At 61.3% G+C, this 57006-nt stretch carries 54 protein-coding genes (2 of these 54 cut by a window edge); 33 read left to right on the top strand and 21 right to left on the bottom strand.

Going from position 1 to position 57006, the window contains the following annotated elements; translation table 11 throughout:
• The 6 genes in view from SB753_RS16610 to SB753_RS16585 are tightly spaced (at most 57 nt apart) and all read left to right on the top strand, a layout consistent with a single transcriptional unit that may run on beyond the window.
• Positions 1–545: the end of a glycosyltransferase family 9 protein gene (locus SB753_RS16610; protein ID WP_410800801.1), read on the top strand. It extends 730 nt beyond the left edge of the window; the window shows 545 of its 1275 coding nt (coding positions 731–1275); the start codon falls outside the window, past its left edge; it ends in the stop codon at positions 543–545.
• Positions 546–569: 24 nt separating this feature from the next.
• Complete coding sequence (locus tag SB753_RS16605) at positions 570–2315, top strand: carbamoyltransferase (RefSeq protein ID WP_408129875.1); 1746 nt, start codon at positions 570–572, stop codon at positions 2313–2315.
• Positions 2312–3391 (top strand): glycosyltransferase, encoded by a 1080-nt coding sequence (locus tag SB753_RS16600; RefSeq protein ID WP_410800799.1) that lies wholly within the window; start codon positions 2312–2314, stop codon positions 3389–3391. The genes SB753_RS16605 and SB753_RS16600 overlap by 4 nt, the downstream gene beginning before the upstream one ends.
• A complete protein-coding gene (locus SB753_RS16595) occupies positions 3388–4527 on the top strand; it encodes a glycosyltransferase family 9 protein (RefSeq protein ID WP_410800798.1) in 1140 nt (379 codons plus the stop codon). Before SB753_RS16600 ends, SB753_RS16595 begins: the two co-directional genes overlap by 4 nt.
• The gene (locus SB753_RS16590; RefSeq protein WP_020068323.1) at positions 4517–5473 is read left to right on the top strand and encodes a glycosyltransferase family 4 protein; all 957 of its coding nucleotides are present in this window, start codon (positions 4517–4519) and stop codon (positions 5471–5473) included. The genes SB753_RS16595 and SB753_RS16590 overlap by 11 nt, the downstream gene beginning before the upstream one ends.
• Before the next feature lie 57 nt (positions 5474–5530).
• On the top strand, positions 5531–6550 hold the full coding sequence (locus SB753_RS16585; protein ID WP_410800796.1) for a UDP-glucuronic acid decarboxylase family protein: 1020 nt from the start codon (positions 5531–5533) through the stop codon (positions 6548–6550).
• On the opposite strand, the gene SB753_RS16580 is transcribed toward SB753_RS16585, so the two are convergent.
• Together SB753_RS16580 and SB753_RS16575 are read right to left on the bottom strand one after the other, a co-directional pair.
• Positions 6529–8277 carry a RecQ family ATP-dependent DNA helicase gene (locus tag SB753_RS16580; RefSeq protein WP_410800794.1) on the bottom strand — a complete coding sequence of 583 codons (1749 nt, stop codon included), beginning with the start codon at positions 8275–8277 and terminating at the stop codon, positions 6529–6531. The two genes, SB753_RS16585 and SB753_RS16580, sit on opposite strands and share 22 nt — an antisense overlap.
• 109 nt (positions 8278–8386) lie before the next feature.
• The gene (locus tag SB753_RS16575; RefSeq protein ID WP_027777669.1) at positions 8387–9595 is read right to left on the bottom strand and encodes a zinc-dependent alcohol dehydrogenase; all 1209 of its coding nucleotides are present in this window, start codon (positions 9593–9595) and stop codon (positions 8387–8389) included.
• Between the two features lie 205 nt (positions 9596–9800).
• Here SB753_RS16575 and SB753_RS16570 point away from each other — a divergent pair, with 205 nt between their 5' ends.
• The gene (locus SB753_RS16570; RefSeq protein WP_020068319.1) at positions 9801–10058 is read left to right on the top strand and encodes a hypothetical protein; all 258 of its coding nucleotides are present in this window, start codon (positions 9801–9803) and stop codon (positions 10056–10058) included.
• A gap of 140 nt (positions 10059–10198) precedes the next feature.
• Here the strand turns inward: SB753_RS16570 and SB753_RS16565 are convergent, their stop codons facing one another.
• From SB753_RS16565 to SB753_RS16540, 6 genes are all read right to left on the bottom strand, one after another.
• A complete protein-coding gene (locus SB753_RS16565) occupies positions 10199–10810 on the bottom strand; it encodes a hypothetical protein (protein ID WP_410800792.1) in 612 nt (203 codons plus the stop codon).
• Positions 10811–10901: 91 nt separating this feature from the next.
• Positions 10902–12071 (bottom strand): zinc-dependent alcohol dehydrogenase, encoded by a 1170-nt coding sequence (locus SB753_RS16560; RefSeq protein ID WP_410800790.1) that lies wholly within the window; start codon positions 12069–12071, stop codon positions 10902–10904.
• Between the two features lie 145 nt (positions 12072–12216).
• Positions 12217–12519, bottom strand: coding sequence for a hypothetical protein (locus SB753_RS16555; protein ID WP_020068316.1), 303 nt, complete (start codon positions 12517–12519; stop codon positions 12217–12219).
• Complete coding sequence (locus SB753_RS16550; protein ID WP_020068315.1) at positions 12516–12890, bottom strand: phage holin family protein; 375 nt, start codon at positions 12888–12890, stop codon at positions 12516–12518. The genes SB753_RS16555 and SB753_RS16550 overlap by 4 nt, the downstream gene beginning before the upstream one ends.
• 108 nt (positions 12891–12998) lie before the next feature.
• Complete coding sequence (locus tag SB753_RS16545; RefSeq protein WP_020068314.1) at positions 12999–13283, bottom strand: CsbD family protein; 285 nt, start codon at positions 13281–13283, stop codon at positions 12999–13001.
• A 377-nt stretch (positions 13284–13660) separates the two neighbouring features.
• The gene (locus tag SB753_RS16540) at positions 13661–13861 is read right to left on the bottom strand and encodes a hypothetical protein (RefSeq protein WP_020068313.1); all 201 of its coding nucleotides are present in this window, start codon (positions 13859–13861) and stop codon (positions 13661–13663) included.
• On the opposite strand from SB753_RS16540, the gene SB753_RS16535 reads away from it, so the two are divergent.
• The 7 genes from SB753_RS16535 to SB753_RS16505 all read left to right on the top strand — a co-directional run bounded on the left by SB753_RS16535 (position 13838) and on the right by SB753_RS16505 (position 21275).
• Positions 13838–14203 (top strand): hypothetical protein, encoded by a 366-nt coding sequence (locus tag SB753_RS16535; protein ID WP_410800788.1) that lies wholly within the window; start codon positions 13838–13840, stop codon positions 14201–14203. The genes SB753_RS16540 and SB753_RS16535 overlap by 24 nt on opposite strands.
• Positions 14204–14243: 40 nt before the next feature.
• Positions 14244–16283, top strand: coding sequence for a TonB-dependent receptor plug domain-containing protein (locus SB753_RS16530; protein ID WP_410800786.1), 2040 nt, complete (start codon positions 14244–14246; stop codon positions 16281–16283).
• Position 16284: 1 nt separating this feature from the next.
• On the top strand, positions 16285–16815 hold the full coding sequence (locus tag SB753_RS16525; RefSeq protein ID WP_410800784.1) for a YfiR family protein: 531 nt from the start codon (positions 16285–16287) through the stop codon (positions 16813–16815).
• Complete coding sequence (locus SB753_RS16520; protein ID WP_410800782.1) at positions 16812–18746, top strand: putative bifunctional diguanylate cyclase/phosphodiesterase; 1935 nt, start codon at positions 16812–16814, stop codon at positions 18744–18746. The genes SB753_RS16525 and SB753_RS16520 overlap by 4 nt, the downstream gene beginning before the upstream one ends.
• A 90-nt stretch (positions 18747–18836) precedes the next feature.
• The gene (locus SB753_RS16515; protein WP_087753818.1) at positions 18837–19289 is read left to right on the top strand and encodes a MarR family winged helix-turn-helix transcriptional regulator; all 453 of its coding nucleotides are present in this window, start codon (positions 18837–18839) and stop codon (positions 19287–19289) included.
• A 29-nt stretch (positions 19290–19318) separates the two neighbouring features.
• Positions 19319–19882 (top strand): isochorismatase family protein, encoded by a 564-nt coding sequence (locus tag SB753_RS16510; RefSeq protein ID WP_020068307.1) that lies wholly within the window; start codon positions 19319–19321, stop codon positions 19880–19882.
• Positions 19883–19934: 52 nt separating this feature from the next.
• Positions 19935–21275 carry an MFS transporter gene (locus tag SB753_RS16505; protein WP_408172215.1) on the top strand — a complete coding sequence of 447 codons (1341 nt, stop codon included), beginning with the start codon at positions 19935–19937 and terminating at the stop codon, positions 21273–21275.
• Between the two features lie 6 nt (positions 21276–21281).
• Here SB753_RS16505 and SB753_RS16500 read toward each other — a convergent pair whose 3' ends face one another.
• Positions 21282–22805 (bottom strand): CoA-acylating methylmalonate-semialdehyde dehydrogenase, encoded by a 1524-nt coding sequence (locus SB753_RS16500; protein ID WP_020068305.1) that lies wholly within the window; start codon positions 22803–22805, stop codon positions 21282–21284.
• A 324-nt stretch (positions 22806–23129) separates the two neighbouring features.
• On the opposite strand from SB753_RS16500, the gene SB753_RS16495 reads away from it, so the two are divergent.
• Positions 23130–24539: an MFS transporter gene (locus SB753_RS16495; RefSeq protein ID WP_020068304.1), complete on the top strand. Its 1410-nt coding sequence runs from the start codon at positions 23130–23132 to the stop codon at positions 24537–24539.
• A gap of 19 nt (positions 24540–24558) precedes the next feature.
• Here SB753_RS16495 and SB753_RS16490 read toward each other — a convergent pair whose 3' ends face one another.
• Complete coding sequence (locus SB753_RS16490; RefSeq protein WP_410800780.1) at positions 24559–25629, bottom strand: hypothetical protein; 1071 nt, start codon at positions 25627–25629, stop codon at positions 24559–24561.
• A gap of 170 nt (positions 25630–25799) precedes the next feature.
• On the opposite strand from SB753_RS16490, the gene SB753_RS16485 reads away from it, so the two are divergent.
• Positions 25800–26711, top strand: a complete 912-nt coding sequence (locus tag SB753_RS16485) for a LysR family transcriptional regulator (protein WP_410800778.1) — start codon at positions 25800–25802, stop codon at positions 26709–26711.
• Between the two features lie 132 nt (positions 26712–26843).
• On the top strand, positions 26844–27986 hold the full coding sequence (locus tag SB753_RS16480) for a DSD1 family PLP-dependent enzyme (RefSeq protein ID WP_410800776.1): 1143 nt from the start codon (positions 26844–26846) through the stop codon (positions 27984–27986).
• Between the two features lie 18 nt (positions 27987–28004).
• On the opposite strand, the gene hpaR is transcribed toward SB753_RS16480, so the two are convergent.
• On the bottom strand, positions 28005–28412 hold the full coding sequence (gene hpaR / locus SB753_RS16475) for a homoprotocatechuate degradation operon regulator HpaR (RefSeq protein ID WP_020068300.1): 408 nt from the start codon (positions 28410–28412) through the stop codon (positions 28005–28007).
• Between the two features lie 192 nt (positions 28413–28604).
• On the opposite strand from hpaR, the gene SB753_RS16470 reads away from it, so the two are divergent.
• The 10 genes from SB753_RS16470 (at position 28605) to SB753_RS16425 (ending at position 36024) form a co-directional block, all read left to right on the top strand.
• Positions 28605–29378 carry a fumarylacetoacetate hydrolase family protein gene (locus tag SB753_RS16470; RefSeq protein ID WP_410800774.1) on the top strand — a complete coding sequence of 258 codons (774 nt, stop codon included), beginning with the start codon at positions 28605–28607 and terminating at the stop codon, positions 29376–29378.
• Positions 29375–30133, top strand: coding sequence for a fumarylacetoacetate hydrolase family protein (locus SB753_RS16465; RefSeq protein WP_288828132.1), 759 nt, complete (start codon positions 29375–29377; stop codon positions 30131–30133). The genes SB753_RS16470 and SB753_RS16465 overlap by 4 nt, the downstream gene beginning before the upstream one ends.
• Before the next feature lie 28 nt (positions 30134–30161).
• Positions 30162–31619 (top strand): 5-carboxymethyl-2-hydroxymuconate semialdehyde dehydrogenase, encoded by a 1458-nt coding sequence (gene hpaE, locus SB753_RS16460; RefSeq protein ID WP_410800772.1) that lies wholly within the window; start codon positions 30162–30164, stop codon positions 31617–31619.
• A gap of 62 nt (positions 31620–31681) precedes the next feature.
• The gene (gene hpaD / locus SB753_RS16455; protein WP_410800770.1) at positions 31682–32545 is read left to right on the top strand and encodes a 3,4-dihydroxyphenylacetate 2,3-dioxygenase; all 864 of its coding nucleotides are present in this window, start codon (positions 31682–31684) and stop codon (positions 32543–32545) included.
• 20 nt (positions 32546–32565) lie between these two features.
• Positions 32566–32967, top strand: a complete 402-nt coding sequence (locus SB753_RS16450) for a 5-carboxymethyl-2-hydroxymuconate Delta-isomerase (RefSeq protein WP_088173386.1) — start codon at positions 32566–32568, stop codon at positions 32965–32967.
• 42 nt (positions 32968–33009) lie between these two features.
• A complete protein-coding gene (hpaH, locus tag SB753_RS16445; protein ID WP_027777645.1) occupies positions 33010–33813 on the top strand; it encodes a 2-oxo-hept-4-ene-1,7-dioate hydratase in 804 nt (267 codons plus the stop codon).
• Between the two features lie 8 nt (positions 33814–33821).
• Positions 33822–34625: a 4-hydroxy-2-oxoheptanedioate aldolase gene (hpaI, locus tag SB753_RS16440; protein ID WP_410800767.1), complete on the top strand. Its 804-nt coding sequence runs from the start codon at positions 33822–33824 to the stop codon at positions 34623–34625.
• A gap of 51 nt (positions 34626–34676) precedes the next feature.
• A complete protein-coding gene (locus tag SB753_RS16435) occupies positions 34677–35060 on the top strand; it encodes an ArsR/SmtB family transcription factor (protein ID WP_410800765.1) in 384 nt (127 codons plus the stop codon).
• The gene (locus tag SB753_RS16430; protein ID WP_410800763.1) at positions 35057–35584 is read left to right on the top strand and encodes an SRPBCC family protein; all 528 of its coding nucleotides are present in this window, start codon (positions 35057–35059) and stop codon (positions 35582–35584) included. The genes SB753_RS16435 and SB753_RS16430 overlap by 4 nt, the downstream gene beginning before the upstream one ends.
• 23 nt (positions 35585–35607) lie before the next feature.
• Positions 35608–36024, top strand: a complete 417-nt coding sequence (locus tag SB753_RS16425) for a DUF1801 domain-containing protein (RefSeq protein WP_020068290.1) — start codon at positions 35608–35610, stop codon at positions 36022–36024.
• A 55-nt stretch (positions 36025–36079) separates the two neighbouring features.
• Here SB753_RS16425 and SB753_RS16420 read toward each other — a convergent pair whose 3' ends face one another.
• The gene (locus tag SB753_RS16420; protein ID WP_410800761.1) at positions 36080–38230 is read right to left on the bottom strand and encodes a tetratricopeptide repeat protein; all 2151 of its coding nucleotides are present in this window, start codon (positions 38228–38230) and stop codon (positions 36080–36082) included.
• A gap of 211 nt (positions 38231–38441) precedes the next feature.
• On the opposite strand from SB753_RS16420, the gene SB753_RS16415 reads away from it, so the two are divergent.
• From SB753_RS16415 to SB753_RS16405, 3 genes are all read left to right on the top strand, one after another.
• Positions 38442–38843, top strand: a complete 402-nt coding sequence (locus SB753_RS16415; protein WP_410800759.1) for a DUF2946 domain-containing protein — start codon at positions 38442–38444, stop codon at positions 38841–38843.
• Between the two features lie 91 nt (positions 38844–38934).
• Positions 38935–41379, top strand: coding sequence for a TonB-dependent receptor (locus tag SB753_RS16410; RefSeq protein ID WP_410800757.1), 2445 nt, complete (start codon positions 38935–38937; stop codon positions 41377–41379).
• Between the two features lie 54 nt (positions 41380–41433).
• A complete protein-coding gene (locus SB753_RS16405) occupies positions 41434–42960 on the top strand; it encodes a PepSY-associated TM helix domain-containing protein (protein WP_410800755.1) in 1527 nt (508 codons plus the stop codon).
• 41 nt (positions 42961–43001) lie between these two features.
• On the opposite strand, the gene SB753_RS16400 is transcribed toward SB753_RS16405, so the two are convergent.
• The 4 genes from SB753_RS16400 to SB753_RS16385 form a co-directional block, all read right to left on the bottom strand.
• The gene (locus SB753_RS16400; RefSeq protein WP_408199070.1) at positions 43002–43334 is read right to left on the bottom strand and encodes a DUF2322 family protein; all 333 of its coding nucleotides are present in this window, start codon (positions 43332–43334) and stop codon (positions 43002–43004) included.
• 77 nt (positions 43335–43411) lie between these two features.
• On the bottom strand, positions 43412–45328 hold the full coding sequence (locus SB753_RS16395; RefSeq protein ID WP_410800753.1) for an SMP-30/gluconolaconase/LRE-like region family protein: 1917 nt from the start codon (positions 45326–45328) through the stop codon (positions 43412–43414).
• A gap of 81 nt (positions 45329–45409) precedes the next feature.
• Positions 45410–46051, bottom strand: a complete 642-nt coding sequence (locus SB753_RS16390) for a DsbA family oxidoreductase (protein ID WP_088173382.1) — start codon at positions 46049–46051, stop codon at positions 45410–45412.
• A 118-nt stretch (positions 46052–46169) separates the two neighbouring features.
• Complete coding sequence (locus SB753_RS16385) at positions 46170–47168, bottom strand: SDR family oxidoreductase (protein ID WP_410800751.1); 999 nt, start codon at positions 47166–47168, stop codon at positions 46170–46172.
• Between the two features lie 169 nt (positions 47169–47337).
• On the opposite strand from SB753_RS16385, the gene SB753_RS16380 reads away from it, so the two are divergent.
• Together SB753_RS16380 and SB753_RS16375 are read left to right on the top strand one after the other, a co-directional pair.
• The gene (locus SB753_RS16380; RefSeq protein ID WP_410800750.1) at positions 47338–49173 is read left to right on the top strand and encodes a thiamine pyrophosphate-requiring protein; all 1836 of its coding nucleotides are present in this window, start codon (positions 47338–47340) and stop codon (positions 49171–49173) included.
• A gap of 126 nt (positions 49174–49299) precedes the next feature.
• On the top strand, positions 49300–49884 hold the full coding sequence (locus tag SB753_RS16375) for a glutathione binding-like protein (protein WP_410800748.1): 585 nt from the start codon (positions 49300–49302) through the stop codon (positions 49882–49884).
• A gap of 80 nt (positions 49885–49964) precedes the next feature.
• Here the strand turns inward: SB753_RS16375 and SB753_RS16370 are convergent, their stop codons facing one another.
• Together SB753_RS16370 and SB753_RS16365 are read right to left on the bottom strand one after the other, a co-directional pair.
• A complete protein-coding gene (locus SB753_RS16370) occupies positions 49965–51065 on the bottom strand; it encodes a lactonase family protein (protein WP_410800746.1) in 1101 nt (366 codons plus the stop codon).
• 43 nt (positions 51066–51108) lie between these two features.
• On the bottom strand, positions 51109–52659 hold the full coding sequence (locus SB753_RS16365; RefSeq protein ID WP_020068278.1) for a methyl-accepting chemotaxis protein: 1551 nt from the start codon (positions 52657–52659) through the stop codon (positions 51109–51111).
• A gap of 287 nt (positions 52660–52946) precedes the next feature.
• Between SB753_RS16365 and SB753_RS16360 the strand changes: the two genes are divergently transcribed.
• Complete coding sequence (locus tag SB753_RS16360) at positions 52947–54620, top strand: FAD-dependent oxidoreductase (protein WP_410800744.1); 1674 nt, start codon at positions 52947–52949, stop codon at positions 54618–54620.
• A 3-nt stretch (positions 54621–54623) separates the two neighbouring features.
• On the opposite strand, the gene SB753_RS16355 is transcribed toward SB753_RS16360, so the two are convergent.
• From SB753_RS16355 to SB753_RS16345, 3 genes are all read right to left on the bottom strand, one after another.
• Complete coding sequence (locus SB753_RS16355) at positions 54624–55316, bottom strand: OmpA family protein (RefSeq protein ID WP_087753842.1); 693 nt, start codon at positions 55314–55316, stop codon at positions 54624–54626.
• A 45-nt stretch (positions 55317–55361) separates the two neighbouring features.
• Positions 55362–56126 (bottom strand): flagellar motor protein, encoded by a 765-nt coding sequence (locus SB753_RS16350; protein ID WP_410800742.1) that lies wholly within the window; start codon positions 56124–56126, stop codon positions 55362–55364.
• Between the two features lie 89 nt (positions 56127–56215).
• A protein-coding gene (locus SB753_RS16345; RefSeq protein WP_410800740.1) for a Crp/Fnr family transcriptional regulator crosses the window boundary here: on the bottom strand, positions 56216–57006 show its 3' portion. 445 nt of this gene lie beyond the right edge of the window; 791 of the gene's 1236 nt are visible here — the last part of the coding sequence; its start codon lies beyond the right edge, outside the window — the gene reads right to left on this strand; the stop codon is at positions 56216–56218.

Here is a 57006-nt window from a genome sequence, read left to right as displayed (position 1 = left end):
GTCAGATCGCGACGCGCCTTGCCACCGAAACCGGAGCCCCGCTTCTGATCACCGGCAGTGCGAGCGAGCGTCCTCTCGTCGACGCGGTGATCGCCGCCGCTGCGCCGCGAGTTCGCTCACAACTGCACGATATGAGCGGCGCGCTCACGCTCGGCGAACTGGCAGCGCTGATCGAACAAGCGAGCGTGCTGGTGTCGAACAACAGCGGGCCCGTGCATCTCGCGTCCGCGCTCGGCACGCCGGTCGTCGATCTGTATGCGTTGACCAATCCGCAGCACACGCCGTGGCAGACGCCGAATCGCGTGCTGTTTCGCGATGTCGAATGCCGCTGGTGCTACCGCAGCGTGTGTCCTCAACATCATCACGCGTGCCTGCTGGGCGTCACGCCCGGCGAGGTCGTGAAAGCGGCGCTCGAGTTGCGCGCCGAAGCACGAACTCGCGCAGCCTCCGTCGACTCCGACGCTCACCGCTCGGACGCTATCGAATTCAACGCCCACCACAGCGACGCGGCGCCGCCGCTCGCCGATGAACCCGTGGCTCCCTGAAACCCACTCCTACTGCGAACGCCCATGTACACACTCGGAATCAATGCCGTCTATCACGACAGCGCCGCAGCCCTGCTGCGCGACGGTGTGGTGCTCGCCGCCGCCGAAGACGAACGCTTCACGCACGTCAAGCATGCGAAGCGCCCCGTGCCCTTCTCGACCTGGCAACTGCCGTTCGACGCGATCGACTACTGCCTGAAAGCCGCCGGCATCACGCTCGCCGACGTCGATCATGTGGCCTACTCATACGATCCGAGCCTCTTTAGCGGCATGCCGAAGCGGCCCGGCGCGACTATCGAGTTGCCCTTCGATCCCGCGAACACGCGTCTGTCCGACCCGTCCGCATCGCCGTGGGACCCGCTCTTTCTCAGCTATATCGCGAACGCCAAGGGTCAATTGCTCGACGGCGCGCCGCATCATTTGCGCAAGCGCTTTCAGGGTGTGGACCGCGACAACGGCTTCAAGTGGCATTTCGTCGACCATCACCTCGCGCACGAGGCCAGCGCGTTTCTCGCCGCTCCTTTCGAGAATACGGCGGTGCTCACCATGGACGGCCGCGGCGAAGGCGTGACGACCAGCATGGGCCAGTTCGTCGACGGGAAATACACGCGGCTCAAGCAGGTCGAACTGCCGCACTCGCTCGGACTGCTTTATGAAGCGGTAACGGACTGGCTCGGCTTCCTGCATTCGTCCGACGAGTACAAGGTGATGGCGCTGGCGTCGTACGGCAAGCCGGAATACCTCGACGTGTTCCGCGATATCGTGCGTTATCGCGGCGACGGCAGCTATACGGTCGACGCCCCGCGCCTCGTCCAACGCTTCGGTCCGGCACGCGAACGCGGCGGCCCGCTCGAACAGCGCCACTTCGATATCGCTCATTCGTTGCAGCGCGTGCTCGAAGAAACGGTACTGCAACTCGCGGGCTGGCTGCATGAGAAAACCCGCTTGAGCAAACTCAGCATGGCAGGCGGCGTCGCATTGAACTGCGTGATGAATTCGAAGCTGCGCGACGCAGGTCCATTCGACGATGTGTGGGTCCAGCCCGCAGCGGGCGACGCGGGCACCGCGCTTGGCGCAGCGTTGTGGATCGATTCGCGCGAACGCAGCGAGCGCGGCGATCGCAAGCGTCATTGGGTAATGGACCACGCGTACCTCGGTCCCGAATATCCGGAACAGGAGATTGAACAGTTCCTGCAATGGTCGAAGGTTCCGTACCGGCGGCTCAACGACATTGCCGGCGAGACCGCCGACCTGCTCGCGAGCGGCAAGGTGATCGGCTGGTATCAGGGCCGCACCGAGTTCGGTCCGCGGGCACTCGGGGCGCGTTCGATCCTCGCTTCGCCGGTCGATCCGCACATGCAGGCAAAGCTCAACGAGATCAAGGATCGCGAGGACTTCCGCCCAGTCGCGCCGGTCGTCATGGAAGAACATGCGAGCGAATGGTTCGTGAATGGCCAGGTCGCGCCGTTCATGCTGTTCGTGTTCGACGTGCGCGCCGACAAGGCCGAGCGCATTCCGGCAGTGCGTCACGTGGACGGCACCGCGCGCGTGCAGACTGTGAACCGTTCGCAGCATCCGCTCTACTACGATCTCCTGTCCGCGTTCAACGAGCGCACCGGGGTGCCGATTCTCGTCAACACGTCGTTTAACACGCGCGGCGAACCGATGGTGAATTCGCCGCGCGATGCGGTGGAGTCGTTCTGGACTTCGCCGCTCGATGCGCTCGTGATCGGCCCCTTCGTCGTCGAGAAAGCGCGGGGCGGCGCATGAGTCCATCCGCTACGCGACCGATCGACGTAGGAGGCAGCTTCGGCAATCCGCATAGCGAAGCCGAGCCGATTGCAGCCGGATATCCGGGCGTGCTGCTGGCGCACCTCGACGTGTCGGTGGTCGTGCCGACTTACCGGCGGCCCGACATGCTCGCGTCGTGTCTTCGCGCATTGACGGAACAGGACTTTCCCGCAGATCGCTACGAGATCGTGGTCTGTGACGACGGTCCCGACGAAGCGACTCGCGCATGCGTCGCGCGCATTGCCGGCGAGCAGGCAGAGCGCGGCCTCGCCGTGCGCTACGTGCCGGTGACTCGCACGCAGGGCCCCGCGGGCGCGCGCAATGCCGGTTGGCAACACGCGCGCTCGCCGGTGATCGCTTTTACGGACGACGACACGCTGCCCGATCCGCAATGGCTGCAAGAAGGGCTTGCGGCGATTCGCCAGGGGGCGGCCGCCGCCGCGGGCCGGATCGTCGTGCCGCTGCCCTCGTCGCCGACCGACTACGAGGCGGATGCGAGCGGCCTCGAGCGTGCGGAATTCGCGACCGCAAACGTATTCGTAGCGCGCAGCTTTCTGACGATGACAGGGGGCTTCGACGAGCGTTTCACCTCGGCGTGGCGCGAAGACTCCGATTTGCAGTTCACGCTTCTGCAAGCGGGCGGCAAGATCGTGCGCGCAAGCGATGCGGTGGTCGTGCACCCGGTGCGCCCCGCGCGCTGGGGCGTCAGCATCTCGCAACAGAAAAAGAGTCAGTTCGACGCGTTGCTCTACAAGAAGCACCCCGAACTGTTCAAAACGCGGATTCGCTCGTCGCCTCCGTTGCTGTACTACCTCATTCTCTGCGCCGCATTGGCCGCGCTGATCGGCGTTTTCGTGGGCGATGGCAATACCGTGACGCTAGCGGTGCTGGCGTGGTTCGCACTGACGGCGTATTTCTGCGCAATGCGTTTGCGCGGGAAAGACCGCAGCTTGCGCCACGTTGCCGAAATGGCGTGGACGTCCATCCCGATTCCATTCCTGTCGATCTTCTGGCGGCTCTACGGCGCTGTACGTTACAAGGTGTTCTTCTTATGAATGCAGACTCGTTCATCGCCTCTGCCGCGCCGCGCCGCATAGCGATCTTCCGCGCGTTGCAACTGGGCGACATGCTCTGCTCGGTGCCCGCGCTGCGAGCGCTGCGCGCGGCCGCGCCGCAAGCGCATATCGCGCTGATCGGCTTGCGGTGGGCGCAGTCGTTTGTCGAGCGCTACGCCGATCTCGTCGACGAACTGATCGTCTTTCCTGGAGCCGCAGGCTTTCCCGAGCAACCCGAGACGGACGAAGGGCTGCCCGCATTCCGTGAGTGGATGCGCGCCCAACGCTTCGATCTCGCAATCCAGCTGCATGGCAGCGGCGGCATTGCGAACGATCTGCTGCTTGAGTTCGGTGCCAACGCTTACGCGGGCTTCGTACAACCTGACGAGCGGCCGCGTGAAGGCGTGTTTATCGACTGGCCAGACGACCTGCCCGAACCCGAGCGCTACCTTGCATTGATGAGCGCGCTCGGCGCCGAAACCACCGAGCGGCAATTGTCGTTCCCTCTTTGCGAGCGGGATGGCGACGAATACGCGTCGTTAGTGGCCGCGCACGGCATCGAAGCGGAGCGCCTCGTGCTGGTTCATCCAGGTGCGCAATTGCCCTCGCGCCGCTGGCCGGTCGAGCGTTTCGCGGAAGTCGCCGACCGACTCGCCGCCGACGGCTGGCAGATCGCCATCACCGGCACGGCGGCGGAAGCGTCGCTGACCGGCGCGGTGCTCGGCGCGATGACCGCGCCCGCGTTGCACCTCGCCGGTTCGACATCGCTTGGCGGACTGGCTGCGCTCGTCGCGCACGCGCGACTCGTCGTCTGCAACGACACGGGCATTTCGCATATCGCCGCGGCCGTGGCGACCGCGTCCGTTGTCGTCGCGTCGGGCAGCGACACGCGCCGATGGGCGCCGCTCGATCACGAGCGGCACCGCGTGCTTGCCGACTATCCGCCGTGCCGCCCGTGCATGTTCCGCGAGTGTCCTTACGGCCACCCTTGTGCCCTGAACATCGGCGTGGACCGCGTCGTCGAGACGGCGCGCGCGCAACTGGCCGAAGTTCGCGGCGCGCATCCGGCCAGTGCCTGCGCATTGCATACGCACGCCGAAACCGGATCCTTCGAGGAGTTGCACCATGCTGCGTAACTGCCGCCGTCTCCGTGTGCTGACATGGCACGTGCACGGCAACTACCTGTACTACCTGACACAGGCGCCGCACGATTTTTATCTGGTGACGAAGCCGGGTCATCCGCCTGGCTATGCAGGCAAAGTGGGCGTGTTGCCGTGGGGCGACAACGTCCACGAAATCAATGCGGACGACGTGCCGGATCAGGAGTTCGACGTGATCCTGTATCAGCACAAGACGCATTGGGAATACGACCGCGAGCATGTGTTGAGCGACGCGCAGCGCCGCTTGCCGCGCGTGTATATCGAACACGATCCGCCGCAGGAAAACCCGTTCCAGCAATGGCATTGGGTCGACGACCCGGACACGCTGCTGGTTCACGTCACGCACTTCAATCAGCTGATGTGGGATTGCGGCGTGACGCCCACGCGCGTAATCGAACATGGCGTGGTGGTGCCGGAAGGCGTGCGCTATACCGGCGAACTGGAGCGCGGCATTGTCGTCGTGAATCATCTCGCTCAGCGCGGCCGGCGCCTCGGCGCCGACGTATTCGCCGACGTGCGCACGCGCGTGCCGCTCGACCTGGTCGGCATGGACGCCGAGCGGCTCGACGGCATTGGTGAAGTCGGCAATCTGGATCTCGCCGCGTTCACCGCGCGCTATCGCTTCTTCTTCAATCCGATTCGCTGGACCAGTCTCGGCCTCGCCATCGTAGAGGCGATGACGATCGGCATGCCGATCGTGGGCCTCGCGACTACCGAACTGGCGACGGTGATCCGCAATGGCGAAAACGGCTTCGTGCATACAGACGTGAATGCGCTTGTCGACGCAATGCACGAACTGCTGCGCGATCCTGCGGAAGCCAGGCGCCTCGGCGAGGGCGCGCGACGCACGGCGCAGGAACGGTTCCACATCGACCGTTTCGCGCAGGACTGGCACGACGCGCTGCTGCAAGTGACCGCGTAGGCCACAGATCGGCGCGGCTTGCGCCGAACAAACGTAAGACGACTAGGACCACGCAACATGAAAGAACTTACCCGCAAGCGGATTCTGGTCACAGGCGGCGCCGGCTTTCTCGGCTCACACCTGTGCGAGCGGCTCGTGACGCAAGGCCACGACGTGCTGTGCGTCGACAACTTCTATACGGGCACGAAGGACAACATCGCGCATCTTCTCGATTGCCCGAACTTCGAGCTGATGCGTCACGACGTGACATTTCCGCTCTATGTGGAAGTCGACGAGATTTACAACCTCGCCTGCCCTGCGTCGCCGATTCACTATCAGCATGATCCGGTACAAACCACCAAGACGAGCGTGCACGGTGCGATCAACATGCTCGGACTCGCCAAGCGCGTGAAAGCAAGAATCTTCCAGGCATCGACGAGCGAAGTGTATGGCGATGCGCTCGTGCATCCGCAGAAAGAAGACTACTGGGGCCACGTGAATCCGATCGGACCGCGCTCCTGCTACGACGAAGGCAAGCGCTGCGCTGAAACGCTCTTCATGGACTACCGCCGTCAACATGGCCTTTCCATTCGCATTGCGCGAATCTTCAACACGTATGGACCGCGCATGCATCCCGCCGATGGCCGCGTCGTGTCGAACTTCATGATGCAGGCACTGCGCGGCGAGCCGATCACGCTGTATGGCGACGGCTCCCAGACGCGTTCGTTCTGCTACGTGGACGACATGATCGACGCGTTCATCCGTTTGATGAACACCGCCGAAGACCCCGGCGGCCCGGTCAATCTCGGCAATCCGCACGAAGTGAGCATGCGCGAAATCGCGCAACGGATTGTGGCGATTACGGGCTCCAGTTCGCCGCTTGAATTGCATCCGCTGCCGACCGACGATCCGTGGCATCGTCAGCCGGACATTTCACGCGCGCGCGAATTGCTCGGCTGGCAGCCAAAAACCTCGCTCGACGACGGACTTAAAGAGACCGCGCGCTACTTCCGTGCGCGGATCGAGGCATCGTCGGAAGCGACTGCCGACGTTGCCTCGATTAGAGCGCATGCGGATCAGCGCCCCGCCCTCACGTAACTCGCCAGAAACGTGCGGGTGCTGCCGTCGGGGAACTGCACGGCCACCTGCTCGCCGCTCGCCAGCGCGACCTCACCGGCGCCATAGCGCGGCACGCGCACGGCATCGCCCGGAGTCCAGACGCGTGGTTTGCGCGACTCCTCACGCTTGCGTTGTGCAACTTCATTCGCGCGCGTCTCCGGTGCAACGATAGCGTCGGACGCCATGTCGATCTGCGGCGGATTTACGCAGTTATCGCAGACGCCGCAGCGCTCGGCGGCAGGCGAGTCGCCGTAATAGTCGAGAATCGCGCGCCACCGGCATTGACCCGTTTGCGCGTAGTCGATCATCTGCTGCAGCGTTTCCCTGTCGTGCGCGCTCATCTGCTCGAATTGCGCCGCGGCATTGGCAACCGCGTCGCGCGCGGATTCCTTCGCGCCCTCGCGGCTTCGCAGACGATAGCGACGCTGCCGGTCGCGGCCGGCCACGCGGGCGTCGACCAGCATGTTCAACGCGGTTTCCAGCTTGCCCGCACCGACATCCGGCAATGCCTGCTTGAGCGCGGCCAGCGTGACGCCCTTCGGCTCATCGGCAATATGCGCGACAAGCGTGTCATAGACACGTTGCGCGAGTTCGACACTCGGATAGCGTCCCGCAAGGAAGAATTGCTGGATGCGCCGGTCGTTCAGATCGAACAGCAGCACGCAATCGGCGGGCTCACCGTCGCGGCCCGCGCGTCCCGTTTCCTGGTAGTAAGCGTCGAGGCTGCCGGGAATCTGGTAATGGATCACGAAGCGTATGTCCGCCTTGTCGATGCCCATGCCGAACGCGTTGGTTGCGATCATCAAACGGGTGGCGCCCGACATGAACTGCTCCTGCGCCTCTTCACGAGCGTCAGCCGCCATTCGACCGTGATAGCGCGAGACCGACTCGCCTGCCTCCGTGAGCCAGCCGTAAATGCGATCGACGTCGCGCACGGTCGCCGCGTAGACGATGCCGGTCCCGCTGAGCGATGCAATCAGCTTCGACAATTGCTCGCGCTTGGCGGTCACGGCGCGCGCTGCGCCGTCCTTGCCTCCCGCCGTGCTGACCTGCACGACGCGATAGCGCAGATTCTCGCGATACGTGCCCGTGCGAACCACACGCGGCTCGCGCAATGCAAGCGAGTGCACGATGTCGTCGAGCACGCGCGGCGTGGCCGTAGCAGTCAACGCAAGCACCGGCGGCTGCCCGAGCGACTTCACCGCAGCCGCGATCTGCAGGAACGCGGGGCGAAAGTCGTGTCCCCATTGCGATACGCAGTGCGCCTCGTCGACCACCACTAGTCCAATGCGGTTTTCGGGGCGCGCGCGCAACGTTTCGATGAAGGCCGGTTGCGCCAGGCGCTCCGGCGTCACGAACACAATGCCGCTCTCGCCTGCCGCAATCCGCTCCAGCGCTTCGCGCTCGGCGCGACTACGCAGCGTGCTGTTCACGAGCGTGCAGTCGATTCCAGCGGCCAGCAGTTTGTCGGCCTGGTCTTTCATGAGCGCGATCAGCGGCGACACGACGAGCGTGGTGCCCTCGAGATGCAGCGCCGGCAACTGATAGCAAAGCGACTTGCCCGCGCCCGTCGGCATCGTGGCAAGCGTGTCCTTGTGTTGCAATACGCTGCGGATAATGTCCTCCTGACCGGCGCGCAAGCGCACGATACCGAACATGTCACGCATGGTCTTGCGCATGCTGCGAAGCCGTTGGTCGACTGTCATAGTTGGAAACAAGCGTCCTTGCGGGCGTTTTCGCCCGCGGTTGTAGTGAGATGAGTGTGAAAGACGATGTGAAAGACGAATTCCCGCGCGTAGCGGCGTGACCCGCCGCTCACGGCTGCAGCTTGACCTTGATCCAGCCCGGCTCGCGATTGTCGAACGCGCGATAGGCCTCGATCGCGTCGGTAATCGGCTCGCGCTGCGTCAGCACGGCAAGCGGATCGAACGAGCCGTTACGCACGATCTCAACGAGATGCGGCGTAATCGCGCGGTGATTGCAGTTGCCCATGCGCACGACGAGATTGCGATTCATTGCTTCGCCGATCGGGAAAACGCGGTCGTTCGGCGGATACACGCCGATGATCGACACGGTGCCCGCTTTCGCCACCGCTCTGACCGACCACGTCAATACTTGCGACGGTCCGCTGCCCGGACGCCAGTTATCGCCATCGGGGTTCGTATCGGGCGCAATCTCCTTCACTTCCTTGTCGAAGGCCTGTTGCTGGTCGCGCTCTTTCTGCGCGGCCGGGCCGTGCTCGGCACGCACCGCGTCCACGCCTACTGCATCGATCACGCGATCCACGCCGATGCCGCCGGTCAGTTGCAAAATCATGTCGACCGGATCTTCCTCGTCGAAATTAATCACTTCTGCGCCTTGCGTGCGAGCCATGTCCAGCCGCGACGCTATGCGATCCACCGCAATCACGCGGCCGGCGCCCATCAGCTTCGCGCTCGCAATGGCAAATTGGCCCACTGGACCCGCTCCGAACACCGCGACCGTATCGCCGGTGCGAACGCCCGCCAGCTGGGCGCCAAAATAGCCGGTGGGAAAGATATCGGAGAGCAGGATCGCGCGATCGTCGTCGATTTCGTCGGGCAAGCGGATCAGGCTCGCGTGCGCCAGCGGCGTGCGCGCGTATTGCGCCTGCAGACCCTGGAACGGGCCGGTCGTTTTCGGGCCGCCAAAGAATGCAGTGCCGGCGCTTGCGCCATTCGGATTTGCGTTGTCGCATTGGGCCGTGTAGCCCGAGCGGCAATACGAGCAATATCCGCACGAGATAGTCGACGGAATCAGCACGCGATCGCCTTGGCGCAGATTGCGCACACTGCGGCCCACTTCCTCGACGATGCCGATTCCCTCATGACCGAGAATCGTGCCCGGCACCATGCCGCCCAACGTGCCACGCACCATATGCAGATCGGTGCCGCAAATCGCGCTGGACGTGAGACGTACGAGCGCGTCGGTAGGCTGCTCGAGTTTGGGATCGGGAACATTGTCGAGACGGATGTCCCCTATGCCGTGAAATACCACTGCTTTCATCTGCACTCTCCTTCTCTCAGGTCTGGCAGCGTCGCGGCTTATGGCTGCCTGCATCGACAGCCCGCGTCGATTCCGCGGGCCTTGTTACGGCACAGCAATCCGCGTGCAACGCTTCGTGTGAAGCGTCGGCAGCGAAGCGGGTATCGCTTTTGCTCGATTTCGATGTGCGTGAACGAAGCGTCAATCAACCAGAGAGGAGAAAAGCATGAACCAGGAACCGTCCGATCCCGTGGAACGCGCGGACCAGCGGCGCGAGAAGCTGGGTGATGGAGACGTCAAGATCAAATCCGACGGCACAGTGGAAGAGCGGGAGCATGGAAGCATCGACCCGACTCTCGTTCCGAAAGGAAAAGATCACCCCTCTGAAGGGCCGTACACCCCTGAGCACGATCACGTGGACCCCGATCTCGAACCGGGTGGCGCCGAAGGCCATCCAACCAGCAAGGGCGATTTGTCGGCGTGACGCTGTTCGCGTGTTGCTCGCATTACCCGATGGTCTGCAAATACACCGTGCAAGACAAGCCGATATAGCGCGCAAACTCAACGCGGAATCAAGCGTGCCCTCCGTCGCGGAGGGCACGCTTTCCACGCCGATGCGAAGGCTTATGCGGCGCTAGTCGCGCTTCCCGCACGCAGGCGCTGACCCGTCGTCGACGACTGATCGCCGCGCGTATAGGGCGCAAGCGCGTCCGGCGTGCGCATGTCGCGTGGCGTTTCAAAGTCCGCGAGCGCGGCACCGCGCATCTGCTCGGGCGAGCTGGAAAAACCGGTGCGGTCGCTATAGTCCGCCGACGGCAAACGCGGCGCACTCTCCGCACAACTGGCGGCATACACGTCGAGCGCCGTGACGCAGACCACGTTCATGGCCGCGGCTGCCGCCCGTTGCCGGTCGCGTGCGCTCCACTTGTTCGACGACAGCGCGAGCGTGCCAAGGTCGAGTGCATCGCCGCCCACGCGCGCCCACAAGAACGGCCGCGGATCGCGCGACGCCAGTATGCCGACGCCGCACGCAAGCTCGCGCAAACCATAGAAGCGCATGGTGCCGGGTCCTGTCTCGACACCTGCCACGCGAGCCATCATGCGCGGCGCGACCAGTTCTGCGAGGCCGAGCGCAATGCTGTACCACCCGAGGCCGCGCGCGATCGAATCCGGTTGCGGCAGTCGTTCCTTCAGAGCGCGAGAGCTCTCCTGCTTCGGTTCAGTACGGGAATCCATTTACATCACCTTCCTTCTGGGGAGCCACGTCAGCGCAGCTCACGTGAAATAACAGACAGCGCCTGTGCCGCGACGATTACTGCCCGACGCGTCAAGGTTTGAGCACGACCTTGATGCAGCCGTCTTCCTTGTCGCGGAACGTCTTGTACATGCGCGGGCCTTCATCGAGCGAAACCGTGTGCGTGATAACGAACGACGGGTCGATCTGCCCTTCCTGGATTCGCCGCAACAGATCGTCGGTCCAGCGGTTGACGTGCGTCTGTCCCATGCGCCATGTCAGGCCCTTGTTCATCGACGCACCGAACGGAATCTTGTCCACCAGACCGCCGTAGACGCCCGGCACCGACAACGTTCCCGCAGGACGGCAAACGTAGATCATCTCGCGCAGCACGTGCGGCCGGTCGGTTTCGAGCATTACGGCCTGCTTTGCGCGGTCGTACATGGAGTCGACCGAACGCGTTGCGTGCGATTCCATGCCGACAGCGTCGATACATTTTTCCGGCCCCTTGCCGCCCGACAGTTCCTTCAACCGTTCGAGGACGCTCTCTTCCTTGAAGTCGATCGTGACGGCGCCGCCCGCGCGCGCCATCGAAAGGCGCTCGGGTACGCAGTCGATCGCAATGACCTGCTTTGCGCCGAGCAGTACGGCGCTGCGAATCGCCATTTGCCCGACCGGACCGGCGCCCCAGATCGCGACGGTATCGGTGGGCTCGATATCGCATTGCACCGCAGCCTGCCAGCCGGTCGGGAAAATGTCGCCGAGGAAAAGCACCTGCTCGTCGCTCAGACCGTCCGGAATCTTCACATGCGTTTTGTCCGCAAACGGCACGCGTACGAATTCGGCCTGCCCGCCAGGATAACCGCCCGTCAGATGCGTGTAGCCGAACAGGCCCGCCGTGGTATGGCCGAACATCTTGTCGGCAATGTCCTTGTTGCGATTACTCCGTTCGCACACGGAAAAGTTGCCGCGTTTGCATTGATCGCATTCGCCGCAGATGATGGTGAACGGCACGACCACGCGGTCACCCACCTTCAGCGCGCTGTTCTCCTTGCCGACTTCCATCACCTCGCCCATAAATTCGTGGCCCATGATGTCGCCGGACTCCATGCCGGGCATGAAGCCGTCGTAAAGATGCAGGTCGGAGCCGCATATCGCGCAACTCGACACCTTGATGATCGCGTCGCGCGGATGTTCGATCTTCGGATCGGGCACAGTGTCGCAGCGGATGTCTTTCTTGCCATGCCATCTAAGCGCCTTCATATAGCCTCCACACTGAACGGTTAAACTACTCGCGGGTGAAACGCGAACACATGCGCATCCCGCGTGCCGCGCGGTCTCGTACCGCGCAATAGTCGCCGCATCGCACGTGGAGTCGATGGCGCCGGCATGAAAGCGTCACATCGCGCTAGCGCTGAAACACACTGCGCGCGGTCCTCGTGAGCCACGCCATCACGCTTGTGCGTGCGAGCGTTCCAATCGCTTTGCGCGGCCCGAGAAGCACGGCCGCAAGACCGGCCGCGAGCACCAGTGCCAGGTAAGGCGTGTCGGCAAGAGAACTCATTGCGTTGACGGCCGGCACACCCGCTATCGTGGTTCGCCGAGGTGTGTGCAACGCCAGATTTGCAGACAGCAGGCGCGCGCGAGAGGCGGCCATGCGCTGAAGGATCGCCGCGCGGCGTTCCTGATGCCAGGCTGGATCGTGTTTCATTTCAGGGCGTCCTTCAGGGCTTCCAGGTCATGGGACACTTCGTCGCGCAGCACATGCAACGGCTCGACGGGCTTCTGGGCCTTCATCATCGCGAAGGTGGCGATCGATATGACGAGCCATGCGGCCGCAACACCCCACGCAACAGAAATGACGTAAGGCGTGTTCCACGCCGTCACGATGATGGCCACGCACAGAAAAGAGAGGGTGAACATGGCAGCGACCGCCAGCACGACCATCGCGATGACTTCGCGCACCAACCGCCCTTTCGCCTCCTCCAGTTCGAGTGCCAGAAGTTCGGCGTAGTCCACCGCCCGACTGGAACAGAAACGCGCCACGTTGCGCCACTGGCTCACTTTGGTATGTATTGACATCCTGTATCTCCCGCCAGCAATTGCCGTCACGGGCGCTCGCCACCGGTTGCGTGAACCGGCGACGAGCGCTTGATCCGAACGATGCAATCGACTCTGTGTCAACCGTATCTAACGGTAATCCCTGTCGCCGCGAACGTCGCGGGCGGTTGCCGAGCGCAGCGCGCCGAGAATGAAACCCGCGGCCGCCGCAATCGCGAGCGCAGTGAACGGCCGCTCCGTGGTCGTCTCGCGCACGACGTCCGTGAGATCCGCCCACACCTGTTGAGCCTTGCCGCTTAGTTCGCGGGCGGTGCCGGCCATCTGGGTTCCGGTGTCGCCGAGCATCTCGCCCGCCGCCTCCTGCACCTTGCCGCCTATTTCCTTCACTGCCCCTTCCACTTTTCCTGTTTCCATGTTTGCTCTCCGTGGTTTGCGCGCACTAGGGTGCACAACACTGGCCGCGCAGCCGGAGCCCCGGCATGCGTTGTCGTCACGCCGCAAGAAGCGCGCCGCGTGAAAGCCCGAGGAGAACTCATCGGTAGTAGACGGGAGTGAGCCGATGGAAGCCGGCGCGCAAGAGAGAGGAACAGGGACGAGAACGGCGGATGCGGAGAGAGAAACGGCGGATACAAGCGAAGTACGAATAGCGCATCGCGCGTATCGAGAGCATCGAGGCTGTGCCCGACGTCAAAAACGCGCCGTTACATGGACGTGCGCGTTGGCGCAACCAGGGTAAGTCATGACGCGCGCCTATGCGTTGGAGGCGCGCGTTTCAGTGTCGGACGAGTGGTTTAACTTTGCGGCAATGCGCCGTTGAGCAGACGCTGCAGGGTGTCGATCTTGCGAAGATGTACGCCCCACAGCTGGCCGCCGTCTTTGATGCGACTCAGACGCTCGTGCCAGTAGCTGAGCGGAAAAGCTGAATTGTCGCGGGCACTTGCATGCGAGCGCACGAGAACCTGTTCGATATGGGCGAGATCACGTTCGATCATCGCCTGTCGCATGGAGCCGAGAGTTCTGGAATTGAAAGTTTGTTGCATGACAGTGAGGGCGGCGGTAAAAACGGCTACTACAGCAAGCCGCGTGCCGCGACTTCACACGGCCTCCGTTCGATACCGCCGAAATCCATGCGCCACGCGCTATTCGACGATTTGGAAAAGCTCATGCACGCGGCATGGGCTCCCGGTTTTTCGCGCCATGCATGGCCCAAAACGGTGGATATCCCTATTCCCTTTTACAAGCCTGTCCCTGCCGCTGTGAAGCCAGCCAGCGCACAACGCGAAGACTCACGGCGATTCAAGCTTCCCTTACTCGCGCCGATAACAAACAGGTGACGATCCACTTTGAAGGAGCGTTCCCGATTTACCGGCTGTCATGGTTTCAACTACGCGCGCTTCTTTTTTCCTTTCTCAACGCCTGGTCGCTTGCTCTGTCGCGGGATTGGCAACGCTCTGTTCGCCGGCAGCTGTCGCCGGTAACGAGCCTCGCGCGAGCGCAGCTTCGACCCCGGACACAGAGGAGTTGGCGGCGATGCCATTGGAGGCGCTGATGCAGGTCACTGTCAGCACGGCGTCACGTTTCGATCAGTCGGTTACCGACGCACCGGCCGCCGTGGTCGTTCTTACCGCCGAAGACATCAGTCAGTTCGGCTGGCGCACGCTTGCCGATGCACTCGCGTCGTTGCCGGGCCTGTATGTGACAAACGACCGCTCATATGAATACCTCGGCTCTCGCGGCTTTCAGCGACCTGGCGATTACAACAGCCGGTTTCTGCTGCTGATCGACGGCATGCGTACGAACGACGGCGTATACGGTCAGGCGCCCATCGGCACGGACTTCCCGCTCGACATGGATCTTGTGAAGCGCATCGAGTATGTGCCGGGCCCGGGTTCGGCTATGTACGGCGCGAACGCGCTTTTCGGCGTGATCAACGTGATCACCAAAACCGGCAGCGATCTGGCGGGCGCGGAAGCCGCCGTCGCGGTGGGGAGCTTCGGCGAGAAAAAGGCGCGTGCGTCATACGGCTGGCATGGTGCGCACGGTGCCGACATTCTTGTTTCCGCGACGTCGTATGGACGCAGCGGTCAGGATCTGTACTACCCGGCATTCGACACGCCCGAGCAGAACAACGGCGTCGCCAACCGGCTCGACTACGACCGCGCGCAGAACTTCCTCGGCAAGGCCGCGTATGGCGATTTCCGCCTCACGTTCATTTACGGAAACCGCACGAAGGGCGTGCCCGATGCGCCGTACGGCGCGGTGTTCAATGCGCCTTTCAGCGTGACGGACACACGAAGCTATCTGGATCTCTCGTACCAGCATTTGCTTGCCGACGGCGTGACGCTGGCATCGCAAGTGTACTGGGGCCGCTACGACTACCGGATGCCGTCGGTCTACGGTCCGCAACCGTATGTGGCCAATGTCGACGGCAGCCACGCGCTCTGGTACGGCGCCGACGTGCACGCGACCGTGTCGTCGATCGACAAACATCGGATTGTGATCGGTACGGACTTCACCCGAGACGCGCGCCTGAACCAGTACAACTACAACGTCGACCCGTATGCGCAATTGCTCGACGACCATCACAGCGGCAACCGCGCCGGTGTCTATATCGAAGACGAAATCACGTTGCCCGCGAATTTCACGCTGAATGCTGGCTTGCGTTACGACCAGCAGACGGCCTCGGGCGGCAACCTGAGTCCGCGCATCGGACTCATCTACAAGCTGACTCCGCGCGATACGTTCAAGCTGCTGTACGGCGAGGCCTATCGCGCGCCGAACGCATACGAGATGTACTACGCGGTAGGCGGCGCCGACGGCCAGTTGGGTAATTCATCGCTGAAGGCAGAGCATATCGCGACGACCGAACTCGTATATGAAAGAGCCGTGTCCGCGATGGCCCGCGCGACACTCTCGCTGTTCCAGTACAACGCGCGCGAGCTGATCTCGACGACACAGCAGAGCTCCGGTCTTTATATCTTCCGCAACGTCGATCGCGCCACCGCGCGAGGCGCGGAACTCGCCTATGAGCAACAAATGGCAGGCACGCGGGTGCGCGCCAGCTATTCGTACCAGATAGCTCATGACTCCAACACGGGGGCCGCACTCCAGAATTCGCCGAAGCATCTCGCGAAGGCCAATGTGGCGGTGCCCTTCTTCGCGAATGCGCTGGTATCGGGACTCGAAGTGCAGTGCACGTCCACGCGACTGGCCGCGGTCGGCGAAACCGGCGGTTTCTGCCTCGCGAACGTGACGCTAAGTTCGCGCCGGCTGATTCGCGGTGCGGACCTGTCGTTTTCCATTTATAACCTGACCGATAAACGGTACGCCGACCCAGTGGGTCCGGGCTTCACCCAGGAGACAGTTGCGCAGCAAAGCCGGACCTTCGTGTTCAAGGCCGTCTACGGGTTCTGACATGAATCGCGTTCACATCAGGACCATAGCGGCGTGTTTCGTGTTCGCGTCGCCTCTGATCGTGCAGACATCAGTCGATGCGCAGGTGGACCTGTCCGCGCTCGAGGCGGCCTACATCTTCAACTTCGCGCAGTTCACCGACTGGCCAGCGGGACGTTCGGCGGACAATCTGCTCTCGGTATGCGTGGATCAGGAGAGCCCGCTCGGTCAGGCACTCACCAAACTCGACGGCAAGCGTGCGGGCAAACAGGGATGGCGCGTTCGGCCGCTGCCTCGCACGGAAAAAGCCGCCGACTGCCACCTCGTCGTGTTAACTGCGAACACTCCATTGAGCGCGGCAGTCAAGGCGCTGCTGACATCTGACGCGCCCGTCGTGATCGTGAGCGAGGTCGACACCACCGAGCAGGGCTGGGTGATTCGCCTCGTGCGCGACGGCGATCATCTGAAGTTCGATATCAACGTTAGCGAGGCTTCACGCCGGCGCATCACGCTCAGTTCGAAACTCATGCGCCTCGCGAGGACGGTTCTATGAAAAGTTTCTCCGCATGGTCACGGCTTGCATGGCCACGCGAACATGTGAACCTGGTCGGCGTGGCGATCGCGCTGCTTATTTCGAGTGTCGTGCTGCTGATCTATCAGGCGCTTTCGTTGCGCGCGTCGCTGACCGACGACGTCAGCATGCAGGCATCGGTGCTCGCGGAGAATCTGACCGCCTCTGCCATGTTCGGCGACCGCGAGGCGACGGCTGAAATACTCGGCTCGCTTCGCAAGGTTCCGCATGTCGAGAGCGCAACCGTCTATACGCCAGATGGAGAACTGTTCGTGCGCTATGCGCGCCCCGGGCTCCGCCGCGCTGACTACGAAGAAGGCACGCTCGAGAACGTGGGCAACTCGCGCCGTCTTTCACTCGAAGACATCTTCGTCGCGGCGCCCATCATTCATAACGACCGGTTGCTCGGCAGCATCGTCGTCGTAGCAGCAACTGACGCGATAAAAATGCAGCTTGCCCAGTACGGCTGCTTTCTCATTGGCGCGTCGCTGTGTTCGGTATGGATCGCATCGCTCGTCATGAAGCGCATGCGCGAGCGTGTGTCGCGCGCGGAGAAAGACCTCGAATATCTCGCCTCGACCGATCCGCTGACGGACCTGCCTAACCGCCGTGCGTTCTACGATGAACTGAAGATGCGCCTGCACAAGGCAAGCGCCGCCAACAAGCGCGTCGCGCTGATGATGGTGGACCTCGACAACTTCAAGACCGTCAACGATACGCTGGGCCATGGCGCCGGCGATGAACTGCTCAAACAGGTCGCCGAGGCGTTGCGCAACGTCGTCCGGCCTCACGACCTGGTGAGCCGAATCGGCGGCGACGAATTCGCTATCGTGCTCGGGCCCGATGCAAGCCGGGTTCGCGCACGCGCGACTGCGGGCCGCGTCGCACGCAACCTGTCACGCCCATTTGTTCTGCACGGTATTGAGTCGGCCGTATCGGCAAGCGTAGGCTTCAGCGTTTATCCCGAGGACACCGCCGAAATCGCGGAGCTGGTGAGCAATGCGGATATTGCGCTGTATTCGGCTAAAAGCAGGGGCAAGAGCATTGCCGTCGAGTTTCAGAGCGAGATGACGGCCGAGGCGCAACGGCGCGCGCGCATCGAAGCCGAACTGCGCAAGGCGCTCGAACAGGACGGGCTCGACATTGTCTATCAGCCGCAATTCGATTGCCTTTCCGGCCGCCTGCTCGGCGCGGAGGCGCTGGTCCGCTGGACGCATCCGACGGAAGGCCCCATTTTGCCGGCCGAATTCGTTCCGATTGCGGAAAACAGCGATCTGATCGTCGCGCTTGGCCGCTGGGTCTTGTGGCGCGCTTGCCGCGACGCCGCGAACTGGAATGCCGGCACGAACGCAGGCGTGCATGTGGCCGTGAACATCTCCGCACGCCAACTGCGAACCGAGGGCTTCACAGACGAAGTCTGCACCGCGCTGAAAAAAAGCGGCCTGCCCGCTTCGCTGCTCGAACTCGAACTGACCGAGAGCCAATTGATGTCCAATATGTCGGTGGGCATTCAGGCAATGCAGGAATTGCGCGCCGCCGGCGTGCGCCTCTCGCTCGACGACTTCGGCACAGGCTACTCGTCGCTGTCATACCTGCAGTCTTTTCCCGTGCACAGCATCAAGATCGACCGCAGTTTCATCTGTCCATTGCCCAATGGCGGTCAGCCCATCGTCACCGCGATCATTTCGATGGCGCATAGCTTCGGCCTGCTGGTCGTCGCGGAAGGCGTCGAGTATCAGGCGCAACTCGAATGGCTGTGCGACGCGCGTTGCGATGTGGTTCAAGGCTTCCTGACCGGCCGTCCGATGCGGCTCGAACAATTGCTCGCGATCATTCGCGCGGAAGAAGAACAGAAAGACACGCGTAGCAGAACGCCGGTCGCGCCGCGGCCGCACCGTGTGCCAACCGCCTGAGAGACTGACGGTCCACTTGACCCGTGCCATATATGAAGGTAGCCTACACAGGTTACCTTCATATATTCGTCTGGCTTTCTGCTGGCACACATGGGCAAGAACGATCCGCCGCTCGACTCCGATTCGCTTCACACACTCGCCGAAGACCTGCGGGTGCTGACCGGCAAGCTGCGTCGCCGTCTGCGCGAAGAGGCGCATCTGGGCGATTTCACGCCTTCGCAGATACAGGTTCTCGGCCTGCTTGAGCGCGACGGCCCCGCAACGGTCACCGAACTCGCGCGCACCCAGGGCATGCGTCCGCAATCCATGGGCGAGACGCTTTCTGTTTTGAAAGCCGCAGGGCTAGTGAGCGGCGCGCCCGATCCGAACGACGGCCGGCAAACCGTTCTTTCGCTCACGCCCGCCTTCCGCAAGAAGATCAAGGCAAGTCGCGCCGCACGCGAAGACTGGCTGTTTCGCACTATCCAGACGCGCTTTTCGGCAGCCGAGCAGCAGCAACTTGCCGCTGGCGTCGAATTGCTCAAACGCCTGACTGAATCGTAATTCTCACGCAAACCAGAACTGGAGCTCACATGGCACTGACCACGCTCGACGCAAAGACCGCACTGGTGGTGATCGACTTACAGCAAGGCATCGTCGCAATGCCCACCGCTCATCCCACGGCTGAAGTGGTCGCGCGCGCAGCCCAATTAGCCCACGCGTTTCGCCGCCACGGTCTGCCCGTCGTACTCGTGAACGTGGCGGGCGGCGCGCCGGGGCGCGCGGAGCAGGCGCGTCCTACCGGCAATTTCCCCGCGGGTTTTGCCGATCTCGTGCCCGAACTGAACCGGCAGGAGTCAGATCATCTGGTGACGAAACGCACGTGGGGCGCGTTCACGAATACTGATCTCGAAGCGTATCTGCGCGAGCAAGGCGTGACGCAAATCGTGCTGGCGGGTGTGGCGACCAGCGTCGGCGTTGAATCAACCGCGCGTTTCGCCCACGAGCTAGGTCTGAACATCGCGTTTGCTGTCGACGCGATGACCGACCTGCACCTGGACGCTCACACGAACAGCCTCACGCGAATCTTCCCGCGGCTCGGCGAAACGGGCACCACGCAGGAAGTGCTCGACATGCTCGAACAAACGCGCGCATGAGCATGCGCTGCAGGCCAGACACCATCCAGACATTCGTAGGAGATAAATTCCGGTGAGCAGTACGTTCCGTTCGCTGCGCAACTTCAATTACCGTGTGTGGGCGAGTGGTGCGATCGTTTCCAACGTCGGTACATGGATGCAGCGCACCGCGCAGGACTGGCTCGTCCTCACGGAACTCACGCAACACAACGCGACTTCCGTGGGTATCGTGATGTCGCTGCAGTTCGGGCCGCAAATGCTTTTGCTGCCGCTCACCGGCTATGCGGCCGATCATTTCGACCGTCGCAAGCTCCTGTTCGTCACGCAGGCGGCCATGGGCAGTCTCGCGCTCGGCCTTGGGCTGCTTACGATTACCGGCCTCGTGCAACTCTGGCAGGTCTACGTTTTCGCAGGACTGCTCGGCTGCGTAACCGCATTCGATTCGCCCGCGCGTCAGACTTTCGTGTCGGACCTCGTCGGCGAAAGCGATCTTTCCAATGCGGTCGCGCTGAACTCCACGTCGTTCAATGCCGCGCGAATGATCGGTCCGGCGGTGGCGGGTCTGCTGATCGCGTCGGTCGGAACGGGCTGGGTGTTTCTGATCAACGCGCTCTCGTTTATCGCCGTCCTCGGCGCGTTGCGCATGTTGCGCGCTCGCGAGCTACATGCAAAGCCTCGCGCAATGCGCTCGCGTGGCAGCTTCGTGGAAGGTTTCCGCTACGTATGGAAGCGCCCCGATCTGAAGGCGGCGCTGCTCATGCAGTTCCTGATCGGCACGTTCGGACTTAACTTCCCTATTTTTATTTCGACGATGTCCGTCACCGCATTTCATGCGGGCGCGGGCGAATACGGCGTGTTGAGTTCGACCATGGCGATCGGTTCCGTCACCGGCGCGCTGCTGGCCGCGCGCCGCGCGCAACCGCGCATGGCGTTGCTGCTCGGCGCCGCGGCAGTCTTCGGTGTGGGCTGCACGGCAGCTTCGCTGATGCCGAACTATGTGCTCTTCGGCGTGATGCTCGCCTTCATCGGCGTGTCGACGCAAACCTTCAACACGTCCACCAACAGTCTCGTGCAACTCTCCACGGAGCCTGCCATGCGTGGCCGCGTGATCGCGATCCTGCTCGCCATTGCGCTCGGGGGCACTCCGCTTGGCGCGCCCGTGGTCGGCTGGGTCGCGGACCGTTTCGGCCCGCGCTGGGCGCTCGGCGTGGGCGCGGCGTCGGGCTTCGCCGCCGCGCTCGTGGGCTTGCTTTACCTCGTCAAATACAGGGGCTTTCGCGTGTATGTCGACGCGGGACGTCTGCGCTACAGCATTGACGAGCCACGCCAGGCACCGCCTTATGTGAGTCCCGCGATAGCCGTACAAAACGCCGTCCTGGATGAAGCGGAAGAAGAGTCTTCATCAGGTGTGTAGCGCGAGTTACTTCGCGACCGGCATCGTGAACTCGGCACCCTTTGCGATGCTATCCGGCCAGCGCTGCATGATGCTCTTGTAACGTGTATAGAAGCGCACGCCTTCTTCGCCATACGCGTGATGATCGCCGAATAGCGACCTCTTCCATCCACCGAACGAGTGCCACGCCATTGGCACCGGAATGGGCACATTGATGCCGACCATACCCACCTGGATTTGCCGGCCGAAAGCGCGCGCCACACCGCCGTCCGACGTAAAGAGCGACACGCCGTTACCAAACTCATGCGCGTTGATGAGTTCCACCGCGCTTGCGAAATCGGGCACTCGCACCACGGCAAGCACTGGGCCGAAGATCTCTTCCTTATAGATCTTCATTTGCGTGCCGACATTGTCGAACAGCGTTCCGCCAATGAAGAAGCCTGCTTCGTTCGCGACCGGATGCGCGCGGCCGTCCACGATGAGCGTCGCGCCCTCTTCTTCGCCCGATGCGATATAGCCCGCGACTTTCGCCTTGTGCTCCGCGGTCACGAGCGGGCCCATTTCAGCGTCGAGGTTCTCGCCGTTCTTGATCACGAGCGACTTGACGCGCGGCACCAGCTTTTCGATCAGCTTGTCGGCGACATTACCCACTGCCACCGCCACCGAAATTGCCATACAACGCTCGCCGGCCGATCCGTATGCTGCGCCGATCAGCGCGTCCACGGCCTGGTCGAGATCGGCGTCGGGCATCACCACGAGGTGATTCTTGGCGCCGCCGAGAGCCTGCACGCGCTTGCCGCGCTTCGAGGCCTCCGTATGGATGTACTCGGCGATCGGAGTCGAACCGACGAACGACAGTGCGGCGACATCCGGATGTTCGATGAGTGCATCGACGGCCACTTTGTCGCCGTTGACCACATTGAACACGCCGTCCGGCAAACCGGCTTCTTTCAACAGTTCCGCAATGCGCAGCGACGCCGAAGGATCGCGTTCCGACGGTTTCAGCACGAAGGTGTTGCCGCAAGCCAGCGCCACGGGGAACATCCACATGGGCACCATGACAGGGAAATTGAACGGCGTGATGCCCGCGACCACGCCGAGCGGCTGGCGCAGATTCCAGTTGTCGATGCCGCCGCCGATCTGGTCGGTGAAATCGGTCTTCAGCAGATTCGGAATGCCGCACGCGAATTCGACCACTTCGATGCCACGCACGACCTCCCCTTGCGCGTCCGTGAACACCTTGCCGTGCTCGCGCGTAATGAGCATCGCGAGTTCGTCGTGGTGCTTGTTGAGCAGTTCTTTGAACTTGAACAGGATGCGTGCGCGCTTGAGCGGCGCGGTTTCGCTCCACGCGGCGAAGGCGGCTTTCGCGGATTGCACTGCAGCATCCACTTCCTCAATCGACGCAAGCGCGACCGCTCCTGTCACCTGACCCGTCGCGGGATTGAACACTTCCTTGAAGCGGCCGCTGGCAGGGTCGACCGCAACCCCGCCGATATAGTGGCCGATCTGCTGCACCGAAAGTTTCGCTTGTTCGTTTGCTGCGTTCATTGATTACCTCGGATTCGGGATGTGCCGCGGCATACGGACCGGGCGGACAGACGGATTGGAGTCCGTCAACTGTATCCACGCTGCGTCGCATATTCCCGATACAGCAAAACAGAACCGCGCCTCACTGTATTGTTTTTTGCGCGGCAACTGTGCTGGGCGCACTGCATGTAACCGGCGGCGTTTTGCGTTCTGCGGCATCGCAGCATGCGTTTGCCGCAATCTTGACCCCGTCGTACAAATCCTGGTTGCATAGTTGGCCCGCCGGTCGCCAAATGAGGCAGCCGCAGAAGCTGGTCACCCAAAAATCAGGTGAGGAGGCGCAACATGACAACGAATGTATCGGTGGATGACCGCAAGCATCGCGGGCAGGCGCGCAAGGCAACCGCCAGTGGCTGGATCGGCTCGGCACTCGAATACTACGATTTCTTCATTTATGCGCAGGCAGCGGCGCTGATCTTTCCTCAGCTGTTTTTTCCGTCCGGCAATCCAAAGATCGCGATCGTCGCCTCGCTCGCCACTTACGGTGTGGGTTATGTCGCACGGCCAATCGGCGCGTTCGTGCTCGGACATTGGGGCGACACGCATGGCCGCAAGAACGTTCTGCTGCTCTGCATGTTCCTGATGGGCTTTTCGACGATGGCCGTGGGCTTCCTGCCCACCTATCAGCATGTCGGCCTGCTTGCACCGGCGCTGCTCGTCGTGCTTCGTCTGATTCAGGGCTTTGCGGTCGCCGGCGAAATCTCGGGCGCGAGCTCGATGATTCTCGAACATGCGCCATTTGGACGACGCGGCTATTACGCCAGTTTCACGCTGCAAGGCGTGCAGGCCGGACAGATTCTCGCTGCTGCCGTGTTTCTGCCGCTCGCCTATTTCATGGAGGAGAGTTCTTTCAATTCGTGGGGCTGGCGTATTCCATTTCTACTGAGTGCCGTGGTGCTGGTGGCTGGCTATATTATCCGGCGCGAGGTCGAGGAAACGCCCGCTTTCGCCAAAGAAGACGCGAGCGGCGGCGTGCCGAAGTCGCCGATTGCCGAGGCGTTCCGCTACAACTGGGTCGACATGCTGCGTGTGGTGGGCTGCTCGCTGATGAACGTGATTCCCGTGGTTGCGACGATTTTCGGCGCTGCCTATGCGGTGCAGGCCGCGTACGGTATCGGCTTTTCGAAAAGCGTCTATCTATGGATTCCGGTGATCGGCAACATTGTGGCCGTGCTCGTGATCCCGTACGTGGGCAATCTGTCGGACCGGATTGGGCGACGCCTGCCGATCATTGTCGGCGCACTCGGCGCGGGGCTTCTCTCTTTTGCGTACCTCTATGCGATCAGTATCCACAACGTAGCGCTCGCGATCGTCATGTCGATCCTGATGTGGGGCATCGTCTACCAGGGCTATAACGCCACATTCCCGAGCTTCTATCCAGAACTTTTTCCGACCCGCTCGCGCGTCTCCGCGATGGCGATCGGGCAGAACATCGGGACGACGATTACGGCGCTGCTGCCCGCACTATTTGCGTATGTCGCGCCGCCAGGATCGCACAATGTTCCGCTCACGATTGGAGCGATCACGTTCGGCATCACGATCATTGCGGCGGTGACCGCATGGAGCGCGCGGGAGAACTACCGGGTCAAACTGTCCGATCTGGGCCAGCCGGGCGCGGTGCCGCTCGACAAGACCAGCTACGACCGGCTGAGGGCAGAAACAATGGCGGAATCGAAAAAGGCCGTGGCTTCTTAGGCAGAAGAACAATGCGCGTTTAACGCCATTGCGCAGTCAACTCGTTAGCGAGGACCATTTGCTCGCGCACTCGTTCGATAAGGGCTGCCTCCATACCGCTTTGCGCCTTGAGAAATTTTAGCGCTGCGGAATGTACCGCGCGCATCGAGCCGCCGTCTATCGCGCCGATGCGCGCCGCGTTGCGTCGCGTTTCCTCGACCAGATCGCGCGCGCCGCTGAAATCGGGCGACAAGCCGCTCTGCGCCTCGAAGCTCGCCCGCAGACGAGTTGCGTATTCGCGCGACTGCCCAAGCTGGTCCATGTCGATGAGCAGATCGACTCCTTGCCCCATTCGCCACGCGCAAAGAACCCACAGCGCGACGAATGCGCGGTATGCATTATTGCCTTCCGCGCTGCGTGCGTACTGTTCGCAGGCCATGGCGTAGGCGTCGTCGGAAGCCGGCGTGGCGGGCGGCAACTTTACATCGCACATGTCGATAACCTGCTTCACCACGGGTTCCGCACGATTCAATCCGAGCACGCGAAAAGGCGCGGCCACAAAAAACGGATTACGCCACTGCTGGTTGAGGAGCCAGCCAGAAGCAAATTGCGAAGCGGGATTGCGCAACACACCCACATGCATTGCATCGGGAAAGGCGTGTCTGAGCCACGGCAACCTTCCTGATGACCGGCAGAACTTGAACACCGGCACGCTGCCTTGCCGCGTCGAGTGCTCGCACAAGTTGCGTAAATACGCGTGCAGCGCGGGGAATCCGGCATCCGGCAAGTCACCAAAACGGTCAATGCTGAATTGCCTGCTGTAGCCTGCCACGCCGCGCGCGCCTTCTTGCAGAAAGGGCGTGTACTCGTCGAAGTAAGGGGCATCGAGCGGCGGATGTCCGGAGGTCAGCGTAGGACGGCTTGCGGCGACATCGGCGAGACTCAAATCAGCCAGTACGTTGCTGAGCGGCTCGTAAAAGGCGGTTACAGCGTTGAGCGCTCGAAGACGGGACCACACCCAGGTGCCTGCGCTCCGCCACCCGGTGTGCAAAAATACGCCCTGTTTCAGGGCACTTTTCGGAGCGGCGTCGACCTCATGTGACAACGGCATCGGTGTTCTCTTTAGTGAAAGCGGTAGGGAATCATCTGCGCATACTGTAGCGTTTAGAGCTGTCGTCTGCGTTACAGAAGCACCACTTTACCTTTCATCCTGCACCGCCACTGGAAGCGTGCGGACAAACGCATTAAGCTCCAGGGTCCAGGACTGAAAACAGCACCTTCATGAACGATTCCGCCGATATACGCTTCCTGCTGACCATACGCGAAAGCGGCAGCCTCGTCGCCGCGGCGCGAAAGTTGGGGCTGTCACCTTCGGCAATTACGCAGCGTCTGCAACAACTGGAGAAGAAGCTCGGTGCTCAACTGCTCAATCGCAGCGCGCGCCGCCTTCAATTTACCGAAGAAGGTACGCTGCTCTGCGAGCGTGGCGCGGAACTGGTTCAGCAGTTCGATACACTATTCGAAGATCTGCAGATGCGCCGCGGCGGCCTCGTCGGCACATTGAAAGTCAACGCGCCGCTCGGTTTCGGGCGGCGGCACGTGGCGCCCGCGATTGCCGACTTTCAGCAGCAGCATCCGGATATCGACGTCGCGTTGACGCTGTCGGACCAGCCGCTCATGGAAACGGCTGAACGCTTCGACATCGTCGTGCATATCGGCGACCTGCCGATATCCAACCGCGTGGGTTACACGATCGCCCCGAACGCGCGCTTCGTATGCGCGGCGCCCGCGCTCGTCACGCGTATCGGCGCGCCCGAGTCGCCCGACGACCTCGCCGGGATGCCCTGTATCGTGCTGCGTGAGAATAACGAAGACGTCACCCTCTGGCAGTTCAGCCGAGGCCGCACGCGCCGTAGCGTACGCGTTTCGTCGCACTTGAGCTGCAACGACGGCGACGTGATCCGTCAATGGGCATGCGAAGGCCGCGGCGTGATCCTGCGCTCCGAATGGGACGTAGCGGACGACATCGCGAAAGGAAGGCTCGTGCGCCTGCTGCCCGCGTGGAAAACTCCGGACGCGAACGTCATCGCGCTCACCCATCAACGTGCTGGCTTGCCCGCGCGTACACGAACTTTCATGCAGCACTTGCAGGCGAGATTCCGGCCACTGCCGCCGTGGCGAATCTCGCATTAAGCCAGACTGAATCTATGAATTCGATCCACTGAAGTTTCGCGCCGCATGCCGACTTTATAATTGGCGCCTGGTGTCCCGCTCCCACGGGCTTGAGCCGTATCCTCCAAATCCCGCCCATTTCCCGGTGAAAGCATGAAACTCGAACAGATCGAAACGCCCGCGGCCCTGATCGACATCGGCCGGATGCAAAAGAACATTGCGCGTATGCAGGCGCATATGAACACGCTCGGCGTCGCGTTCCGTCCGCATGTAAAGACCACCAAATGTATCGACGTCGTGCGGGCGCAAATTGCGGCCGGCGCGCGCGGCATCACTGTCTCCACGCTAAAGGAAGCCGAAGCGTTCCATGCCGCCGGCGTGAATGACATTCTTTACGCAGTCAGCATCGCGCCTTCGAAACTGCCGCGAGCCTTGGCGCTGCGCCGCCAGGGCTGCGATCTCAAGCTGGTGGTGGACAACCCGACCGCGGCAGCGGCCATCGCCGCGTTCGGCGATCAACACGGCGCGACGTTCGAGGTATGGATCGAAGTAGACACCGACGGGCACCGCTCAGGCATCACGCCGGAGCACGAGAGCTTGCTCGACGTCGGCCGGATTCTGCACGAGAACGGCATGACGGTCGGCGGTGTCATGACGCACGCGGGTTCCAGTTACGAACTCGACACCCCAGAAGCGCTCGCCGCGCTGGCGGAACAGGAGCGCGCCGGCTGTGTTCGCGCGGCGCAGCGCTTGCGCGAGGCTGGCATCCCTTGCCCGCAGGTCAGTGTCGGCTCCACGCCCACGGCGCTCGCGGCCACACAGCTGGATGGCGTGACCGAGGTGCGGGCGGGCGTCTATGTATTCTTCGATCTCGTCATGCACAACGTCGGCGTTTGTGCGCTCGAGGACATTGCGCTGAGCGTGCTGGCCACTGTTATCGGTCATCAGCCCGAGAAAGGCTGGGCCATACTCGACGCCGGATGGATGGCTTTTAGCCGCGATCGCGGCACGTCGAAGCAGGCGCACGATTTCGGCTATGGTCAGCCGTGTCTGCTCAACGGCACGCCGCTTGCCGGCTACGTGGTGAGCGGCGCGAACCAGGAACACGGCATTCTTTCACCGATCGAAGAAGACGCGCACGAAGCTAACGGCGACATTACGCAACGCTTTCCGCTCGGCATGAAACTGCGCATTCTGCCCAACCATGCGTGCGCGACGGGCGCGCAGTTCCCCGAGTACTACGCCGTTGCGCCAGACGGCCACAGCACGCCCTGGATGCGTTTTCAGGGCTGGTAAGCAACGCCGCGTGCCCGCTCAGTCGTCTTCTTCCTCCAGACCGGCCAGCAGATCGTCCACGGCGCGATAAACCCGCTCGACGATCTCCGGCCCCACCTTGCGCTCCAGCTCCCGATAGTGCGCCTCCAGATCCTTCGAGATCACGCGCACTAGCTCGACGCTCGTGTCCGTTAGCGACACGAGCACGCGGCGCTGATCTTCGGCGAAACGCTCCTTCGTCACCAGTTCCATGCTCTCCATGCGTGCGAGCACGCCTGCCATGCTCGGGCTCGAAATCGTGCAGATGTCGGAGATATGGCGCGGCTCCATCGGGCCGTGCTCGTTGAGCGCGCGAATCACGCGCCATTGCTGCTCAGTCAAACCATGCGCGGTAATCAATGGACGAAAACGCTCCATCATTTTTTCTCGGGCGCGCAGCAACAGCATCGGCAGATTGCGGTGCAAAACTCGTGTGGAAGCGGACGAAGACATAGTGGACGATGGTTGGAAGCAGCCGTCGAAGCTTAAGGGAAAACCCGCGATCAGCCGACTGGCTATTGACCCTGGATCATATCAAGCGCAATACTACTAACATGTTAGTGTTTATGCCAAGTATCTATCCAAGGGCACTGTCACGTCATGTTTGTACTTGCCGATCATCTGTTGCACCCTGAAGGCGACGCGCTGCCTCGGGATGTCGATGCGCAAGCCGCAGCGGCGATACTCGCGCGCGGCGTCGCCTGCCGTCCGCCGGTTAGCGGCGCGATTTACGGAACATTGCTCAATGACCGTGCGGCGCTGGAGGCGCTAGGCGATGCAATGCACGCAGCGCCGTACAAATCACCGCCGAAAGCGCCGGTTCTTTATCTGAAGCCGCGCAACACGCTCGCGGGGCATCGCGCGCAAATTGTCATACCCGACGATACACCGGGCGTCGAAGTAGGCGCGTCGCTCGGCATCGTGATTGGGCGCACCGCAACGCAGGTTAGCGTGGAGCGCGCGTTCGATTACATCGCGGGCTATACGGTCGTGGCCGATCTCAGCGTGCCGCATGCGAGTGTCTATCGACCGTCGGTGCGCTTTCGCGCCCGCGACGGCTTCTGTGTGGTCGGACCCGCGGTTGTTGCGGCGCGCCATGTTGCGAATCCCGACGATCTGGCCATCGCGGTGTCGTTGAACGGTGCCGGTGCTTTCGCGGCCAGTACCGCTTCGTCGGTACGCGGTGTGGCGCGACTGCTTGCCGACGTCACCGAATTCATGACGCTCGCGGCGGGCGACGTCATCACGCTTGGCGTTCCGCATGGCTCGCCCATTGCCCACGTCGGCGACGCGGCGACCCTTTCGATCGGCGCGCTGCCGACGCTTCACGTGTCGTTCATCGGCTCAAAAGAATTAGACGGAGAACAGCCATGATGCGCGGCCGTGTTGCATATGCCGGAGCGATTCACGAAGCCTATCCGCATGCACAGGGCGTGCTGCTTGCAGACGGCCGCGTGTGTCGCGAAGATCAGGTCGTCTGGCTCGCGCCCATTGAAGTCGGCACCATCTTCGCGCTCGGCTTGAATTACGCCGAGCACGCGAAAGAGTTGCAATTCAACAAGCAGGAAGAGCCGCTCGTTTTCTTGAAGGGACCGGGCACGGTTCTCGGTCATCGGGGCTTTACGCGCCGCCCGGCCGACGTCGCCTTCATGCACTACGAGTGCGAACTCGCTGTCGTAATAGGCCAGGGAGCGCGCCATGTGACGCGCGACAATGCGATGCAACACGTGGCCGGCTATACGATCGCCAACGACTACGCGATCCGCGACTACCTCGAAAACTATTACCGCCCCAACCTGCGCGTGAAGAATCGCGACGGCGGCACGGTGCTCGGCCCATGGTTCGTCGACGCCGCCGACATTGAAGACGTCACGCAACTGGAGTTGCGTACGTTCGTCAACGGCACGCTGCAACAGCGCGGCAATACGCGTGATCTCGTGACCGATATTCCCGCGTTGATCGAATATCTCAGCAGCTTCATGACGCTCGCACCCGGCGACGTGATCCTCACAGGTACGCCCGAGGGCATTGTCAATGTGAACGCGGGAGACGAAGTGGTGTGCGAGATAGACGGCCTCGGCCGTCTCGTCAATACGATTGCATCCGACGCGGACTTCGGCCGCGCCTGACCGCCAGAAAAAAGCAAAGGACAACGCAATGCGAATCGAACATCTGATCAACGGCAAAGCAGGCGGCGCGAAAGATTACTTCGAAACGGTCAATCCGGCGACGCAAGAAGTACTTGCGGAAGTGGCCCGTGGCACAGAGGCGGACGTCGATGCCGCGGTGCGAGCCGCGAAGGAAGCATTCCCTGCATGGGCGGGCAAGCCCGCTGCGGAACGCGCAAAGCTGATTCGCAAGCTCGGCGAGCTGATCGCGAAGAACGTTCCCGAGATATCGGAAACCGAAACGAAGGACACAGGCCAGACCATTTCGCAGACGCGCAAACAACTCGTGCCGCGCGCGGCCGACAACTTCAGCTATTTCGCCGAGATGTGCACACGCGTGGACGGCCACACGTACCCTACCGACACGCATCTGAACTACACGCTTTTTCATCCGGTCGGCGTGTGCGCGCTCATTTCGCCGTGGAATGTACCGTTCATGACGGCCACGTGGAAGGTCGCGCCCTGTCTCGCGTTCGGCAATACCGCAGTTCTGAAGATGAGCGAGCTTTCGCCGCTTACCGCGTCGATGCTCGGCAATCTCGCTCTGGAAGCGGGAATCCCGGCCGGTGTGCTGAACGTCGTGCATGGTTTCGGCAAAGAAACGGGCGAGCCGCTCGTCGCGCATCCGGACGTGCACGCGGTGTCCTTTACCGGATCGACTGCGACGGGCAACCGGATTGTGCAGAGCGCCGGACTCAAGAAGTTTTCAATGGAACTTGGCGGAAAGTCGCCGTTCGTCATTTTCGACGACGCCGATTTCGAACGCGCTCTCGATGCCGCCGTATTCATGATCTTCTCGAACAACGGCGAGCGCTGCACGGCCGGCTCGCGGATCCTCGTGCAAAATTCGATTTACGCGAAATTCGCTGAACGCTTTATCGAACGCGCGAAGCGTCTCACGGTTGGCGATCCGCTTGCCGACAGCACGATTATCGGACCGATGATCAGCCAGGGGCACCTGGCGAAAGTGCGCAGCTATATCGAACTCGGACCGAAAGAAGGCGCAACGCTTGCCTGCGGCGGCCTCGACATGCCCGGGTTGCCCGACTCCATGCGTCATGGCAACTTCGTGATGCCCACGGTATTCGTCGATGTCGACAACCGCATGCGTATTGCGCAGGAAGAGATCTTTGGCCCCGTTGCGTGCCTGATCCCGTTCGACGACGAAGCCGATGCGATCAGACTCGCTAACGACATTTCATACGGTCTGTCGAGCTACATCTGGACGGAGAACACGGGGCGCGCGCATCGTGTGGCGGCTTCCGTCGAAGCCGGCATGTGCTTCGTCAACAGTCAGAACGTGCGCGACCTGCGACAGCCGTTCGGCGGTACGAAGGCATCGGGCGTGGGGCGCGAAGGCGGGACGTGGAGTTATGAAGTGTTCCTCGAACCGAAGAACGTTTGCGTGTCGCTCGGTTCGCATCACATTCCACGCTGGGGCGTCTGACACGCCGGCATGTCGAGCGCGAGCCGCACTACGGTTCGCGACATAAACAAGAGGAGACCGCGATGGGCAAACTCGCGCTGGCAGCAAAAGTGACACACGTGCCGTCGTTATATCTGTCCGAGCTCGACGGTCCGCACAAGGGTTGCCGTCAGCCCGCAATCGACGGCCATCGTGAGATTGGCCGGCGTTGCCGCGAACTGGGCGTGGATACGATCGTCGTGTTCGACGTGCATTGGCTCGTTAATAGCGAGTACCACATCAATTGCGCACCAAAGTTCGAAGGCATCTACACGAGCAACGAATTACCGCATTTCATCAAGAACATGCCCTACGCTTACCCGGGCAACGTGGACCTCGGCAATCTGATTGCCGAAGTGGCCAACGAAATGGGCGTGAAAAGCCGCGCGCATAGCAAGACCACGCTCGAACTCGAATACGGCACGCTGGTGCCCATGCGCTATATGAACGGCGATCAGCACTTCAAGGCGGTGTCGGTAGCCGGCTGGTGCATGTGGCATGACCTTGATACGAGCGCCCGCTTCGGTCTCGCGGTGCGCAAGGCAATCGAAGAGCGTTACGACGGCACCGTCGCGATTCTGGCAAGCGGTTCGCTGAGTCACCATTTCGCCAACAACGGCACCGCCGAGCAGTTCATGCATAAAGTATGGAGTCCGTTTCTCGAACAGATGGACCGCCGGGTTGTCGAGTTGTGGCAAGCCGGTGACTGGACGACGTTCTGCGAAATGCTGCCGCTTTACAACGAAAAATGCTGGGGCGAAGGCGGCATGCATGATACGGCGATGCTGCTGGGCGCGCTCGGCTGGGACCGCTATGACGGCAAGGTGGAAGTCGTCACGCCTTATTTCGGCAGTTCGGGTACGGGACAGATCAATGCGATCTTTCCAGTGACTCCACTGACCGCCTGACTTGCGTAAAGGAGACTGACGTGCCGCATCTAACACTCGAGTACAGCGCGAATCTTGCTGATGCAGAAAGTATTAGCCGCCTCTGCAATACCCTCGCTCAATGTCTTGCTGAACAGCGCGATAACGAACAACGTGTCTTTCCGCTTGGCGGCATTCGCGTCCGCGCGTTGCGGTGTGAACACTATTGCATTGCAGACGGACGCGCCGACGCAGCATTTCTCCACGCAAACCTGAAGATCGCTGCGGGCCGCTCCGATGCCACGAAGAAGGCAACGGGCGATGCACTTTTCGCGCTCATCAAACAGCACTTCGCCAATGAGTTTGAACAAAGCGGACTAGCGCTATCGCTCGAAATCAACGAATTCAGCGAAGCCGGCACCTGGAAGCATAACAACCTGCACGCGCGGCTCAAAGCGCAGTAGCGAGCCGGAACACACTGACAGCGGCTCAATAGAGAACTCATCATGCTAGACCAACAAACCATTCGCGAGCTCGCCGCACAACTCGACAACGCGGAGAAAACACGCACGCAATTGCGCCACTTTTCCGCGGCTTATCCGCAGATGACTGTCGAAGACGGTTACGCGATCCAGCGCGAATGGGTGAACCTCAAGCTCGCCGAAGGACATGTGATCAAGGGGCGCAAGATCGGCCTCACGTCGCGCGCGATGCAGCGTTCTTCGCAGATCGACGAGCCGGACTATGCGCCGCTGCTCGACAGCATGTTTATCGAAAACGGTCAGGACATTCGCGCGGACCGCTTCATTGCGCCGCGCGTCGAAGTGGAACTTGCGTTTGTGCTTAGCAGGCCCCTGAAAGGCCCGGGCGTTACGCTGTTCGACGTGCTCGATGCAACGGCTTATGTGACACCCGCAGTGGAAATCATCGACGCGCGCATCGAGCAGTTCGACCGCGAGACGCGTGCCCCGCGCAAGGTCTACGACACTATCTCTGACTTCGCGGCGAATGCGGGCATCGTGCTGGGCGGGCGTCCGGTGCGTCCGCTCGATGTCGATCTTCGCTGGGTCGGCGCGTTGCTCTACAAAAACGGCGCCGTCGAAGAAAGCGGGCTTGCGGCGGCCGTGCTGAATCATCCGGCTACAGGCGTCGCGTGGCTCGCGAACAAGATCGCCCCTTACGACGAAATGCTGAATGCGAACGACGTGATTCTGAGCGGTTCATTCACGAGCCCGATTCCCGCCAAAGCGGGCGACACCTTCCACGTCGATTATGGTCCGCTCGGCGGCATCGGTTTGAACTTCATTTGAGCACGCACATGTCCCTGCCGCAGAACACATTCAAACGCGCACTGCGTGAAGGTACGCCGCAATTCGGCTTGTGGGCGGCACTGGCCGACGCCTACGTGACCGAGTTGCTCGCCACTGCCGGTTTCGACTGGCTATTGATCGACAACGAGCACGCACCGAACGACGTGCGCAGCACGCTCGCGCAGTTACAGGCGGTCGCGGCTTATACGTCGCATCCGGTGGTACGTCCTGTGCGAAGCGATAGCGCGTTGATCAAGCAGCTGCTCGACATCGGCGCCCAAACGCTATTGCTGCCGATGATCGACACCGCAAGTCAGGCGGCCGACGCGGTGGCGGCAACGCGCTATCCGCCGCAAGGCATTCGCGGCGTGGGCAGCGCATTGGCGCGCGCATCGCGCTGGAACCGCATCCCCGACTACCTGAATCGCGCCGCAGACGAACTCTGTGTACTGGTTCAGGTGGAGACCGTGGAAGGCATGAACAACCTGGCGGCGATTGCCGCTGTCGACGGCGTGGATGGCGTGTTTTTCGGCCCCGCGGATCTGAGTGCGTCGATGGGCTTCCTCGGCCAACCCGGCGAGGCCAGCGTGCGCGAGGCGATTCGCGGCGGCATCGAAAGCGTACGGCGCGCGGGCAAGGCAGCGGGCGTACTGGCGCCGGATCGGGCGATCGCCGAAGAATATCTTGCGGCCGGCGCGACGTTTGTCGCTGTCGGAACGGACACGGGTTTGCTGAGCCGCGCGGCAGCAGATCTGGCGGCATCGTATAAGAACACTGCGGGTTCGTACGTCAGCGCGCGGGGCGGGTACTAAAGAGCCGCAAGCAAGGCCGCAACCAGCACCGTAAGGCAACCGCGTTTCGTCATGCCTCGCGGCTTGACATTTATATACTCCGTGAGGTATATAATCACTATGGACTCAACATTCGCTGTCATCGCCGAGCCGAGCCGCCGCGCTATCCTCAGTCTTCTTGCCTCTTCGGAGCAATCCGTGGGCGATATCGAGGAACAGCTCAAGCTCTCGCAGCCCTCTGTTTCAAAGCATTTGCGAGTGCTTCGAGACGCCGGCTTCGTTGAGTCGCGTGTCGAGGCGCAGCGGCGTGTGTATCGAATCAAGCCCGAGCCGCTCATGGAAATCGACGCCTGGCTCGCTCCGTTTCGCCGTTTCTGGTCGGTTCATCTCGACGCGCTCGAGCGTCATCTCGATCAGACCCATCCCGCACCGCCCCGCAAGGAGAAGAAACGATGAGCAATCGCGAGTCTTACCGGCCCGGTCCTGCCGCCGGCGCCAAAGTTCAGAAAGACGGAGACAAATGGACACTCGTCCTCGTGCGTGAGTTGCGCCATTCGCCGGACAAAGTGTGGCAAGCGTTGACGGATCCCGCCAGCCTGCGCGAATGGGCACCGTTCGACGCGGACCACAGCCTTGGCTCGGTCGGTCCAGTGAAGCTCTCCACCGTGGGCACGCCCACACCGCAAGTGTCCGAGACCCAGGTGACACGCGCCGATGCGCCCAACCTGCTCGAGTATCGCTGGGGCGAGAACGATCTTCGCTGGCAACTCGAAGCGCTCGGCGACGGCACGCGTCTCACGCTATGGCACAACATCGATCGCAACTTCATATCGATGGGTGCGGCCGGCTGGCACATCTGCCTCGACGTGCTCGATCGCTTGCTTGCCGACGATCCGATTGGACGCATCGTTGCCGGCGAAGCAATGAAATTCGAGTGGCCGCGCCTGAATACCGAATACGCAAAGCAGTTCGGCCTTTGAACCGGAAAGCCGAGGAGAACGATATGAACCGCTCCGCTTCCACAGAAACCCAGTCGGCCTCCGAACTGATCGACAAAAGAATCGCGGACCTCGGGGACTGGCGCGGGACAACCTTGAGCGCAATGCGCAAGCTCATCAAAGAGGCTGATCCGGACGTGGTGGAAGAATGGAAGTGGATGGGCACGCCTGTGTGGTCGCATGACGGAATCATCTGCACGGGCGAGTCTTACAAGTCGGTCGTGAAACTGACCTTTGCGAAGGGGGCATCGTTGGAAGACCCGGCGAAGCTGTTCAACTCCAGCCTCGACGGAAACGTGCGGCGCGCAATCGACATTCATGAGGGTGAAGAACTCGATGCTGATGCGTTCAAGTCCCTCATTCGCGCCGCAATCGCGTTGAACACGTCCAGCAAAAAGGCAAAGCCGAAGCGAGCGAAGTAGTCGCGGCTCCGAGCCGTAGTGCCAGCGAGTCGAGACGCGCTTGCGTCGCTCCTTGTTAATTGCGCACGCCGAATCGCGCCACGCACGCCTGCCTCACTCTTTCGACGACCACGGCCCATTCCTCCCCTCGCTCGCGGCGAAATAACCGCAGCGTGTGCGGATACCACGGCGAATCGCTACGCTCGTGCATCCAGCGCCAGTCGACATCTTTTTCCGGCAGGATCACCCAGCAGGCTTTGCCGAGCGACGCAGCGAGATGCGCGATCGACGTATCCACGCAAATCACCAGATCGATCTGGCCGACGATCGCAGCGCTGTCGGCCAGATCCGCCACCATCGAGCCCAGGTGAAGCAACGGCTGACCGGCAGGCGGATTTCGTGCTTCGTCCTCGCCCTGCCCTTTTTGCAGACTCACGAAACTCACGCCGTCTACGCTCCACAGCGGCGCAAGCGTAGCGAGTGACGGAATCGAGCGGTTCGCGTCGTTATGATGCTTCGCGTTGCCCTTCCATACGAGGCCGATTCTGCGACCCGGAGGCAGCGCGTCGATAACGGGCTGCCACCGTTCGACGAGCGACGGTTCCGCCGCAAGCCGGACCGGTCGCGGGATGGTGTCGACAGCCGTGCGCAGATGCAGCGGCGCACTCAGCAGACTCGTCCAGCAGTGGTAAGCGGAGGCGCGCGCGACGGCCGTGTCGTGGTCGAGTACGGCATCAACGCCGTCCACGCGAGCCATTAGCCTATGCAGCGCAGGCGCGCACGCGAACGCGATATGCGCTGCGCCCTGCGCCTTGAGCAAGGCGAAATAACGGCTGAACTGCAGCATATCGCCGAGACCGTCTTCCTGCCAGACGAGCAGCGAACGCCCCGATAGCGCGTCGCCCTGCCACTGCGGACAACTCAGTCTCTGAGCAGAGTGCCGATGCACGAAACCGGCTAGTTGATAACGGCATTCGTATAGCCGCCACCCTTCGTCGAAACGCCCCATGCCGAGTAACAACGTAGCTAGCCCGAAGCGCGCTTCGCCGTAATCGGCACGTAATTCAAGCGCGCGACGATACGCACTCTCTGCTTCGGGCCAGCGCTTCAGCTGTGCGAGCGTAGCGCCGAGGTTGTAATGCGCTTCAGCGAGATCGGGATGAACGGATAGAGCCTGCTCGAAGCACACAACAGCTTCAGGCAAACAATCGAGCAGGCGCAGCACGCAGCCAAGATTGTTGTGCGCGGGCGCGATGCCGGGCCGCAGACGAACCGCTTCACGGTAAGCCTCTGCGGCCTCGGTCAGACGTTCGAGCTTGAAGAGGGTAATGCCGAGGTTGTAATACGCCTCGGCGTAATCGGCACGAAGCGCGATTGCCTTGCGGTAGGCCGCCTCCGCCTCGGGCAGCCGCTGCAGATCGGTCAACGTGGCCCCGAGATTGACGTGGGCTTCCGCGTAATCGGGCCGCATGGTCAACGCAAGCCGGCACGCGAGTTCTGCCTCGGTCAGGCGCTGCGCTGCCTTGAGCGCGCCTGCAAGATTGTTCAATGCCTCTGGATACTGCGGCCTGATCGTGAGCGCCTCGCGATAAGCAGCGTCCGCTTGCGCGACGCGGCCAAGGTCCATCAATACGTTGCCCAGGTTGTTGTGTGCTTCCGCATGCGCCGGCAATCGGACGAGCGTCTCGCGATAAGCGGCTTCGGCCTCGTCCAGGCGTTGCAGTGCGTGCAGCACGACGCCGTGGTTGTAATGCGCTTCTGCGTGATCCGGGCGTAGCACGAGCGCCCTGCGGTACGACGCTTCCGCATCTTCGTGGTAGCCCTGTGCATAAAGCACTGCGCCTAGCTGATTGTGGGCATCTGCATGGCCGGGCTGCAGAACGATCAGTTGCCGGTAGATTGCCTTTGCCGCGGACAGACGTCCACGCGCTTTCAGCAGCGCGCCGAGGCTTTCATATACCTCGACGTAGCCGGGCATCATGCGCAAACACCGGCGCCAATAACGCTCGGCATCGTCCGGCTCGCCGAGACGGCACGAAGAAGCGCCCGCAAGGTTGAGCGCGTCGGCCATTGCGTGAATCGCGGCGTTGTCCAGCGCGCTTTCGTCCCGCTCGATCACCGGCATGACGGTCGATAATGCCGCAGCGAATTGATCCGCGGAATAAAGCGCCATCGCCTGCTGGTTCAGTTCGGTAATAGAAGAGGCAAGCGTCTGCGTGAGATTCATGAGTCGGGTTACGTTGCGGTCTGGCATTCGCGCACGGAGTCGCGCATGTTGCACGAAAGCGAACATGTAGCACGCAGGTTAAGCGATGCGGCGCGATTGTAACGGCGCGAAATGAGCGGTTTTACACCGTCAATCCGCTGCTATAGCCGGGATCAGGCAGAAAAATGCGGCGCGCAATGCTAGAATCGCCCGCGTTTCCTTGCTCATCGCCATGACTCCACGTTCCCGCAACCGTCTGACCGCCTGGCTTGGCCTCATCGCCATGTGGCTCGTCGTGTCTGCGCCCGCCGTGAGTCAGGTACTGGTGTCCAACCGCGCGCAGGAGCCGATCGCCGCGTTGTGTTCGGCGCTGCAAACGGTCCAGCCCGGCGCGGCGAATCAGGCAGCCCATGCCGATGCAATGGCGGTGCATCTCAGTCACGACGACGCCTTCGGCGCTTGTGGGTACTGCCATCTCCTGCAACATCATGTGGCAATGCCCACGGTTGCCGCAACGCCCGCGCCGCTAGCCGTTATGGTTGCGGGCACTGCACCGCCTGTTCTCTCCACCCGCTTTACACCGCTCGGCGCGTTTCCGTCCGGGCGCCCAAGAGCACCCCCCGTCGTTTCCTGATTGTCGTTGTTCCTGATCGCGCATTGACCGCATTCGTCGCATCCGTCGACGGCGCGCGCGATCGTCCGTTCAATGCATCAAGGAAACTGTCATGTTCATCTTCGCGTTGCGAAGGTTGCCCGCTCGCGTCCGCTTCGAGCGTGGCGCCGGCGTCGCCACTCGTGCCGTCCACACCTTTCGGGGTTCCGCATTCGCGCGATTGCATTGCGCGTCATTTGCGTCGTATTTGCACGCATTCTTCCCGGCTGCTGTGACGGGCCTGGCAGGGTTCGCGGCGTTGTCAGCGTCACCCGCTCGTGCCGATACAGTCAGCGCCGACGCCACGTTGCCCACCGTAAGCGTGAGCGCGAATAGCGCCGCCGATCAGAGTGCCGCAACGCGCGCAGTCGACCCGGATCTGCCCGCCACGGTCGAAACGGTTACGCGCGATCAATTCTCCAATTGGAATGTCGTCAACACCGAAGACGTGTTGAAGTACATGCCGAACCTTGCGGTCCGTAAGCGTTTTATCGGCGATCTGAATTCGATCATTGCAGTACGCGGCACAAGCAACACACAGAGCGCACGCGGTCTCGTCTATGCGGACGGCCTGCTGCTCAGCAATCTGCTCGGCAACAGCTTTTCTTTTCCGCCGCGCTGGTCGATGGTCTCTCCCGACGAGATCCAGCGAGTCGACGTGATGTACGGCCCCTATTCCGCGCTATATCCGGGCAATTCGCTCGGCGCAACGGTGCTGATCAGCACGCGCATGCCGAAGAAGTTCGAAGCCGAGGCCGACGTAAAAGCATTCACCCAGCATTTCAGTCTCTACGGCGTGAATCGCAATTTCAACGGCAGCGAAGCGAGTGCTTCGCTAGGCGACCGGATCGGCAAGTTCTCTTATTCGCTGGGCGTGAACCACCTAGAAAACACGAGCCAGCCGCTGCAATTCGCCACACTCGCCAAATCGAGCACGCCTGCGAGAGCAGGCGACACGCCCGTGACCGGCGCCTATTTCTACAACAACCAGACCAATACGCCGACGGCCATACTCGGCATTAACGGCGAAGGCATTGAACATACGGTGCAAGACCAGTTCAAGCTGAAGATGCAGTACGACTTTACGCCGACACTGCAAGGTGGTTTCACGCTGGGCTATTGGCACCAAACGTATAACAGTCAGACGTCGAGCTTTCTGCGCGACGCAAACGGCAATCCTGTGTACAGCGGAAAGGTAGCCATTGACGGATACGAGTACACCGTTCCAGCAGCTGCGTTTGCACCGAGCCTCGGACATAGTGAGAACTGGCTGTACGGCGTGTCGTTGAAAACGCGCCATGCGACGGGCTGGAATGGCGAGGCGATCGCATCGTATTACGACGTGGGCAATAGCGTCGCGCGTCTCGCCAATTCCGGAGCGCCCGGCAATGGCGCGGGCACTGTCACTTTCGGCGACGGTACCGGCTGGAAAACGCTCGATCTGCGCACCACCTACACACCAGAGTCGACGCAGGCGGGGCTGACCAATCACGCGCTGAGCTTCGGCTATCACTACGACAATTACTTTCTCGACAACGAAAGCTATTCGACGCCCAAATGGCGCGATGGCGCAGCCGCTACGTTTGCCAACTCGTTCGCCGGCAAGACGCAAACTCAGGCGCTGTACGCACAGGATGCATGGCGCTTCCTGCCGCGCTGGAAATTCGTGTACGGCATACGTTACGAAGACTGGCATGCGTACGACGGATCTCAGTCTCTTTCGGGTACCACAATCGCGCTGGGCGACGCGAATCAGCGGCACTTTTCCCCGAAGGCTTCTCTTTCGTTCGACGTGAGCGACGACCTGACGTTGCGCGCTTCAATTGGCCGCGCGTATCGCTTCCCAACCGTCAGCGAACTGTTCCAGGGGCAAATCAATGGTTCGTCAATCGTCAATAACAATCCGAACCTCAAACCGGAAGACGATCTCTCGAAAGAACTCACAGCCGAATGGGCGCACTGGAATGGCATTTTCCGTTTCTCGCTGTTTCAGGACGACGTGAAGAACACGATCTTCAGCCAGACGGATACGACCGTGATTCCAAACGTGACGAACTTCCAGAACATCGGCAAGGTGCGCTCGCGAGGTGTCGAAACGAGTTATGCGGGCGAGAACGTATTCATGCGTGGACTGGATCTGCTTGCGAGCGTCGCTTACACGCAGTCGAAGATTCTCGCTAACGCACAAAACCCCGCAAGCGTCGGCAAGTACTTTTATCGCATTCCATTGTGGCGCGCGAACATTGCAGCGACCTATCACTTCGACGAGCGTTCGGCATTGACGCTTGCCGCGCGCTACTCAGGCCGCCAATACAACACGCTTACTAACACCGACACGAATCCGGACGTATTCGGCGGCACGAGCTCGTACGCAGTGGCGGACGCGAAGTTCACGTTCAAGCCCACGAAGCTAAGCGAAGTGGGCATTGGCGTGGATAACATTTTCGATGAGCGCTACTACGTCTATCACCCGTATCCGGGCCGCACCTTCTATGTGGAAGCGAAGCTGCGCATGTAATGCGCGGCGCCGTGCAAATCCGGAAATACCAGATCATTTTTGCAGGAGGATTTCATGTCCACCACCATTCAGCAAAACGCTGCATCGGGCACCGCGACCAACAGCAGCGGCTATCGCACGCTGTGGCGATGGCATTTCTATGCCGGACTGTTCGTGATGCCGTTCCTCGTCGTGCTGGCAATAACCGGCACGCTGTACTGCTTTCAACCGCAAATTGAACCGCTGCTTTATCCGCAGCTTCTCGTCGTCGAATCTCGAACCGCACCGCGTATGCCAGCCGACGCACTGCTCGCGCGAGCGCGGGCTGCGATGCCGACAGGTTCCGTTGCGGTGACCACCGTTATCCCGGACACGCCTGAGCGCAGCATGGAATTCATCTTCCGTCTCGCGGATGGAGAAAAGCAAAGCGTGTATGTGAATCCGTATAACGCAGAAGTACTCGGCACGTTGAGCGTCGAGAATCGCTTCATGCAGATCGACCGCATGCTCCATCGCAAGCTGTTGCTGGGCAAGCCGGGCGAGTTGCTGATGGAACTCGCCGCATGCTGGACTCTCGTGATGATCGGCACTGGCGTTGCGCTGTGGTGGCCGCGTGGAGCGACGCGGGCACGCGATGCGCTGGTTCCGCGCTTCGCACTGAAAGGCCGCCCATTGTGGAAAAGCGTTCACGCGGTAATGGGCATCTGGCTCGCACTCGGCGCGCTGGCATTCGTGTTGACGGGTCTTCCGTGGTCCGGCTCGTGGGGCAAGCAGTTCAAGGCACTCGCGAGCGCCGCCAATCTCGGCGCGCCGCCTGGCACCTGGGGCGGCTTGCCGTTGCGCTCCGTGCTGCCCGTCGCGGCGCGCGGCGACGTGACGGCGAACACGACGGAAACAAAAGCTCATGCAACGCACGCCGGACACGCCGGGCACGACACACAGGCCGCGCAGGATGACTCCATGCCCGGCATGGTCATGGACGACTTGCCGTTGCCGCAAGCGCCGTGGGCCGTCGGCAATGCGCCTGTGCCAGCTTCCGCCAATGAAGGAACAACGCCCCCGCTACCGCTCGGGCGGATCGTCTCGCAAGCGGCGGCGCTCGGCGTGACGAGCGGCTACAACATCGCATTGCCCACCTCGGCAACGGGCGTGTACACCGTCTCCTACTTCCCAGCCGATCCGCAAAAAGAACGCACCATTTATATCGACCAGTACAGCGGCACGGTGCTCAAGGACATTCGCTATGCGGACTACGGCGCAATATCGAAAGCGGTTTCCTACGGCACGTCGTTGCATATGGGCCGCTATTTCGGCGTTGCCAATCAGATCTTGTGCGCCACGATCTCGCTCGGTCTTGCGATGATGGCCATAACCGGCTGCGTGATGTGGTGGAAGCGCAGGCCGCAGCGCTCGCTCGGAGCGCCTTCGCGGGAAAGAGCCGCACCGCCGATGCGCGGCTGGAAGACCGGCCTCATCATGCTGGGCATCGTCTTTCCGTTGATGGGCGCCACGCTGATCGTTGTGTGGCTCGGCGACCGCGTACTATTCGGACGTGCTTCGCGGCGCGAGAGAGTTACACCGTATGAGTCGGCGGAACGGTAACACCGTGCGCCCGAAAGACTTTCAAGCGCACCGTAAGCGGTTCAGTCCGCCTGAATAACGTCGATGCGCAAAGCCGGCGCGCCTGCTGCAATCGCGAGAAGATGATCGACATTCGGATGCGCGCCTGGCCGGTTGCGCGCGTCGGCGGTATGTTCGCCGAACACCGCGAGACCATGCTCGGCCGCTTTGGCGTCGAGCGTGCCGAATGTCTGCTGCAAATAGTTGTACACCGCGAGCGAGCCCTGCTTGCCAGGCTTGTTCTCGATGCTTGCCACCACCGTGCCTTGCGCGTCGATCAAATCGATGCGCACGATACCGTCGATCGCGGGCATTTGCGCAAGGTTCTCTTTGAATACGTTACTCGCCTGAATCACTGAAATCACTCCTTTTAAGCAGGAAAATTGCCACGAGGGCCGTATCTTATCCGATAGCCCCGTTGCATCGCGCCCGCTCACGGAGTCCAGCGGTAAACGATCATGCTCGACCCGTTGTAGTTGTCTTTTGTGACCACGTACTCACCGCTCGCTCGCATGAATGCGCGAAGCCCGTACATCGAATCGACGTCGTTGCCGACATCCACCGTACCGGGACTGTTGTTGATTAGCGTGGTGTCGAGTTGGCCCGTGGTGAGATTGAAGGCGTCGATGTTCGGCACCGTATGCACGTACCCGACGAAAAGATAATTGCCCGCTGCTGTAATCGACTTCGGATTGGCACCGGTGAGTTTGATCACCGGCTGCGGCCGCGTGGTATTGCCCGCGCTCCAGCCGTGATAAACCTCGATGCGCGATTGAATCGCCGTCCAGTCCCAACTCCCGGCAACGCCTTGCGCAAGAATCATCGTGTCGCTCTCCGGCAGATAGATGATGCGCGTCAACGGCCGGATACTCAGCGGAATGGAAATCGTGATTGCCGGTCCCCACAACGGTTTGCCGTTTCCGTCGAAACCTGTGAGCGGGTAGTGATAGATATGATTGGTCCTGTCGAGGCCGGCCCACACATCGCCGCGGCTATCGATGCAAAAGCCCCCCGTTATCTTCACCGTCGTGTTGAACGCGGGTCCCGGGATCGATCCGTCAGGTATCGCAATGTAGCCACTCGCCGCGTTGAAATGATAGAAGTTAAAGGTATCGGGATTCTGACCTGACGCAACCAGAATACGGTTTCCGCCCACGCTGACGAGTTGACCGAAGTGCTGCCCGCGCTGGGTGTCGTTAATGTTCAGTCGCGGGTCTGAAGGATAGGTGAACGGATCGACGGTATTCGCAACGAAGGTGCCGCCCGCGCTGCCCGTATAAATGTGCGCGCCGCTGTAAAACCAGGCGCCGTCTGTCGCGGGATCGGGCGCCGCGACGGCTTCGAAGTTCAGTGCCTGCAGCTTCCATTTCAGATTGCCGCCACTGTCGTATGCATGCAGATCCGTCGGGCCGTTGCGCCCGAGATCCCAGCCGCCGCCCCACGGATTGTTCAGCACATAAAGGGTACCGGCTGCGTCTTTGCCAATGCCCGCCACACGCGTGAAGCGCTTGTCGCCAACCTGTCCTTTGATTCCCGTCGTCGTGTCCAGATAGCCGCCCTGAACGCCGAAGGTGCCGGCCAATGTCGGCGTGCCCGCAACGTTGTAGATCTTGATGTTCATGTCGGGCCCTTCGTCGCCGACCATGAGTCGTCCCGTCGACACATCGAAATAAAGTGCCGAAGGCCGCGATGCAGCAGGCATCTGGATCGTACTCAAAGGCGCACCGCCCGCACTGAATTCGGCTACGATGCCCGCACTTTTTCGCGCCACCCACAGATTGCCCGCGCTATCGAGCGCAAGCGCGCCTGGAGCGGCTACGTTAATGTCTTGCTGCCAGACGCCGTCGGTTGTATAGACGCGGACACGGTTACCATAAAAATCGCTGACGTAAAGCAGCGTGCCTGCCGTGGCGAGCCCGGTGATGACATCGGCGTGAGGAATGCCGGTCCACACGCTGACGGGAATACGAAGTTCGAGCGCTTTCGTCGCGCGGTTATAGCGCCCCACGGAGCCGCTGCCAAACGACCTGTTGTACTGCAATGCCGTAAAGATCGACGTCGCATTACCTGTTATCGCGCTGCCCTGAAAGTCGGCGTGGGTGCCGATCGAGCCGATGCTCTGGCCATTCTGATAGATCGCCACACCGCCCTCGTTCTCGTCCCACAGCGACGAAGTGTAAATCACCCCTTCAGGCGCAACCCACATCGAGCGCGCGCCGTTGCCTACGTGCGCCGCGAGCGTGCCGTATGTATTGCCGAGCCAGTCGGTCGTGTATTGCGCATGGCACACGCAGGCAAGCGCCATTAGCACGAAGCCGAACAACGCGGCAGCGATCCGCTTTGTGATCATCGACGATTGCCTCCAGCGGTACTTCGTTTGCGTCACCGCGCGCATGACGGCATGCGGCCGTTTCAATTCGGGAGTGCCGGCTTACGCCTCGGCGAGAATCTGCTGGATAACCTGCTCGAAAGTCTCGACAGGTTGGCCGCCGCTCACCAGGTAGCGGCGATTGAAAATGATCGCAGGTACCGACTGGATGCCATGTGACTGGAATTCCTCTTCTTCCGCGCGGACCTCGTCTGCGTAGTCGCCGCTTTGCAGCACGTTGCGCGCTGCATCGGCGTCCAGTCCCACCGCTTGAGCTGCTGCGACGAGTACGTCATGGTTGCTCGGGTCCCGGCCCTCGGAATGATAAGCGCGCAGCAATTCGAGCTTGAGCGGCAACTGCTTGCCTTCGAGACCGGCCCAATGCAACAGCCGGTGCGCATCGAAAGTGTTATAGACATAATTGCGCGGTCCGAAATTGAAGCCGACGCTTGCGCCGCGTTCGCGAATCATTTCCTGCGTCTGCGCGATCTGCTCGGGCGTGCGCCCATACTTCTTGCCCAGATAGTCGACGATCGCCTCGCCCTCGGGACCCATTTGCGGGTTCAGTTCGAACGGATGCACGACGATCTGTGCATCTACGGCATCTCCCAGGCGCGCCAACGCGAGTTGCAGCGAGGAAAGGCCGATGGCGCACCAGGGGCATGCGATATCGGAGACGAAATCAATTGTGAGCGGTTGGGACATGGCTTTCCTAAAGGCGATGGGGTAACAGGTCGAGACAGTCGGAGACAGGCATATTGTTACCGATCCCGGCTATTCACGTCTCCCAGCGCGGCAAGGCGCACCGCTGCACGCGTGCGCGTTATGCGCCTCGGCTCTTTCTGATCAGCAAACCGATGCCGCCAGCGATCCCGATACTGGCCAAAGCGCATAAAACGCCGCGGTGCCGAACCGCTAACATTTCGAGGCTTGCCGGCTTCGACTCGCGGTCAAAACGTCCGTGCGCGCCAAAATCGCCGGGTACTGGATCGAAGAGATTGCTTGGCGCGTCGGGGCTGAGCGGTTCGTCGGTGAGTTGTCCCTCGTAGCCCGCCTTTGCCAGATATCTGTCGAGCAATCCGGGTGCGACGCGGTTTGCAAGAATCGCCTTCGCCGTCGGAAATCCCACCCATACCTGGCGTCGTTTATGCGTTGCGGCGAAATAGATGGCATGTGCGGCCACTTCCGGCTGGAAAATAGGCGCGACCGGTTTTGCCTTCCTGCCCATCTTGTTGAGCGCCCAGTCGAATTGCGGCGTATTCAGTGCCGGTAGATCGACCATGGTCAAATGCACATTGAGCCGGTCGTGGATGATCTCGGAACGCAACGCGTCGGTGAAGCCGCGCACCGCGAACTTCGCTCCGCAATAAATCGACTGCAGCGGCACCGAGCGATACCCAAGCGCGGAACCCACGTTGACGATAGTGCCGCGATTGCGCGTACGCATTCGCGACAGCGCGGCCATCGTGCCATGCACCTGGCCGAGATAGGTTACCTGGGTTCCTCGCTCGAATTCCTGAGCGGTAAGTTTCGACACGGGTGCAAAGACGGTGGCCATTGCAACGTTGACCCATACGTCGATAGGACCGAGTTCCGACTCCGTGCGCGTGGCGGCTTCTTCTACGCGTTCAGCATCGGCGACATCCGTCGGAATGGCTAGTGCGCGAACGCCATAAGCATGCTGGATCTCGTCGGCGGCGCGCGCAAGCCGCGCCGGGTCACGCGATAACAATGCCACATCGTAGCCGTGCCGCGCGAACTCCTCTGCAGCCGCGCGTCCCACTCCGGCACCCGCCCCGGTTACGACGACAACTTTGTTCATAGCGATCCCTTGTGCTTCGTGCGCACAACACGTCCGCATAGCAGTGCAGCAAAAAGCGAGCCCACTCGATTCGCATGACATGTTGATTCTTTCTGCATGAAAGAACGCGGAACGCGCTTTGCAACGCTGTCTGGATCTACATCGTGATTACTTTTGTGAGGAGCCATCCATGTCCATCACCGTCGGCGACTTCATTATCGAGCGACTACAGGCGTGGGGCGTGCGCCGTATTTTTGGTTACCCTGGCGACGGCATCAATGGCGTATTCGGCGCGCTGAATCGCGCACAAACGGAGGTCAAAAAGCATCGCAAGACCACCGGTCAGCCGGAGCCGATCGAATTCATTCAGGTTCGTCATGAGGAAATGGCGGCCTTCATGGCATCGGCTCATGCCAAATTCACCGGCGAACTCGGAGTTTGCATCGCGACGTCCGGACCCGGCGCATCGCACCTTGTCACAGGACTCTACGACGCCCGAATGGATCACATGCCAGTGCTCGCGATAACAGGTCAGCAGGCACGTTCAGCGCTCGGCGGTCATTATCAGCAGGAAGTCGATCTCGTCTCGCTGTTCAAAGATGTCGCAGGGGCGTTCGTCCAGCAGGCCACGGTGCCCGCGCAAGTGCGCCATCTCGTGGATCGCGCAATACGTACCGCACTTTCCGAGCGCAAGGTGACCGCGCTCGTTCTGCCCAACGACTTGCAGGACTTGCCTTACGAGCCGCCCGCCCGCAAACATGGCACGTTGCATTCGGGTGTCGGCTATCGGGCGCCGCATCTCGTTCCACAAGCGGAAGATCTGCAACAGGCCGCGGACGTGCTCAACGCCGGCAAGAAAGTCGCGATACTCGTCGGCGCCGGCGCATTGCACGCGACCGATGAAGTCATCGCCGTTGCTGAGAAACTCGGCGCGGGTGTCGCGAAGGCGCTGCTCGGCAAAGCCGCGCTGCCCGACGATCTGCCGTGGGTCACCGGCTCCATCGGTCTGCTCGGCACCAAGCCAAGCTACGACCTCATGACCGAGTGCGATACGTTGCTGATGATCGGCTCGGGCTTCCCATACGCAGAGTTCCTGCCGAAGGAAGGCGCGGCGCGCGGTGTGCAGATCGACCTCAAGGCCGACATGCTGAGCCTGCGTTATCCAATGGAAGTGAATCTTGTCGGCGATAGCGTGGAAACGCTGCGCGCGCTGCTGCCGTTGCTCGAACACAAGCAGGATCGCGAGTGGCGCAAAACGATCGAAGGCTGGACTGCCGACTGGTGGAAGACGCTCGACAAGCGCGCACACGAGCCGGGCAAGGACGCGGTCAATCCGCAACGCACCGTGTGGGAACTGTCGCCGCGCGTCCCGTCGAACGCGATTGTGACGAGCGATTCGGGCTCCTGCGCGAACTGGTACGCGCGCGATCTGAAAGTGCAACGCGGCATGATGTGCTCGCTGTCGGGAGGTCTTGCGTCAATGGGCGCGGCCGTGCCGTATGCGATCGCGGCGAAGTTTGCTTATCCAGAGCGCCCAGTGATCGCTCTGGTCGGCGACGGCGCGATGCAAATGAGCAACATGGCCGAACTCATTACCGTTTCGAAGTACTGGAAAGGCTGGGCCGATCCGCGCTGGATCTGCATGGTGCTGAACAACCAGGACCTGAATCAGGTGACGTGGGAACAACGCGTGATGGAGGGCGATCCGAAATTCGAGGCATCACAGGACATTCCCTCGGTGCCGTATCACAAGTTCGCGGAGCTGATCGGCCTGAAAGGCATTTATGTAGACGACGCAGAGCAGATGGGCGCCGCGTGGGACACAGCGCTGGCCGCGGATCGCCCCGTCGTGATCGAGGTGAAGGCGGATCCGAACATTGCGCCGTTGCCGCCGCATATCACGCTGGCGCAGGCCAAGGCATTTGCATCGACCTTGCTGAAGGGCGATCCCGACGAAGGCAATGTGATCGTGCAGACCGCGAAGCAGGTGCTTGGCGCAGTGCTTCCGGGTCACCACGACGAGTAAGCGTGCGGCGCTGGCAATTCGCCGCTTTACATGGCGGACGGTAACTCGCATAGCCGAACATTTCGTGGGGCATGCCGAATGCTGCCCAGAAGGAATCGCCAACTAATCTATATGGAGGACCGCATCATGAAGCTCTATTACTCACCGGGCGCGTGCAGTCTGGCCGATCACATTGCCATGCACGAAGCAGGCATGGATTTCGACCGCGTGCGCGTCGACCTGAAAACGAAAACCACAGAGACGGGTCAGAATTTCAATGAAATTAACCCGAAGAGCTATGTCCCGACATTGGAGTTCGACAACGGTCAACGGCTCACGGAGAACGTCGCAATCCTGTCATGGGTCGCACAACGCAAGCCGTCACTGTCACCGTCGGGCGAGCTAGGCGCGACACGTTTGATCGAGATGCTGGCTTTCATTTCAACAGAGTTGCACAAGCAATTCGGCCGCGTATTCAAACCCGCGTCGAATGAAGAAGCAAGTGCCGCGCGGGAGAAACTGGGCCAACGCTTCCAGCTCGTTTCGACCATGCTGAAGGGCGACTATCTGTTCGGTGCAGAAGCAAGCGTCGCGGACGCGTACCTGTTCACCATGCTTCTATGGGCCAAAGAAGCGAACATCGAAGTGCCGCAAAAACTCGCGGACTTCGCACAACGCATGCGGACGCGGCCTGCTGTACAACTCGCGTTGAAACACGAAGGGATCGAGTAAAGGAGCATGCCCGCGTTAGCCGCGGCCACCGACGTGGTTTTGCATCGGCGGCTGCGAGCGGTCGCAGCTCGCCGTGATATTTACTCGGCGTTCGAACCGTCGAACTGCACTATCTCGATCCAATTTGCGCCCTTGCCCACCGGGTATTGCCCCAGCGCGCTCAACGCGCCGGTCTTCCGGTCGATCCTGTATGCGCTCAGGCTCGTCGACAACTGTCCGACCGCGAGCAGATAATTGCCCGACGGATCGACGTTAAAGCCGCGTGGCTGCTTTTCGGTGGCGTAAGTGCCGATACGTGTCAGCTTGCCCGACGCCCGCTCCACGCGATAAGCAGCGAGCGTGCTCGAAGTGCGTTCCGACGCGTACACGAAGCGGCCATCCGGCGTGATGTGAACATCGGCGCCCCATGGCTTATCGCCGGAAAAATTGGGCGGCAGAATGGAAATAGTCTGCACCGGTTGAACCGAATCACGCTGATTGTCGAATGCGAGCACATGCAGCTTGCCGTCGAGTTCATCGATCAAATAAACAAACCTGTGATCCGGCGAGAACACGAAATGGCGCGGTCCCGATTTGGCGGCAAGCGAATACGCGGGCGCGGCGTCTTCGGTCAGTGAACCCTTCGACGGATCGAACTTCAGGCGCAACCAGGCGTCGGTGCCGAGCACCGACGCGAATACATAACGGTTATCCGGCGCGTTGCGAATAGCATGCGCCATTGGGCCTGTCTTGATGATCTGCTGAACGTCTTGCGCCACACCATTCGAGTCGATGCTGTTGACGGCCAGCAGATTGCCGCCGTAAGAAGCAGAGAACAGGTAACGGCCGCTTGCATCGGTGGACACGTAGGCCATGCTTTCCGCGAGCGGCGCCTTGCCCAGTTCGCTGAGGCGGCCGTCGAGCGGATTGATCGCGAAGCTCACCACGCGATAAGGTTTCGAACGCACACCGGCGTAAAGCCGCAAGTGGTTCGGCGACAAAGCCATTGGCATGACGGTGCCGGCGAGCCCCACCGTCTCCACTGGCTTCAGTGCGCCATTCGCTGTATCGAGGCTGAACACCGAAATGTCCTGACTGTCCGCGTTGGACACATACGCGTAGGTGGCGGCATGTGTAGCGGCGGACATCGTTACACCGGCTAACAGAATTGCGAATACACGCGAGACGGCTTTAACGCCCATGTTTTTATTTTCCGATCGAGTTGGATACGAACATCAACCTGGGTTAGCGGAGGCGGAATGCCGACACCGCATCGGTCATCGACTGGGCCTGATGCTCAAGAGCACTCGCTGCAGCTGCAGCCTCTTCAACGAGGGCCGCATTCTGTTGCGTCACCTGGTCCATCTGGCTCACGGCCTTGCCAACCTGCTCGATGCCAGCGGTTTGCTCGACGGTTGCCGACGTGATCTCCGCCATGATGGTCGCAACACCTTGAACCGCTCCGACGATTTCGGTCATCGTGTGGCCGGCCTGCGTGACGAGTTCATTACCGTGCCGCACGTCATCTACCGAGGCGGAAATGAGCGACTTGATTTCCTGCGCGGCACTCGCGCTGCGCTGAGCGAGCGTGCGCACTTCGCCGGCAACGACAGCGAAGCCGCGACCCTGCTCGCCGGCCCGCGCCGATTCCACAGCGGCATTGAGCGCCAGAATGTTGGTCTGAAACGCGATGCTGTCGATCATGCCGGTAATCTCCGCGATCTTCTGCGAGCTAGCGGTGATGGCGGTCATCGTCTGCACCGCGCGCTGCACGACGTCGCCGCCACGCTGCGCCACGTCGGCAGCGCTTGCCGCGAGCGTGCTCGCCTGGCGAGCGTTATCCGCGTTCTGCTTCACGGTGGAGGTCAGCTCCTCCATGCTCGCCGCCGTTTCTTCGAGCGATGCCGACTGCTCCTCGGTGCGGCTCGACAAGTCGAGGTTGCCCGCGGCAATCTCACGCGCGCCGCCGTGAATCGCCTCGCAATTGACGCGAACGTTCGACACTGTTTGCGCGAGCCCGGCCTGCATGCGCGACATCGACATGAACAACTGACCGATTTCGCTCTTGCTGCCTTCAGGAATAGAGGTGGTCAAATCATTGCCGGCAATCCGGTCGAGCAGTCTCGACGCCTGCTGTAACGGGTTGATCACGATCTTACGCAACGCGAAGTGCGTGGCAACGATCAATGCGAGGGCAAGTGCGACGCCCGTGACGACCATCGTGACAATCCAGCCGTATTCCCGTTCGTTTCTCGCCGCGGACTCCTTCGCCAACGCGCCAGCAAGGTTCTGAAACTTCTCCACGTTCGCCGAATAGACCTGACCGGCAAGCGTAATGTCGCGGTCGTTGATTGCAACGTAGGCGTCGGTGTCGCCACGCTGGAGTGCGTCGAACGACTTCTTCAGTGTTGCAGCCAGCGCATTCGACGAGTCGACAAGCTGCTGTTTCAGCGCATCGTCCTGTCCCACGAATCGGGACGCCGACGCGAAAGCACGCGTTTCGGCGTCCGCGCGATCGAGGGTTCGCTGCGCGCTAGCGAGCGCAGAATCGCGAGTGGCGAGATCGTTGCGCTCCTTCAGCGCCGCGTAGGCGCGAGTGAGGGCTGCGCGGGTACGGGTGCTGTCTTTGTAGCCGTCGTTAGCGAGTATCTCCTGAGTCGCAATCTCCTGGAGCCGTTGCGCGTTCTCGTTCGAGCGGCCAAGCGCGAAGACACCCACCACGCCGCCAAACGTGATCATCGCGGCAAACAGGACCAGTACTGCGAGTAAGCTTTTTCTTACTGTGAAATCGCGCATGCTTTCCGAACCCGTTCGTTGTCTGTCTCTCTGGTTATTAACGGCAGATGATGCGTGAACTTGAATGTGACCGGCCCCGCGCGGTATGCCATTGGCACCCCGCCGCATGCGCCGCCTTGCCCTGTCCGGCCTGACGCCGCTCTTTACTGGCGGACCGACTCTGGCGCACAATCTCAGCCGAAACCGCTGTCCACAGCCATTCCCATGATGCCGATTATTCGCATCGTCGTTCCAATCCGGCAGCGTAGCGACGTGCTGCACCGTGCGTCTTTCTAATTGGACACCTCATGAGCGACAAAACTTCTGGTAAGCGTGAAGATCTGCTGGCAGGCGGCAGCCGTCACCACCAGATCTTTCCCAGGCTGAACGACGCGCAGTTTGCGGTACTGGAAAGATACGGCGAGCGGCGCAAGCTGAGCGCCGGCGAGGTACTGTTCACCGAAGGCGATCGCCACGTTCCGATGTTCGCGATTGTGTCAGGCACCATCGAGGCGACGCGCGGCAGCGGCGAGAACCTGCATTTTCTGGGTACTCACGGGCCTGGCAGCTTTACTGGCGAAGTCGGCACGCTGGCTGGGCGCGGTGCGGTGGCGTCGACACGCGCAACGAGCGATTGCGAGGTGATCGTGATCGACGAGGAATCGCTGCGCGCACTCGTGGTTGCCGAAGCGGAACTGAGCGAGACGATCATGCGCGCCTATATCCTGCGCCGCGTCGCGTACATTCAGGATCAAAGCGGCGGCGTAGTTGTCATCGGCAGTTCCGGCTCTTTTCCGACACTCGTATTGCGGCACTTCCTGAGCCGCAACGCGCAACCGTCGGCGTATTTCGACATTGCCGAGCACGAAGAGGCCAAAGCACTGCTCGATCGCTACGGCGCGACTGAGGAAGATCTCCCGGTACTCGTCACGTTGCAGGGCACTATTCTCAAGCGGCCGACGAATCGCGCCGTGGCGGACGCTATTGGCCTGAGCCCCGACAGATTGAATGGCGAGCGATTCGACGTGGTGGTGGTCGGCGCGGGACCTGCCGGTCTTGCTGCGGCCGTGTACGCCGCATCGGAAGGACTGAGGGTTGCGGTTCTCGACACCAAGGCGCCCGGTGGCCAGGCGGGTACCAGCTCGAAGATCGAGAATTACTTTGGCTTTCCGACGGGCATCTCCGGCCAGGCACTCGCCGGTCGTGGCCTGTCCCAATGCCGGAAGTTCGGTGCGGAAGTCGGTGTGCCGATCGAGGCACTTGGTATCGAATGCGACAAGGGACAACCGTTCCATATCCGCCTGAATTACGACGAGCATGTTTATGCCCGCGCCGTTGTGATCGCAACAGGCGCGCGTTATCGCAAGCCGGAGCTTGAGCGGCTCGAGCATTTCCAGGGTCGGGGCGTCTATTACAGCGCAACGTTCATGGAAGCCGCGTTCTGCGGAAATGAAGAACTCGTCATTGTCGGCGGAGGCAATTCGGCGGGACAGGCAGCGGTCTTTCTCTCCGGATTCGCCCGTCACGTGCATATCGTGATTCGCGGCGATGGACTCAACGCCAGCATGTCCAGCTACCTGATCCGGCGGATCGAAGCGGCACCGAACATCACGGTTCACGTGCGAACACAAATCGTCGCGCTAAATGGCGAAGAACATCTCGAGTCGATTCAGTGGAACCAGCAGGGGCGAATCGAGGAAAAGGCTATTCGCCACGTGTTTCTGTTTCTCGGCGCGCAGCCAAGTACCGGATGGCTTGGCGACTGCGTCGAACTCGACAAGAATGGCTTTGTGTTGACAGGCCCCGATGTCGCTCACAAGTGGACGTCGGACCGTCCCGCGCATTTCCTCGAAACCAGCAGACCCGGCATTTTCGCAGTGGGCGACGTGCGCAGCGGTTCGGTGAAAAGAGTCGCGGCGGCCGTCGGGGAAGGCGCGGCCGCGATTCAGTCCCTACACCAGTACCTTGCGCTCGCACCGTGACATTCAATACTCGACGAGTATGGTGACGCGGCGATTCGCAGCATTGGCCGCCGCGTCGTTGCCGATAACCAGCGGAAAATTGTCGGCGCGGCCAATGGCGGCCATACGGTGCGCTTCAATACCCTTGTCGGCGAAGAAGCGCACGACAGCCCCCGCACGAGCGGAAGACAGTTCCCAATTGGATTCGTACTTCGCCGTCGCTATTGGCAAACTGTCCGTGTGTCCTTCAACCAGAACGTTGTTTCTCGCGCGCTCACGCAGGACCTTGGCGATCTGATCCAGCACAGCGAACGATTCGGGCAAAAGGCGAGCGTCGCCGGAATTGAACAGTACTTTCGCGTTGATCGCAATTTCAACGCCTTGAGGCGTGTGCGAAATCGTGATCTGACGGTTGCCCTGCAAAGGCTCCAGCAACGAGAGAAGCTGCTTCTTCGCAGCTTCTTTTGCATCCGTTGCGGCAACGGGCGGCTGCACGTCGACAGCCTCTTTCACCGGGTGATGTTGCAGCGTTTTTATTTGCAACTCGCTGTTCTTCGCGAGTTGCAACACATACAGCGCGAGAAAGAGCACCATCAGCGTGGTGATCAGGTCGGCGTATGAAAGCAGCCAGCGGTCCGACTGCTCGCCGCTATCGTGTCCGTCCTGATGCGCTGTCTTGTCCGTCGGAAGACGCTTGCTGCCAGTCGAAGTGCTCATACACGCGAGTCCGCTATGAATTGATGCTCAGGCATTGCCGAGCCATTAGCCGAGCAGTTCGGCGGATCGTTCGCGCACGTCGCCAGCCAGGCGCGTTTCGATGGTGTGCGGCGATTCCTTTCGCGAGATCGCGAGTAGGCCGTCGAGGTACAAACGCCTGAAACGCAATTCGCTGTCCACCTGACCGCGGATCTTCCCGTATAGCGGCAGAAACACGAGATTGGCTACGGCCAGGCCATACAGCGTTGCAACAAACGCGACCGCAATGCCCTGCCCCAGTTGAGACGGTTCCAGCATATGGCCCGTCACTTGAATAAGCCCCAGCACCGCGCCCAGAATGCCAAACGTCGGCGCATAACCGCCCGCCTGCTGCCAGATTCGCGCGGCCGCCATGTGATTGCGCTCATAGGCATCGACCTCGCGTTGCAATGCATCTTCGAGCACTGCGGTCGATACGCCGTTTGCCAGCAGCTCAAGACCTCGCTTGGCAAACGGGCTAATCCCGTTTGCGTCGATCGACTCGAATACCAGCATGCCATTGAGTTTCGCCTGATCGCCCCATTCGAGCAGAACGGAAAGGCTCTCGCGATCCACTTGCCGCGCCTTGACAAAAGCAAAGCGCAATTGCTTCACGCCGTCATAGAAGCGCGCCCACGTGTTCTGGATCATCACGGCCCCGAAGGTGCCGCCAAGCACGATGACAAATGCCTCCAGTTGAAAGAGCGACGTGAAGTTACCGCCCTCGAGCGAGAAGCCCGCGACGATTGCCGTCAGGCCGAACACTACGCCAAATATCGTTAGAAGATCCATACGTCCTCGCCACCGGCTGCAGCAGCCTGCGAATTACAGTTAAACGTTCAAGCGTTGCGCCCGGTGTTGCGGACCGGGCGCCGCAGGCTTCAGGACTCAGCCGGAGCAGTATTTGCCACCGGTGACTTCAGCGCTCGCACCGTATCGAGGAACCGCTGCTCGATTTCGATGATCTCGACCGGGTCGATCTTGATCTCTCGACGCATGACCCACGACACCTCTTTCTTCCGGGCTTCCGTCATCACCGATTGCAGGCGCTCGTCAATCGGCTGTCCCTCAGACGCGGACAGCAGTTTCGCGAGGTCATAGGTGTCGAAAGCACTCACCGCTTCGAACAACGTGCGCTGATCGACAAACTCCAGATCGTCGAGCGATTTCAACTCGCCTGCGCCACGCGCGGTGCGGCGCGAGAAGTAGCTGAGACCTTTTTCCTCGACGTAGTTGAGTACCTTGGTCTTGCGGAACGCGAAGATGTCCTCGGCGATCTCCGCGTGAGAAAGCTTGTTCAGAATCACTTTCCGGTCGACGCCGATCAGGGCTTCCAGGTCGTCCAGTTCGATCAGTTCGAGTTCGCTGCTGATCGACACATCCAGATCGTGGTCCGCCACCTGCTGCGCACGTTCAGTGATTTTCACGGCGTCGAACGTGACGAGCTGCCGGCCCGCCGCGCCATCACTTGCCGAATAGCGCCCAGACGTATTGTTCAGCCGCTCCGAGCGTCCCCCTTCGATGGATATGAGATTGAGCTTCTCCATGCGCTTGAGCATTGCCATCACATGTGGACGCGAGTGGCCCGCTATCGCGTTGCATTTCTTGATGACTTCGGAAAGCGGAATCGAGATTTCCTCGTTTTGAGGACGGCGCGCGCGTCCATCGAATC

Source organism: Paraburkholderia sp. SIMBA_053 (assembly GCF_046534895.1).
Classification (GTDB): domain Bacteria; phylum Pseudomonadota; class Gammaproteobacteria; order Burkholderiales; family Burkholderiaceae; genus Paraburkholderia; species Paraburkholderia caledonica.
The sequence above is the reverse complement of the archived record's forward strand: the minus strand, read 5'-3'. Positions and strand labels throughout refer to the sequence as shown.

Coding starts and splice junctions, on each gene's coding strand:
- SB753_RS16605 (WP_408129875.1), top strand. CDS start 570: ATGTACACACTCGGAATCAATGCCGTCTATCACGACAGCGCCGCAGCC.
- SB753_RS16600 (WP_410800799.1), top strand. CDS start 2,312: ATGAGTCCATCCGCTACGCGACCGATCGACGTAGGAGGCAGCTTCGGC.
- SB753_RS16595 (WP_410800798.1), top strand. CDS start 3,388: ATGAATGCAGACTCGTTCATCGCCTCTGCCGCGCCGCGCCGCATAGCG.
- SB753_RS16590 (WP_020068323.1), top strand. CDS start 4,517: ATGCTGCGTAACTGCCGCCGTCTCCGTGTGCTGACATGGCACGTGCAC.
- SB753_RS16585 (WP_410800796.1), top strand. CDS start 5,531: ATGAAAGAACTTACCCGCAAGCGGATTCTGGTCACAGGCGGCGCCGGC.
- SB753_RS16580 (WP_410800794.1), bottom strand. CDS start 8,277: ATGACAGTCGACCAACGGCTTCGCAGCATGCGCAAGACCATGCGTGAC.
- SB753_RS16575 (WP_027777669.1), bottom strand. CDS start 9,595: ATGAAAGCAGTGGTATTTCACGGCATAGGGGACATCCGTCTCGACAAT.
- SB753_RS16570 (WP_020068319.1), top strand. CDS start 9,801: ATGAACCAGGAACCGTCCGATCCCGTGGAACGCGCGGACCAGCGGCGC.
- SB753_RS16565 (WP_410800792.1), bottom strand. CDS start 10,810: ATGGATTCCCGTACTGAACCGAAGCAGGAGAGCTCTCGCGCTCTGAAG.
- SB753_RS16560 (WP_410800790.1), bottom strand. CDS start 12,071: ATGAAGGCGCTTAGATGGCATGGCAAGAAAGACATCCGCTGCGACACT.
- SB753_RS16555 (WP_020068316.1), bottom strand. CDS start 12,519: ATGAAACACGATCCAGCCTGGCATCAGGAACGCCGCGCGGCGATCCTT.
- SB753_RS16550 (WP_020068315.1), bottom strand. CDS start 12,890: ATGTCAATACATACCAAAGTGAGCCAGTGGCGCAACGTGGCGCGTTTC.
- SB753_RS16545 (WP_020068314.1), bottom strand. CDS start 13,283: ATGGAAACAGGAAAAGTGGAAGGGGCAGTGAAGGAAATAGGCGGCAAG.
- SB753_RS16535 (WP_410800788.1), top strand. CDS start 13,838: ATGGGCGAGATCACGTTCGATCATCGCCTGTCGCATGGAGCCGAGAGT.
- SB753_RS16540 (WP_020068313.1), bottom strand. CDS start 13,861: ATGATCGAACGTGATCTCGCCCATATCGAACAGGTTCTCGTGCGCTCG.
- SB753_RS16530 (WP_410800786.1), top strand. CDS start 14,244: ATGGTTTCAACTACGCGCGCTTCTTTTTTCCTTTCTCAACGCCTGGTC.
- SB753_RS16525 (WP_410800784.1), top strand. CDS start 16,285: ATGAATCGCGTTCACATCAGGACCATAGCGGCGTGTTTCGTGTTCGCG.
- SB753_RS16520 (WP_410800782.1), top strand. CDS start 16,812: ATGAAAAGTTTCTCCGCATGGTCACGGCTTGCATGGCCACGCGAACAT.
- SB753_RS16515 (WP_087753818.1), top strand. CDS start 18,837: ATGGGCAAGAACGATCCGCCGCTCGACTCCGATTCGCTTCACACACTC.
- SB753_RS16510 (WP_020068307.1), top strand. CDS start 19,319: ATGGCACTGACCACGCTCGACGCAAAGACCGCACTGGTGGTGATCGAC.
- SB753_RS16500 (WP_020068305.1), bottom strand. CDS start 22,805: ATGAACGCAGCAAACGAACAAGCGAAACTTTCGGTGCAGCAGATCGGC.
- SB753_RS16495 (WP_020068304.1), top strand. CDS start 23,130: ATGACAACGAATGTATCGGTGGATGACCGCAAGCATCGCGGGCAGGCG.
- SB753_RS16490 (WP_410800780.1), bottom strand. CDS start 25,629: ATGCCGTTGTCACATGAGGTCGACGCCGCTCCGAAAAGTGCCCTGAAA.
- SB753_RS16485 (WP_410800778.1), top strand. CDS start 25,800: ATGAACGATTCCGCCGATATACGCTTCCTGCTGACCATACGCGAAAGC.
- SB753_RS16480 (WP_410800776.1), top strand. CDS start 26,844: ATGAAACTCGAACAGATCGAAACGCCCGCGGCCCTGATCGACATCGGC.
- hpaR (WP_020068300.1), bottom strand. CDS start 28,412: ATGCTGTTGCTGCGCGCCCGAGAAAAAATGATGGAGCGTTTTCGTCCA.
- SB753_RS16470 (WP_410800774.1), top strand. CDS start 28,605: ATGTTTGTACTTGCCGATCATCTGTTGCACCCTGAAGGCGACGCGCTG.
- SB753_RS16465 (WP_288828132.1), top strand. CDS start 29,375: ATGATGCGCGGCCGTGTTGCATATGCCGGAGCGATTCACGAAGCCTAT.
- hpaE (WP_410800772.1), top strand. CDS start 30,162: ATGCGAATCGAACATCTGATCAACGGCAAAGCAGGCGGCGCGAAAGAT.
- hpaD (WP_410800770.1), top strand. CDS start 31,682: ATGGGCAAACTCGCGCTGGCAGCAAAAGTGACACACGTGCCGTCGTTA.
- hpaH (WP_027777645.1), top strand. CDS start 33,010: ATGCTAGACCAACAAACCATTCGCGAGCTCGCCGCACAACTCGACAAC.
- hpaI (WP_410800767.1), top strand. CDS start 33,822: ATGTCCCTGCCGCAGAACACATTCAAACGCGCACTGCGTGAAGGTACG.
- SB753_RS16435 (WP_410800765.1), top strand. CDS start 34,677: ATGCCTCGCGGCTTGACATTTATATACTCCGTGAGGTATATAATCACT.
- SB753_RS16430 (WP_410800763.1), top strand. CDS start 35,057: ATGAGCAATCGCGAGTCTTACCGGCCCGGTCCTGCCGCCGGCGCCAAA.
- SB753_RS16425 (WP_020068290.1), top strand. CDS start 35,608: ATGAACCGCTCCGCTTCCACAGAAACCCAGTCGGCCTCCGAACTGATC.
- SB753_RS16420 (WP_410800761.1), bottom strand. CDS start 38,230: ATGAATCTCACGCAGACGCTTGCCTCTTCTATTACCGAACTGAACCAG.
- SB753_RS16415 (WP_410800759.1), top strand. CDS start 38,442: ATGACTCCACGTTCCCGCAACCGTCTGACCGCCTGGCTTGGCCTCATC.
- SB753_RS16410 (WP_410800757.1), top strand. CDS start 38,935: ATGTTCATCTTCGCGTTGCGAAGGTTGCCCGCTCGCGTCCGCTTCGAG.
- SB753_RS16405 (WP_410800755.1), top strand. CDS start 41,434: ATGTCCACCACCATTCAGCAAAACGCTGCATCGGGCACCGCGACCAAC.
- SB753_RS16395 (WP_410800753.1), bottom strand. CDS start 45,328: ATGATCACAAAGCGGATCGCTGCCGCGTTGTTCGGCTTCGTGCTAATG.
- SB753_RS16390 (WP_088173382.1), bottom strand. CDS start 46,051: ATGTCCCAACCGCTCACAATTGATTTCGTCTCCGATATCGCATGCCCC.
- SB753_RS16385 (WP_410800751.1), bottom strand. CDS start 47,168: ATGAACAAAGTTGTCGTCGTAACCGGGGCGGGTGCCGGAGTGGGACGC.
- SB753_RS16380 (WP_410800750.1), top strand. CDS start 47,338: ATGTCCATCACCGTCGGCGACTTCATTATCGAGCGACTACAGGCGTGG.
- SB753_RS16375 (WP_410800748.1), top strand. CDS start 49,300: ATGAAGCTCTATTACTCACCGGGCGCGTGCAGTCTGGCCGATCACATT.
- SB753_RS16370 (WP_410800746.1), bottom strand. CDS start 51,065: ATGGGCGTTAAAGCCGTCTCGCGTGTATTCGCAATTCTGTTAGCCGGT.
- SB753_RS16365 (WP_020068278.1), bottom strand. CDS start 52,659: ATGCGCGATTTCACAGTAAGAAAAAGCTTACTCGCAGTACTGGTCCTG.
- SB753_RS16360 (WP_410800744.1), top strand. CDS start 52,947: ATGAGCGACAAAACTTCTGGTAAGCGTGAAGATCTGCTGGCAGGCGGC.
- SB753_RS16355 (WP_087753842.1), bottom strand. CDS start 55,316: ATGAGCACTTCGACTGGCAGCAAGCGTCTTCCGACGGACAAGACAGCG.
- SB753_RS16350 (WP_410800742.1), bottom strand. CDS start 56,126: ATGGATCTTCTAACGATATTTGGCGTAGTGTTCGGCCTGACGGCAATC.